The organism is Deltaproteobacteria bacterium HGW-Deltaproteobacteria-4, assembly GCA_002841765.1.
In the GTDB taxonomy this organism is placed as follows: domain Bacteria; phylum Desulfobacterota; class Desulfuromonadia; order Desulfuromonadales; family UBA2197; genus UBA2197.
In genome coordinates, this window is record PHAV01000012.1 from 1 (window position 1) to 56995 (window position 56995).

The 56995-nt window shown below is 57.1% G+C and carries 55 protein-coding genes (1 of these 55 cut by a window edge); 22 read left to right on the forward strand and 33 right to left on the reverse strand.

The window, feature by feature from the left end; translation table 11 throughout:
• Nucleotides 1-73: 73 nt before the first annotated feature.
• Both CVU69_09450 and CVU69_09455 read right to left on the reverse strand, forming a co-directional pair.
• Nucleotides 74-619 (reverse strand): hypothetical protein, encoded by a 546-nt coding sequence (locus tag CVU69_09450; GenBank protein ID PKN11961.1) that lies wholly within the window; start codon nt 617-619, stop codon nt 74-76.
• Nucleotides 620-886: 267 nt separating this feature from the next.
• A complete protein-coding gene (locus CVU69_09455; protein PKN11962.1) occupies nt 887-2278 on the reverse strand; it encodes a PLP-dependent aminotransferase family protein in 1392 nt (463 codons plus the stop codon).
• On the opposite strand from CVU69_09455, the gene CVU69_09460 reads away from it, so the two are divergent.
• Complete coding sequence (locus CVU69_09460) at nt 2277-2465, forward strand: hypothetical protein (GenBank protein PKN11963.1); 189 nt, start codon at nt 2277-2279, stop codon at nt 2463-2465. The two genes, CVU69_09455 and CVU69_09460, sit on opposite strands and share 2 nt — an antisense overlap.
• A 2-nt stretch (nt 2466-2467) precedes the next feature.
• A complete protein-coding gene (locus CVU69_09465) occupies nt 2468-2839 on the forward strand; it encodes an FMN-binding protein (GenBank protein ID PKN11964.1) in 372 nt (123 codons plus the stop codon).
• A 115-nt stretch (nt 2840-2954) separates the two neighbouring features.
• Here CVU69_09465 and CVU69_09470 read toward each other — a convergent pair whose 3' ends face one another.
• Nucleotides 2955-4208 (reverse strand): uracil permease, encoded by a 1254-nt coding sequence (locus CVU69_09470; protein ID PKN11965.1) that lies wholly within the window; start codon nt 4206-4208, stop codon nt 2955-2957.
• Between the two features lie 11 nt (nt 4209-4219).
• Entirely contained in the window at nt 4220-4846 is a 627-nt protein-coding gene (gene upp, locus CVU69_09475; protein PKN11966.1) for a uracil phosphoribosyltransferase, read from the reverse strand.
• Between the two features lie 146 nt (nt 4847-4992).
• Here upp and CVU69_09480 point away from each other — a divergent pair, with 146 nt between their 5' ends.
• Genes CVU69_09480 through CVU69_09495 form a run of 4 tightly spaced genes read left to right on the forward strand, consistent with a single transcriptional unit; the run spans nt 4993 to nt 7172 of the window.
• The gene (locus CVU69_09480) at nt 4993-5460 is read left to right on the forward strand and encodes a hypothetical protein (protein PKN11967.1); all 468 of its coding nucleotides are present in this window, start codon (nt 4993-4995) and stop codon (nt 5458-5460) included.
• Between the two features lie 20 nt (nt 5461-5480).
• Nucleotides 5481-6170 (forward strand): DUF554 domain-containing protein, encoded by a 690-nt coding sequence (locus tag CVU69_09485; GenBank protein ID PKN11968.1) that lies wholly within the window; start codon nt 5481-5483, stop codon nt 6168-6170.
• Between the two features lie 34 nt (nt 6171-6204).
• Nucleotides 6205-6927 carry a hypothetical protein gene (locus CVU69_09490; GenBank protein PKN11969.1) on the forward strand — a complete coding sequence of 241 codons (723 nt, stop codon included), beginning with the start codon at nt 6205-6207 and terminating at the stop codon, nt 6925-6927.
• Nucleotides 6928-6956: 29 nt separating this feature from the next.
• Nucleotides 6957-7172, forward strand: coding sequence for a hypothetical protein (locus CVU69_09495; protein PKN11970.1), 216 nt, complete (start codon nt 6957-6959; stop codon nt 7170-7172).
• A gap of 30 nt (nt 7173-7202) precedes the next feature.
• Here CVU69_09495 and CVU69_09500 read toward each other — a convergent pair whose 3' ends face one another.
• The 3 genes from CVU69_09500 to CVU69_09510 all read right to left on the reverse strand — a co-directional run bounded on the left by CVU69_09500 (nt 7203) and on the right by CVU69_09510 (nt 9600).
• Nucleotides 7203-7493, reverse strand: coding sequence for a hypothetical protein (locus CVU69_09500; GenBank protein ID PKN11971.1), 291 nt, complete (start codon nt 7491-7493; stop codon nt 7203-7205).
• A 302-nt stretch (nt 7494-7795) separates the two neighbouring features.
• The gene (locus tag CVU69_09505) at nt 7796-8668 is read right to left on the reverse strand and encodes a methylenetetrahydrofolate reductase [NAD(P)H] (GenBank protein PKN11972.1); all 873 of its coding nucleotides are present in this window, start codon (nt 8666-8668) and stop codon (nt 7796-7798) included.
• Between the two features lie 23 nt (nt 8669-8691).
• A complete protein-coding gene (locus CVU69_09510; protein PKN11973.1) occupies nt 8692-9600 on the reverse strand; it encodes a 2-dehydropantoate 2-reductase in 909 nt (302 codons plus the stop codon).
• Between the two features lie 159 nt (nt 9601-9759).
• Here CVU69_09510 and CVU69_09515 point away from each other — a divergent pair, with 159 nt between their 5' ends.
• Nucleotides 9760-10119, forward strand: coding sequence for a DUF2784 domain-containing protein (locus CVU69_09515; protein ID PKN11974.1), 360 nt, complete (start codon nt 9760-9762; stop codon nt 10117-10119).
• On the opposite strand, the gene rarD is transcribed toward CVU69_09515, so the two are convergent.
• Genes rarD through CVU69_09540 form a run of 5 tightly spaced genes read right to left on the reverse strand, consistent with a single transcriptional unit; the run spans nt 10102 to nt 14599 of the window.
• Nucleotides 10102-11025: an EamA family transporter RarD gene (rarD, locus tag CVU69_09520; protein ID PKN11975.1), complete on the reverse strand. Its 924-nt coding sequence runs from the start codon at nt 11023-11025 to the stop codon at nt 10102-10104. The two genes, CVU69_09515 and rarD, sit on opposite strands and share 18 nt — an antisense overlap.
• A gap of 10 nt (nt 11026-11035) precedes the next feature.
• Nucleotides 11036-11848, reverse strand: coding sequence for a malonyl-[acyl-carrier protein] O-methyltransferase BioC (locus tag CVU69_09525; protein ID PKN11976.1), 813 nt, complete (start codon nt 11846-11848; stop codon nt 11036-11038).
• Nucleotides 11845-12615, reverse strand: coding sequence for a pimelyl-ACP methyl ester esterase (locus tag CVU69_09530; GenBank protein PKN11977.1), 771 nt, complete (start codon nt 12613-12615; stop codon nt 11845-11847). The genes CVU69_09525 and CVU69_09530 overlap by 4 nt, the downstream gene beginning before the upstream one ends.
• Entirely contained in the window at nt 12612-13805 is a 1194-nt protein-coding gene (bioF, locus tag CVU69_09535; GenBank protein ID PKN11978.1) for an 8-amino-7-oxononanoate synthase, read from the reverse strand. Before bioF ends, CVU69_09530 begins: the two co-directional genes overlap by 4 nt.
• Nucleotides 13802-14599: a 6-carboxyhexanoate--CoA ligase gene (locus CVU69_09540; GenBank protein ID PKN11979.1), complete on the reverse strand. Its 798-nt coding sequence runs from the start codon at nt 14597-14599 to the stop codon at nt 13802-13804. The genes bioF and CVU69_09540 overlap by 4 nt, the downstream gene beginning before the upstream one ends.
• Nucleotides 14600-14768: 169 nt before the next feature.
• Between CVU69_09540 and CVU69_09545 the strand changes: the two genes are divergently transcribed.
• The 12 genes from CVU69_09545 to CVU69_09600 all read left to right on the forward strand — a co-directional run bounded on the left by CVU69_09545 (nt 14769) and on the right by CVU69_09600 (nt 25996).
• Entirely contained in the window at nt 14769-15404 is a 636-nt protein-coding gene (locus CVU69_09545) for a flavodoxin family protein (protein PKN11980.1), read from the forward strand.
• Nucleotides 15405-15445: 41 nt separating this feature from the next.
• On the forward strand, nt 15446-15745 hold the full coding sequence (locus tag CVU69_09550; protein ID PKN11981.1) for a hypothetical protein: 300 nt from the start codon (nt 15446-15448) through the stop codon (nt 15743-15745).
• A 139-nt stretch (nt 15746-15884) separates the two neighbouring features.
• On the forward strand, nt 15885-18584 hold the full coding sequence (locus CVU69_09555; GenBank protein ID PKN11982.1) for a preprotein translocase subunit SecA: 2700 nt from the start codon (nt 15885-15887) through the stop codon (nt 18582-18584).
• Between the two features lie 34 nt (nt 18585-18618).
• Nucleotides 18619-19809, forward strand: a complete 1191-nt coding sequence (locus CVU69_09560) for an ornithine acetyltransferase (GenBank protein ID PKN11983.1) — start codon at nt 18619-18621, stop codon at nt 19807-19809.
• Between the two features lie 43 nt (nt 19810-19852).
• Nucleotides 19853-21031 (forward strand): phosphopentomutase, encoded by a 1179-nt coding sequence (locus tag CVU69_09565; protein ID PKN11984.1) that lies wholly within the window; start codon nt 19853-19855, stop codon nt 21029-21031.
• A 92-nt stretch (nt 21032-21123) separates the two neighbouring features.
• Nucleotides 21124-21429 carry an ArsR family transcriptional regulator gene (locus CVU69_09570; protein PKN11985.1) on the forward strand — a complete coding sequence of 102 codons (306 nt, stop codon included), beginning with the start codon at nt 21124-21126 and terminating at the stop codon, nt 21427-21429.
• Complete coding sequence (locus CVU69_09575; protein ID PKN11986.1) at nt 21404-22270, forward strand: hypothetical protein; 867 nt, start codon at nt 21404-21406, stop codon at nt 22268-22270. Before CVU69_09570 ends, CVU69_09575 begins: the two co-directional genes overlap by 26 nt.
• Before the next feature lie 46 nt (nt 22271-22316).
• On the forward strand, nt 22317-22742 hold the full coding sequence (locus CVU69_09580; protein ID PKN11987.1) for a DNA polymerase III subunit chi: 426 nt from the start codon (nt 22317-22319) through the stop codon (nt 22740-22742).
• A complete protein-coding gene (locus CVU69_09585; protein PKN11988.1) occupies nt 22663-23487 on the forward strand; it encodes a 16S rRNA (uracil(1498)-N(3))-methyltransferase in 825 nt (274 codons plus the stop codon). The genes CVU69_09580 and CVU69_09585 overlap by 80 nt, the downstream gene beginning before the upstream one ends.
• Before the next feature lie 12 nt (nt 23488-23499).
• Nucleotides 23500-24273, forward strand: coding sequence for an RNA methyltransferase (locus CVU69_09590; protein ID PKN11989.1), 774 nt, complete (start codon nt 23500-23502; stop codon nt 24271-24273).
• Complete coding sequence (locus CVU69_09595; GenBank protein PKN11990.1) at nt 24273-24710, forward strand: hypothetical protein; 438 nt, start codon at nt 24273-24275, stop codon at nt 24708-24710. Before CVU69_09590 ends, CVU69_09595 begins: the two co-directional genes overlap by 1 nt.
• Nucleotides 24710-25996 carry a 23S rRNA (uracil(1939)-C(5))-methyltransferase RlmD gene (locus CVU69_09600; GenBank protein PKN11991.1) on the forward strand — a complete coding sequence of 429 codons (1287 nt, stop codon included), beginning with the start codon at nt 24710-24712 and terminating at the stop codon, nt 25994-25996. The genes CVU69_09595 and CVU69_09600 overlap by 1 nt, the downstream gene beginning before the upstream one ends.
• Before the next feature lie 66 nt (nt 25997-26062).
• Here CVU69_09600 and pgaD read toward each other — a convergent pair whose 3' ends face one another.
• The 8 genes from pgaD to CVU69_09640 all read right to left on the reverse strand — a co-directional run bounded on the left by pgaD (nt 26063) and on the right by CVU69_09640 (nt 38387).
• Nucleotides 26063-26491 carry a poly-beta-1,6-N-acetyl-D-glucosamine biosynthesis protein PgaD gene (gene pgaD / locus CVU69_09605; protein PKN11992.1) on the reverse strand — a complete coding sequence of 143 codons (429 nt, stop codon included), beginning with the start codon at nt 26489-26491 and terminating at the stop codon, nt 26063-26065.
• Nucleotides 26488-27774, reverse strand: a complete 1287-nt coding sequence (pgaC, locus tag CVU69_09610; GenBank protein PKN11993.1) for a poly-beta-1,6 N-acetyl-D-glucosamine synthase — start codon at nt 27772-27774, stop codon at nt 26488-26490. Before pgaC ends, pgaD begins: the two co-directional genes overlap by 4 nt.
• Nucleotides 27771-29705: a poly-beta-1,6-N-acetyl-D-glucosamine N-deacetylase PgaB gene (gene pgaB / locus CVU69_09615; protein PKN11994.1), complete on the reverse strand. Its 1935-nt coding sequence runs from the start codon at nt 29703-29705 to the stop codon at nt 27771-27773. Before pgaB ends, pgaC begins: the two co-directional genes overlap by 4 nt.
• The gene (gene pgaA / locus CVU69_09620) at nt 29705-32155 is read right to left on the reverse strand and encodes a poly-beta-1,6 N-acetyl-D-glucosamine export porin PgaA (GenBank protein ID PKN11995.1); all 2451 of its coding nucleotides are present in this window, start codon (nt 32153-32155) and stop codon (nt 29705-29707) included. The genes pgaB and pgaA overlap by 1 nt, the downstream gene beginning before the upstream one ends.
• A gap of 258 nt (nt 32156-32413) precedes the next feature.
• On the reverse strand, nt 32414-33562 hold the full coding sequence (locus CVU69_09625; protein ID PKN11996.1) for a hypothetical protein: 1149 nt from the start codon (nt 33560-33562) through the stop codon (nt 32414-32416).
• On the reverse strand, nt 33562-35940 hold the full coding sequence (locus tag CVU69_09630; GenBank protein PKN11997.1) for a hypothetical protein: 2379 nt from the start codon (nt 35938-35940) through the stop codon (nt 33562-33564). The genes CVU69_09625 and CVU69_09630 overlap by 1 nt, the downstream gene beginning before the upstream one ends.
• Nucleotides 35941-36511: 571 nt before the next feature.
• Nucleotides 36512-37432 carry a DUF58 domain-containing protein gene (locus CVU69_09635; GenBank protein ID PKN11998.1) on the reverse strand — a complete coding sequence of 307 codons (921 nt, stop codon included), beginning with the start codon at nt 37430-37432 and terminating at the stop codon, nt 36512-36514.
• The gene (locus CVU69_09640; GenBank protein PKN11999.1) at nt 37389-38387 is read right to left on the reverse strand and encodes an ATPase; all 999 of its coding nucleotides are present in this window, start codon (nt 38385-38387) and stop codon (nt 37389-37391) included. Before CVU69_09640 ends, CVU69_09635 begins: the two co-directional genes overlap by 44 nt.
• A 273-nt stretch (nt 38388-38660) precedes the next feature.
• Here CVU69_09640 and CVU69_09645 point away from each other — a divergent pair, with 273 nt between their 5' ends.
• Nucleotides 38661-39557, forward strand: coding sequence for a sensor domain-containing diguanylate cyclase (locus CVU69_09645; GenBank protein PKN12000.1), 897 nt, complete (start codon nt 38661-38663; stop codon nt 39555-39557).
• A 34-nt stretch (nt 39558-39591) separates the two neighbouring features.
• On the opposite strand, the gene CVU69_09650 is transcribed toward CVU69_09645, so the two are convergent.
• The 12 genes from CVU69_09650 to CVU69_09705 all read right to left on the reverse strand — a co-directional run bounded on the left by CVU69_09650 (nt 39592) and on the right by CVU69_09705 (nt 54624).
• The gene (locus tag CVU69_09650) at nt 39592-41598 is read right to left on the reverse strand and encodes a hypothetical protein (protein ID PKN12001.1); all 2007 of its coding nucleotides are present in this window, start codon (nt 41596-41598) and stop codon (nt 39592-39594) included.
• Nucleotides 41599-41695: 97 nt separating this feature from the next.
• A complete protein-coding gene (locus CVU69_09655; protein PKN12027.1) occupies nt 41696-42166 on the reverse strand; it encodes a tRNA (uridine(34)/cytosine(34)/5-carboxymethylaminomethyluridine(34)-2'-O)-methyltransferase TrmL in 471 nt (156 codons plus the stop codon).
• 9 nt (nt 42167-42175) lie between these two features.
• On the reverse strand, nt 42176-43615 hold the full coding sequence (locus CVU69_09660; protein ID PKN12002.1) for a two-component system response regulator: 1440 nt from the start codon (nt 43613-43615) through the stop codon (nt 42176-42178).
• 171 nt (nt 43616-43786) lie between these two features.
• A complete protein-coding gene (locus CVU69_09665; GenBank protein ID PKN12003.1) occupies nt 43787-44890 on the reverse strand; it encodes a PAS domain-containing sensor histidine kinase in 1104 nt (367 codons plus the stop codon).
• A complete protein-coding gene (locus tag CVU69_09670) occupies nt 44887-45888 on the reverse strand; it encodes a tRNA dihydrouridine synthase DusB (GenBank protein ID PKN12028.1) in 1002 nt (333 codons plus the stop codon). The genes CVU69_09665 and CVU69_09670 overlap by 4 nt, the downstream gene beginning before the upstream one ends.
• Before the next feature lie 51 nt (nt 45889-45939).
• Nucleotides 45940-46980, reverse strand: coding sequence for an agmatine deiminase (locus CVU69_09675; protein PKN12004.1), 1041 nt, complete (start codon nt 46978-46980; stop codon nt 45940-45942).
• Nucleotides 46980-49097, reverse strand: coding sequence for a hypothetical protein (locus CVU69_09680; protein PKN12005.1), 2118 nt, complete (start codon nt 49095-49097; stop codon nt 46980-46982). Before CVU69_09680 ends, CVU69_09675 begins: the two co-directional genes overlap by 1 nt.
• A gap of 51 nt (nt 49098-49148) precedes the next feature.
• Entirely contained in the window at nt 49149-51248 is a 2100-nt protein-coding gene (locus CVU69_09685) for a hypothetical protein (protein ID PKN12006.1), read from the reverse strand.
• Nucleotides 51249-51271: 23 nt separating this feature from the next.
• Complete coding sequence (locus tag CVU69_09690; GenBank protein PKN12007.1) at nt 51272-51820, reverse strand: phosphohydrolase; 549 nt, start codon at nt 51818-51820, stop codon at nt 51272-51274.
• On the reverse strand, nt 51817-52506 hold the full coding sequence (locus CVU69_09695) for a nucleoside triphosphate pyrophosphohydrolase (GenBank protein ID PKN12008.1): 690 nt from the start codon (nt 52504-52506) through the stop codon (nt 51817-51819). The genes CVU69_09690 and CVU69_09695 overlap by 4 nt, the downstream gene beginning before the upstream one ends.
• Before the next feature lie 80 nt (nt 52507-52586).
• Entirely contained in the window at nt 52587-53321 is a 735-nt protein-coding gene (locus CVU69_09700; GenBank protein ID PKN12009.1) for a hypothetical protein, read from the reverse strand.
• A gap of 190 nt (nt 53322-53511) precedes the next feature.
• On the reverse strand, nt 53512-54624 hold the full coding sequence (locus CVU69_09705) for a hypothetical protein (protein PKN12010.1): 1113 nt from the start codon (nt 54622-54624) through the stop codon (nt 53512-53514).
• Nucleotides 54625-54904: 280 nt separating this feature from the next.
• Between CVU69_09705 and CVU69_09710 the strand changes: the two genes are divergently transcribed.
• Nucleotides 54905-56086, forward strand: coding sequence for an aminoacetone oxidase family FAD-binding enzyme (locus CVU69_09710; GenBank protein ID PKN12029.1), 1182 nt, complete (start codon nt 54905-54907; stop codon nt 56084-56086).
• A 24-nt stretch (nt 56087-56110) separates the two neighbouring features.
• Nucleotides 56111-56635 (forward strand): zinc/iron-chelating domain-containing protein, encoded by a 525-nt coding sequence (locus tag CVU69_09715; protein ID PKN12011.1) that lies wholly within the window; start codon nt 56111-56113, stop codon nt 56633-56635.
• Here CVU69_09715 and lon read toward each other — a convergent pair.
• Nucleotides 56611-56995, reverse strand: the final stretch of a protein-coding gene (gene lon, locus CVU69_09720; GenBank protein PKN12012.1) for an endopeptidase La. The gene runs 2027 nt beyond the window's last position; the window shows 385 of its 2412 coding nt (coding positions 2028-2412); its start codon lies beyond the right edge, outside the window — the gene reads right to left on this strand; it ends in the stop codon at nt 56611-56613. The genes CVU69_09715 and lon overlap by 25 nt on opposite strands.

A 56995-nucleotide genomic window follows, 5' to 3' on the forward strand; every position in this document is an offset into this window, starting at 1 on the left:
GGCAGTCGAGCACGTCTTTCGGTATGGCCATCGGTTCCTCCAGTGGTTACGGGTTGTAACCGACGATGACCATTTACACAAAGTTTTTTACACCCTCGAAATCATGGTTGCGCTGACTGATTTCTTCAACCATCTCATCCGTTATTCGTTCACTTGGCATGGTGAAAGTCTCATTCGCAAAATCAACATAGAGAGAGGCATTCTTAGCGGTATTTGACTCTAAGTGAAATTGATCTTTTTGCTTATTGAAAGCAGCATGCGCCGCCTTCCAATCACCATTTTGTCGCCCCTTACGTTCATCATCCTCGACTGGAAGGAAGTAGGCATTTGCTAAGTTCTTTGATTTATGGGTAATCATGACTTTCGGAAGCTTTGATACATCAACTTTATGGCCAGCAAGTATTGAAGTCGCCCAGCCGCCAATAATTTCTATTTTGCCGCACTCTTCCAATGAAATTTGGTGTAAGAACAGTGAGCGACTAGCACAACCATGTTCGCGAAGTATAGTCGCTTCACGATACAGTGCCTCTGCGTTCTCAAATGATTTTGTTGCACCATCTGCCAACGTACGGAGTTGCTCATCTCGTTTTGTTTTATCAGCATCTTTCTTTGATTTCATTCTGACCTAACTCACCTGTATTTGTATGTCGTCCAACTCGTAATTAACCGGCCGCGCGCACGCGCGCGTGAACCGCTGACCTTCCCAAATGGAACATTTATCCCCGAATTATCATCCCACTCTCTACGCGGAACCGCCCGGACAACATGCAGCTGTCGGGCGGCTCGTGATTTGAATCCCTGAGAGTTCTCATCGCCACCCTCCTGTTATTTCAAGAGGTTCCAATTCTTGTCGAATTTTCATCTTCTGTCAAAGGAAATGTCGACTTCAGCAAATTTGCGCGAGGATGGCAACGCCCTGTTCAATCTCGCTGCCGCTCATCCCGCCGAAGCCGAGGAGCAAGGTCGTTGCATCAGGTTGGCCGCTGACATGAAACTCGGAGAAGGGGAAGAGCTGCACGCCTTTTTGCCGGGCCCGATCGAGAATCTCCGCTTCGCTGTGCGCTGTTTTCGGCAGCATCATCACCACATGGAGCCCGGCGCCCTGGCCGGTCACCACTGCCCGTTTGCCAAAATGAGTTTCAATCGTGCGCAGCAGGAGGTCGTGTTTTTTCTGATAGATCATGCGCATCCGCCGTATGTGTCGTTCCCAGTGACCCTGCTCCATGAAGATCGCCATACTCCTCTGTTCGAGGAGCGAGACCGAGGGGAAATAAGGCCGGTAAAGTTGGCGGTAAGCTGCCAGTAACGCATAGGGGAGGACCATATAGCTCAGACGCAAGGCCGGGGAGAGGATTTTGGAGAAGGTTCCGGTGTAGATGATGTTTCCGGTCGGGTGCAGCCCTTGTAGCGAGGGGATCGGCTTGCCGTGGTAGCGCAGTTCGCTGTCATAATCGTCTTCGATAATGAAGTTTCCTCCCGTTTCCGCCCATTCGATCAAGGCCAGCCGGTTTGCCACCGGCATCACGTAACCCAGCGGCAGCTGGTGCGAGGGGGTGACGTAGGCGATGGTACTGTGACTGGCTTTGAGCTGGTTCAGGTCAATCCCCCCCGATCCGACCGGGATTGGGCAGATGGTGTAGCCATGGTTTTGGAAAACGGAGCGGGGGAGGTGGTAACCGGGATTTTCCACCGCGACGACGGAGTGATTCTCCTGCAAAAGATGCGCAACAATGTCGAGGCTCTGCTGCAGCCCGGCGCAGATCACGATCTGTTCCGGATCACAAATCACGCCGCGGGATCGTTCCAAGTAACCCTGCAGCGAGGTGCGTAATCCCCAGTCTCCCTGGGGATCGCCATACTGAACCAACTGTGAGCTGTTGCGGCGCAGTCCTTCAGTGAAACATTTTCGCCAGAGTTCGGTGGGGAAACTTTCAGGATCGAGGCGGGCCGGGTGGAAATCATAGGCAAAGGACGGTGGCGGACCGGGAAGGTAGTCACTCTTATCCGTTTTCGCGGATCGGGTTAGCGGCGCAACCTCCTGATCCAGGGACGAGACGAAATAGCCGCTGCGGGGCCGGCTGTAGATATATCCTTCGGCGTGCAGCTCCTGGTAAGCGCCGTCAACGGTATTGCGACTGGCGGAAAGTTCGATGGCCAGGTCCCGGACCGACGGGAGCTTGGTATTAGCCGGGAGTTTTCTCGAAAGGATCTGCTCGCGGATCTGATTGTAGAGTTGTTTGTATAAGGGCAGGGGGTCGTGATTACTCAGGATGAACATGTTGCTCTCCAGTATCGCCAATAGTGATCGAGACGGGCCAATACGCCTCGCCGACTTTCCTGCGGATAGTCGCATATCACGGCATCTGCCACCATATAATAAATCAAAACTGCTCCTGTTATTGGTTGCAAGCGCGATCTATGCTGGCATCATTGATGTCAACAACCACAAACCACAGGAGACGTAAAAATGATTCCGGAAAAATTACAGGAAATTATGAAGCAGGATGGCGTCGTCGCGATTGCAACCCTGGGAGAAGATGGACCGCATCTGGTCAACACCTGGAACAGTTATTTGCGCATCAGCGACGAGGGGCGGCTCTTGATCCCTGCCGGTTACATGCATAAAACCGAGGCTAACATTGCATTCAATCCAAACGTCCTGATCACTTTGGGGAGTAGTAAGGTTCAGGGGATGAACGGTCCGGGGGCGGGTTTTCTCATCAAGGGGAAGGCAGCCTTTGTCACCTCCGGTCCGGACTTTGATCTGCTCAAGGCAAAATTTTCCTGGCTGCGGGCCACATTGGCTGTGACCATCGACTCTGCCACGCAGACGTGGTGACGGTAGGCGGCGGGCGTTTCGATGCTGCCATACCTTGCTGAAGACAAAAACCGCCATCCCGGTCAATACCGGGATGGCGGTGAAGATGAACACAAAACACGCCGGCTTCCGACGGTCAGATGTTGTCGTCAAAGGCGGGGTCGCGCGTCTCTTCCCCCCGGGGGAGGATGAGGTTGAGGAGGACGGCGAGGACGCCGCAGAGGCTGATCCCCTGCAGGCTGAAGCTGCCGATGGTCACGCCGAGGCCGCCGATGCCGGTGACGAGGGTCACCGAGACCAGGCAGAGGTTGCGCGGCATCATCAAATCGACCTTGCCGTCGATGATCGTCTTCAGGCCGATCCCGGCGATGGATCCGAAGAGGAGGATCATGATCCCCCCCATGACCGGCATGGGGATGGTCTGGAGGAGGGCGCCGAACTTGCCGACAAAAGCCATGAGGATAGCGAAGCCGGCCGCCCAGGTCATGACCACCGGGTTGTAGTTGCGGGTGAGCATCACTGCGCCGGTGACCTCGCCGTAGGTCGTTACTGGCGGACCGCCGAAGAGTCCGACGACATTGACGGCAAGTCCGTCGCCGAGGAGGGTGCGGTGCAGGCCGGGGCTGGCGGTGTAGTCCTTGCCGACGACGGAGCCGATGGCGAGGATGCCGCCGACGTGCTCAACGATCGGAGCGATGGCGACGGGGATCATGAAGAGGATGGCGGCGAGATTGAACTCGGGGTGTCCGAATTGGGGGATGGCCAGCCAGGGGGCGTCGATGACCTTCTGGAAGTCGACGAGGCCGAGAAAGAGCGATGTGCTGTAGCCGACCACTACGCCGACCAGGATCGGCACCAGTTTAAGGAGGCCGCGGGCATGAATAGCGGTGAGCATGGTGGCGGTGAGGGAGAGGGCGGCGACGCTAAGGGCAAGGCCGTAGGGGATCACCTGGGTTTCGCCGGCCTTGCCGGTCGCCATGCTGATTGCCACCTGCGCGAGACCGAGGCCGATAACCATGACCACCGGGCCGATGACGACCGGCGGCAGGAGGCAGTGGATGAAGCCGACTCCCCGCCACTTTACCAGGCCGGCGGCGATATAGTAGAAGCAGCTCGCCGCAGCGAGGGCGCCGAGGGTGGCGGGCATCCCCCAGGTCTTGACTGAGAAGATCACCGGTGCGATGAAGGCGAAGGAGGAGCCGAGGTAGATCGGTACCTCGCGTTTGGTGCAGAACTGGAAGATCAGGGTACCGATGCCAGCGCCGAGGAGGGCGAGGCTGGGGTTGAGGCCGGTCAAAAGGGGGACGAGGACCGTGGCGCCGAAGGCGACGAAGAGGATCTGGGCGCCACCAAGGGCGGTGCGCCAGGTCGGTTCATGGGGGGTAGTCATGGTTGCGTTCCTTACTTGGTGCCGAAAATTTTATCCCCGGCATCGCCGAGGCCGGGGAGGATGTAGCCCTGTTCGTTGAGGCGCTCATCGATGGCAGCAACGTAGATATCGACATCGGGGTGGGCGGCGCTGACCCGGGCGATCCCCTCGGGGACGGCGACGAGGAAGAGCCCCTTGATCCGCTGGCAGCCGGCCTTCTTCAGCATCTCGATGGTGGCGATGAGGGAGCCGCCGGTGGCGAGCATCGGGTCGATGATCAGGGCGATGCGTTCCTCCATTTCACCACTGAGCTTTTGATAGTAGGCGACCGGCTCGAGAGTCTCTTCGTTGCGGTACAGGCCGACGACGCTGACCCGGGCACTGGGGATCATGTCGAGGACGCCGTTCATCATCCCCAGTCCGGCGCGTAAAATCGGCACGACGGTGATCTTCTTTCCCTTGATCTGCTCAACCTGCACCGGCCCGGCCCATCCGTTGATGGTGATGTTCTCGGTTTCGAGATCCTTGGTCGCTTCGTAAGTGAGGAGGCGCGCCACCTCGGAGGCGAGCTCGCGGAACTGTTTGGTGCTCAGCTCGGACTGGCGCATCAGCCCGAGTTTATGGCGGATCAGGGGGTGTTTGACTTCATGGATTGCCACGGGGAGCTCCTTTGATCAAATATTAATTTGGTAGGACCGAACGAGGATACAGAGGAAGAGCAGAGGGGTCAATAGACTGGACTAGCCATTACGGGCATAACCTGATATTTAAAGTCTATTGTCAACACATTCAAAGGAGACAACCTATGTTTACACGCCCTTTGCTGCCCATCCTGTTCTTCCTGCTGTTCTGTTCTTCGGTGCTGCACGCGGCCCCGTCACTGAACGATCATGACGCTCTGGCCGGCTTAAAGACCGTTAAGGTCATTTTCGACGTGCGCGTGCCGGATAGCGACAAACTCGTCTTCAATCTTGAACTCTTTGCAGAAACCCGCGAAGGTTTGATCAAGCAGGGGGTGACTCCGGAGATGGTCGTAGCTTTTCGCGGCCCCGGTGTCAAGCTCCTCACTCACGACGCTATAGATGAAGAGACGCTTAACCTCATCCGTGAATTGAAAAAGAAGGGGGTGCGTTTCGAGGTCTGTGCTGTGGCGGTACGAACTTTCAAGGCTGATCCTGGCAAGTTGATTCCCGAGGTCAAGCTGGTAGCCAATGGTTTTAATTCGTTGATAGGCTACCAGAACAAGGGCTATGCCATGATCGCAATTAATTAACACAGGCAAGGAAAGATCACATGTTGTTGCAAGGTACCGCGGTTAATATTCTCGCCATCGCCGTTGGCGCGCTCCTCGGTCGGGCGGCCGGCAAACTCCTTTCCGAGCGCGTGCACCGGACGATCATGGCCGGACTCGGGCTCTCGGTTCTGCTCATCGGGCTACAGCTCGGGTTGCGCTGTCAACAGCCGTTGGTCGCCATCGGCAGCCTGATTATCGGCGGGCTTATCGGTGAATGGATCAATATCGAGCGTCGCCTCGAAAACTTCGGCATTCGCCTTGAACGCCTGAGCAGCGGTGACGGTGTTGCCCGCGGTTTTGTCTCCGCCAGCCTCCTGTTCTGCGTCGGGGCGATGGCGATCATGGGTTCGATTCAGGCTGGCAGCGGGTTAGAGCCGACAATCCTGTATGCCAAGTCGGCTCTCGACGGTATCGCCGCCGTCGCCCTCGCTTCTACCTTGGGGGTCGGTGTCCTTTATTCGGCCATCCCCGTCCTTCTTTATCAGGGCGGCATCACTCTTGTGGCCAGCAGTGCTGCCGCCATCCTTACCGCACCGGTGATGACTGAAATGAATGCGGTCGGCGGCTTGCTGATCGTCGCTATCAGCCTCGATCTTCTCGGCATCAAACGCTTTGCCGTCGGCAATCTCCTCCCCTCGGTCTTTGTCAGCATCGGACTGATGTGGTTTTTCGGACTCGCCGGCGCTTGACGCGCCCCCTTAGAACCGGACGGAAGAGTGATTTATGAAACAGTTTCTGAAATATGATTGGGATGCCATTGCCGGGATTATCGCGGCGGTCATCGCCATTATCATGCACATGCTCCACCTCGTTGAAGCGGATGTTCTGCTGACAATCTCCGTTGTTTTGATTGCTCTCCTCTTCTTACGTGATTTGCGCCGCGACCGGCAATCCGAGCAGATTGACGCGGCAGTGCAGCAGACCGAAGGGACGGTCAAGGAGATCCTTAGCCGCTTGAGTCCGCCGGATGCCGTGCTGGTCGGTCCCTTGAATATTCATCAGGTCATGGAAGACTTTTCGCGGCGGGCGCGCAATGAGATGATTTGGTTTCATGTCTGCCCGATCATGTTCAAGCGTCAGGCGTTGTTCGATGCGTTACTGAAGAGCGCCATCGAAAACCCGGCGGTCAAGTCGATCCAGTTTGTTCTGGATCACAGCGATCGCGATCTGTGGGAAAGCGAAGTTGTTCCGAAGATCAAAGGTTGTTCGGGACAGAAGAAGGTGAAAGAGACGATCTGGACGACCATCTCCGGTGGGGTTTCAGCCATTATCTCCGACATCGAAAAAGATACCAGGACCGAATGCCTCCTTAGCTTCTGGGGCGAGCCCTTTATGGCGCGGACCCTCAACCACAATGTACCGCGTTACGTTTTTCATGTGCAAAGTCATTCGGAACTGGTCGGACGCATGGTTGAAGTGGTAAGGTCCAATTGCATGGGTAAATAATCGAAATCTCTCAAGGAAGGAATCACAACATGTCAAAAGATTCAAACTCGTTGGTTAAGCTCATCGGCCTGATTCTCCTGGTCGGCGGTATCGGGATGGTGTTCTGGGGTTACCAGATGTCGGATGCCTTTACTTCCAAATTGACCGAAGGCCTGACCGGGGCACTTCCTGATGCGGTGATGTACCGCTACATCGGCGGAGCCATCAGCAGTGTGGCCGGGCTGTTTTTATTGATGAAAAGATAAATAAAGAATGATCCCGCCGGCAGTTGAGTGCTACTCCATAAGATCGTAGCCAAACATGAACATGACCCCGGAAAAGCCAAGGACGGCGATCTGGGTGCTGACACGCTGTCGCTGATAACCGAAAACCGGGATAACACCGACGCCGATACCTTTCCAGTTGAGCGGAATAGCCCGGTCGTGCGGATCGACATAACCAAGAAGAACGCCGGCGGTCAACTTGAAATAAAGTTGATTTAGACCGGCGTTTTTGTTCCAGCGCTTGCCGCCGTAAAGGTAGCCGGAGGGCTGGTCGAAGGAGTTCTGGAAATAGGCGGCTCCCAACTCCCACTCTCCCCGAGCTTCCCACTCGATCCCGGAAAACCAAGTAAAATCATTATACTCCCGCTTGGTGTTAAGGTGATACGTGTAGGGTCCAAAAAGGAGGGTGAGTCGCTCGGCGTGAGCGCAAAGGGGGGTGGACAGCAGACTGTAGAACAGGATGCAACATATCAGGAAACGGCGAAGGAAGCTTGGTTGATGGAGCTTCAGGACGATCTCTTTAGCGAACGACTTTTGCCGGGCGTGGAATCCTGACCACATGCTCTTCCCTTTCGAGTTCTCCCCGACCGCAACCGCTCAACCCCTTAATAAAGCAATCCCTCCGCCAGACTCAGCACGGCATCAGCGTGGTTAAGTGTATAGATGTGGACCCCCGGCGCCCCGGCAGCGAGGAGTTCCTCTGCCTGTTTACGGGCAAAGATCACTCCCGTTTTCCGCACGGCGTCGGTGCCGCCACGCTGATCGGCGATTTCAAGTTCTTGCAAAAAGACGGGAGGGACAGTGGCGCCGCAGAGAGAGACAATCCGTTTGATGACTTTAAGACTGACGACCGGAAGTATACCAGGAATGATCGGTTTTTCGATTCCCATTGCTCTGGCTTTGGCGACGAAGTCGAAATAGAGCTGATTGTCGAAGAAGAGCTGAGTGACGATAAAATCGCCCCCCTGATCGACTTTGAATTTCAGGAAGTCAAGGTCGATATCAGGACTCACGGCTTCAGGGTGGGTCTCAGGATAGCCGGCCACACCGACGCCGATCTCGGGATGAGTGGCGCGGATAAAGGTGACCAGGTCGGAGGCGTTCTGCAAGGGGAGGCAGGCAAAGATTTCAGGAGACGCATCCTGCGGCAGGTCGCCGCGCAGGGCCAGTACATTATGCACCCCGGCCGCAACCAGTTGATCAAGGAAGGCGGTCAATTTTGCCGTATCAGCGCCGACACAGGTCAGGTGCGCCATCGTCTCCAAGCAGTATTCCCGCGCGAGACGGGCAACGATCTCCAGGGTATCGCTCTGAGTACTGCCGCCGGCACCGTAGGTGACCGAAGCAAAGAGCGGGTTGAGAACTTTGAGCCGCTCGACTGTTGCAAAAAAAGCCGGCCACTCGGCCCGCTCTTTGGGGGGGAAGAATTCCAGGGAAAGGAAGGGTTTTCCTTTTGACAGCAGTTCAGCAATACGCACAAATGACTCCTTTGTATCAGATTTTAACGGCTTACCTGCTGCAGAAGCGTCGCCAGCATCTCCATCCTTGGCATGAAAATCCCCGATTTTCGCCCGTAATCGAGGGGCGCCACCAGGATGGAAGCGATCTCCAGTGGCCGTCCTTCTTCCCGATCGATCTGCATCGACGGTTTGTAGGCGCCCATGCTGTCGGTGAATTCGAGCATTCTTTCGGCGTAACTTTCGGGAATCGATCTTTGCAATCCCTGGGCATTGGCCGCGGCGATGACTTCGAGCATGAGGTCGCGCACAAGTTGGCGAGCAGGTCCCGGCGTCAGCAGATGATCGACCGATTGCTGCAGTAAGGCGCAGAGGCCGTTGAAGGGGATATTCCAGACCAGTTTCTCCCAGCGCGCCCGCATCAAATCGTCCGTAGCGCGACAATCGACGCCGGCCTGGTTGAAAATCGACACCAGTGTCTCAAGACGCTCGCGATCTCCTCTCTGATATTCACCGAGGACGATCCGGCCTTCGCCAAGGTGGTGGACTTCGCCGGGGATGCCGCGATTGGAACAGAGGAAGGCGACGCCGCCTAAAATACTTTTTCCGCCGAAGAGGTCGCCCAGCATTTCTTCGTTGCCGAGGCCGTTTTGCAGGGTGAGGATCTGAGTACTCTCACCAAGGAGCGGTGTGATCAGTTCGGCGTAGCGAGCATTGGCAAAGGTCTTCAGCCCGACCAGAACAAGATCGACCGGGCCGATCTCCTCGCTACGTTTGTAGCATTGCACCTGCGGCAGGATAAAATCCCCGTTGATGGAAAAGACTTTCAGTCCGTCTTTACGGATAGCGTCGTAATCACGGCGCAGGAGAAAATGGACATCTACGCCGCTACGCTGCAGTAGTGCTCCGTAATAAAGTCCCAGCGCCCCGGCGCCGACAATGGCTATTTTCATAAAGAGTCTCACTTCATTTGTTGGATAATGTCCGGAGTAGAGCTGAATTTTTCAGCAAGGAGCAATCTCCTGATGGGTTGCTTTTAAAGTAGACAGTAACAGCGACAGGGTTAGTATTCAACTATATGACGATCCTTTTTTCTTAGGCGGAGCCACTCCATCCTCGCCAATCTGGCGGTGCTGATCCATGCACTCTTTATCCTCTTCGTCATCGCTGGTGGCATTCTTGTCTTTCGTTGGCCGCGCCTTGTCTGGCTGCATCTGCCGGCGGCGTTGTGGGGAGGAGTGGTCGAGATCACCGGTGGGATCTGTCCCCTGACCGACCTGGAAATCTACTGGCGGCGACTCGGCTGGGCGGGTGGCTACAGCGGTTCCTTTATCGAGAACTATCTGGAGCCGCTTGTTTACCCGACGGGATTGACGACGCAGTTACAGGTCTTCATGGGACTCGGGGTTCTGATCCTGAACGGTGCGATCTATCTTTATCTGTGGCGGCACAGGTCACGTAAGAGCCGTTGATATTCGTCCAGAAAATAGGGATTTGACAGAATCGACGGTGTAAAGGATCAATCCGGCCCAGATAAGGATGAAACTCAGCAGATGGGCGGTGGTGAACGTTTCGCCAAAGACAAAGACGGCAAGGATCAAGTGAAAGGTCGGAACCAGGTACTGCATGAGGCCGACGGTCACCAGGCGCAAACGTTTGGTGGCGGCAGCAAACCAGATGAGAGGCGTCGAGGTGATGATTCCAGAAAATGATAGGAGAATCGTAAGGTGAGACGGGCCGGCGACAAAGGCGCTGCGTCCGGCGTATACCAGCCAGCCGAGATAAACAGCAACGAGTGGGAAGAGGAGGAGTGTTTCGACGGTCAGACCGGCGAGAGCATCAACCGGAGCCTGTTTACGTAGCAGGCCGTAGAGACCGAAGGAAAATGCAAGGGTGAGGGCGATCCAGGGGAATTCCCCGTGCTGGATGGTGAGCAGGAGGACACCGGTAGCGGCGAGGAGGAAGCTTGCTCTCTGGGTGCGGCTCAACTTTTCACCTAGAAAGAGGACACCGAGGAAAGCTGAAACCAGCGGGTTAATGAAGTAGCCGAGGCTTGACTCCAGCACCTTGCCCGCGCCGACAGCATAGATGAAGACCAGCCAGTTGATAGCGATCAGGAGGCTGGTGGTGCTTAAGGTGAGGAGGATGCGGGGAGCAGCAAAGGCCTGTCGTACCCCCTGCCAGCGGCGCAGGACAGTGAGAAGGATGATCAGACTCAGCACTGACCAGAAGATACGGTGTGCAAGGATTTCCAGGGACGTTACACCGGCGAGGGCCTTGAAATAAAGGGGGAAGAAGCCCCAGACCAGATAAGCGGCGAGTCCGTAGGCAACACCGCTACGAGCCTCTCGGGTTGTCTGCTCTACTGTTGTGTTCATTGCCGGCCTTTTACCGCTGATTTTTCGCCAGGCCGTAAATAACCTGGTAGGTCGCAGGGATGCTGCCGTTGCTGCCGAAGCGTTCTTGATAAATCGCCATCATCCGTTCAGTCGTTCTCCGGCCGGAGAGTCCGCTGGGGCGTTGAGTGGCGGCGTTCTGGGCGCCGATCCGTTTGAGGCTGCGCAGAAGGTGGGGGACGTCGGGATGTTCTTCCTGCTCGTCAAGAGACTCAAGCTGCCCGGCTAGCCCGGAGACTTTGAGGGCGGATGCGACGGCTTCCTCATCAGGGAAGAGTTGCATGTGAGAGATGGCATCACGACCTTCCTCGACGAGGGCGGCGCTATGAGCGGCGCGCAACTCACGAAGAGTCCCGGCCCCGAAGAGGGCAAAGGCGAAGAATCCGCCCGGCTGCAGGACCCGTTGGACCTCGGCAAAGGCGCGGGGGAGATCGTTCACCCATTGATACATCGAGGCGGAGAGGACCAGGCCGAGCGATGCAGAGCGCATGGGGAGAGCTTCCGCGTCGGCATCAAAGGCGGCGACGGTTGTTAGCCGTGTTGCCGCTGTACAGGTCATGGCGTGGGCAATATCGGCGACAAGAAGGGGGAGCGTCGGGGCTCGTTCCCGCAGTTTGTGGGCAAGATCGCCGGTACCGGTGCCGATATCAAGGGCGAGATGAAAAGGGGAAAGGTCATCGGGCAGGCGGGCGATCAGTCCGGCTACCACCCGCTTCTGCACCAGGGCATAGCAATCGTATTCGCTGGCATGCAAGGAGAAGTGCTGGCGCACCTGGCGGGTGGAGACGGGGGGCAGATTATTCATGACAGGAAATCGCGGATGAGAGCGCTCACCGGTGCGGCAGCGCGGTAAAAAGGGGCGTGACCACAACCGCTGAATTCATGGAAATGTGCTTGCGGCAAAGCGGCGGACAGAAAGCGTCCGGCACCGATCGGGATAATGACATCGGCACTGCCGTGCAGCACCAGAGCCGGCAGGGTGATGGCGGAGAGGTGGCTGCGCAGATCGATCCGGCGCAACAGCTCCAGCCCGCCCAGAGCGGTGGCCGTTTCGACATCGACCAGGAGCGGGGAAGGGGGGGGACATTCCCCTTGAAACTGCAGGGACCAGAAGTTTGCGAGTGTCGGAGTTGGCGCCCGCTTGAAATCGCGAGCAAGAGCTCGCACCGAGGTGTCAGTCAGACCGTGCGGCCAATCCGGCGTCGCGACAAAACACGGCGTGGTGGCAAGCAGGATGAGGCGCTTTATGTGCTGCGGAAACCGTGCGGCCAGCTCCTGGGCGATCATCCCCCCCAGCGACCAGCCGAGGAGAGTCACCGTTTCCAGTTTGAGAGCATCGAACCAGTGGAGTAAATCCTCGGCTAGAGCAGCGAGATCGATCGTGGCCGATGCCGTCGAAGCGCCGTAACCGGGGAGATCGGGGGCAAGACAGTGGCAGTCGGGGAGTCGGCTCATCAGTTCGTCAAAGATCGCCGCAGAGCTTCCCCATCCATGAATGAAGACCAGTGGCGCACCGCTGCCACTGCTGCGCCAGGCAAAGGTGCGGCCATCCGGCAGAAGCAGAGAGTTCATTCTTCTCCTCCTTGTCCTTTGATAATCGCAATGATCTGAGCGGCGGCGGCTTCAAGCTCAAGAGGGTCATGCGTCGCCATCACCGTGGCGCGCAGGCGGCAGCGGCCGACCGGAACGGTGGGGGGACGCACCCCTTGCAGGCAGATCCCGGCGGCCAAAAGGGCGCTCGCCGCGGCCATGGTCGGCTGCGGGTCTTTGGTGAGGATCGGCACAATCTGGGTCGTGCTGTCGAGCAGGTCGAGGCCGGCAGCCTGGAGTCGAGTGGTAAAGCACTGGCGATTCTCGGCGAGACGGGCGCGCAGCTGCGCTCCCTCCGGGCTGGCAACGATGCGGAGCGCAGCGCTGGCCGCGGCGGGCACCGCTGGCGGCAAGCTGGTGGAGAAGATAAAGGAACGGCTGCGGTTGATTAGAGTGTCGACCAAGGGGCGGGCGGCAGCCAGGTAGGCACCTGCGCCTCCGAGAGCTTTGCCGAGCGTCCCCATGTGCAGATCGATGGCGCTCAGGCAGCCGCAGAGTTCGGCACTGCCGCGTCCATTTGTGCCGAGGACACCGGTGCCGTGCGCGTCATCGACCATGAGCAGCGCATCGTATTTGTCCTTGAGACGCACCAGTTCCGCCAGTGGGGCGATCACGCCATCCATACTGAAGACGCCGTCGGTGACGATCACCCATTTCCCGCGCCGGCACGGCATTTCAGAGACGAGAAGTTCTTCGAGGGCGGCAACATCGGCATGAGGATAAACAATAGTGCGGGCGCTGCTCAAGCGACAGCCGTCAATGATCGAAGCATGATTAAGGGCGTCGGAAAAGATGATGTCGCCGGTGTCGAAGAGGCCCTGGAGAATGCCGGTATTGGCGGCATAACCGCAATTAAAGAGGAGAGCAGCCTCTGTCCCTTTGAATGCGGCGATTTCTTCTTCAAAGTCCCGATGCGGGGACAATGAACCGGAAAGGAGACGACTGCCGCTGCTGCCGACGCCGAAGCGGGCAGTGGCGGAGCTGGCGGCGGCGATGAGCTGTGGATGAGTGGCGAGACCCAGATAGTTATTGGAGGAGAGGAGGAGGGTGTCACGGCCGTTCATGCGGACATGGGCGGCTGGAGCACTCTCGATGGTGCGGAGCACCCGACGCATCCCCTTGGCATCGAGGCTGGCCAGCTCTTTTTGATAGTCGGCAAGGAGATTGTTCATCCGCTAAAGACCTCGTCATGATGGATCCGTCCGATTTGGCTAAAGAGGACCGGTTCTTCTTCGAGAAAGGCGGTGATGGCGGCGAGGTTGAAGGTCGATCGCTGATAAAAGAAGGCGCGGCCGCCCAGCCTGTCCCCTTTTTCTTTCAGGTGCGGGAAACGCACATAGCCCCGCAGCGGGGAAGCGACATACCCGGCCGTATAATCGGGATCATCCGACCAGCAGAGTTCAGCCACAATTCCCGGTGATAGCAGAACTTTTCCGGCCAGGGCGAGAGCTTCACGCAGATGTGCCGTGTCGCGTCCACTCCCCTGCAATGCGGCAGTCAAGGCTATGTGGGCTGCCTGACTGAGATCCATTCGGCTGACGCGGAGACCGCGGGCGTGGTCACTCTCCAGGCGCTCGCCGTTCTTTGCATCGACGAGCATGGCGCCGCGCATGACTTTTCCTCCCGGTGCGGCGCCGCTGGCCAGAGCCCGGATGGCGGCAGAAGCGGCCGTGTCACTGACACCTGCGCGCAACAGTTCAGCCCTGGCTGCAGAACGACCGGCATGGAGATTGCTAACCAGGACGGTCGTGATATCAGGGAGGGGAGCATGTTCTATAGAGGTGGCAGGAAGAGTATCGATGGTGAGGTGAATCGTGTCAGGGTTGCCCCGCGAATGATCAAGGGCCCGGGTGATCATCGCGCTGGCAATGGTCGCCAGATCCTGAGCCGGAGCAATCCGCTCGGCGCCGGAGATGTGTTCGCTCGATAGCGCGGCGCGCATGCGGATACTGAAGAGTCGGCTCATAATGGCGCGAAATTAACATGCTCACAAATCATTGTCAACCACATGGATATCTTCAGGTTTACAATGATTTGTGAGCAATCCGGTTGACATCCCGTACTGCTTCTCTACAATATGCAGCATCGCTTTTACTGTGTCGCTGAGATTTCACCCCTCACTGAAGGAGTCATAGATGAACGTTGTAGCCTTTAACGGTAGTCCGAAAGAGAATGGCAATACTGCGGCCGCATTAAAACTCGTTGGATCGATATTGGAAGGGGCGGGAGTCACCGTCAACTTCGTGCATCTCGGCAAAGAGGTGATTCGCGGCTGCACGGCCTGCGGCGCCTGCATCAAAAATCGCAATGAGCGTTGCATCATCGAAACAGACAACGTCAACGATTACATCCAGTTGATGAAGAATGCCGACGGTATCCTCCTGGGCTCACCAGTGCACTTCGCGGCGATTGCCGGTACCATGAAATCTTTTCTTGATCGCGCCTTTTACGTCACCGGGGTCAACAGTTCGCTGCTGCGCCATAAGGTCGGCGCTGCTGTTGTCGCCGTCCGTCGCTCCGGCGGGGTCACAACCTTTGATGCCTTGAACCACTATATCAACTATGCTGAAATGGTCATGCCCGGATCCAATTACTGGAACGTCATCCACGGCACCCGTCCCGGCGATACCGTCAAGGATGAAGAGGGCGAACAGATCATGCATACCCTGGGACGGAATATGCTCTGGCTACTGCAGTTAATCGAGGCGGGCAAGAGCACGCATCCGGCTCCGGCCCTGGAGCGTAAGGTTTACACCAACTTTGTCAGATGATGATTGACACCTGACCCCGCCGTACTCGATACTCCGGCCCTATGATTCGTGACGACTATGATGACCAGGCATGGGACGCACTCTGTAAAGGGTGCGGCCTGTGCTGTTTTGAGAAACTTGAAGCTGAAGATGGCCGGATCACCTATACCCAGATCCCCTGCCGTTATCTCGACGTCGTCACCCGGCAGTGCCGGATCTTTGACCGGCGCCTGGAGATCAATCCTTCCTGCATCAAGTTGACCCCGGCGCTGGTGTCGAAGCTCCACTGGCTGCCGATGCACTGCGGTTATCGTGGCGACCTGTCCGGAGTGCCCCGGAAAAAGCAGCGCCGCCGGCGTTAAACCCTTTCTTTACGGAAATGCCAGGAATAGCCGGACAGGTTTACCGCTGATTCCGCCCCTTTACCCTTGAGGGGGGAGGCTCCTTGTGCTACTATGCGCGCCCTGTAACTTTAAAATTTGACCATCGATGGAGCCTGATATGATTGGTAATATCCTGAAAAAGATTTTTGGCAGCGAGAGTGATCGCGAATTGAAGCGGTTGCAACCCCTCGTTGACAAGATTAACTCCCTGGAAGCGCAGACAATCGCCCTTTCTGACGAGCAGCTCCGTGCCAGGACTGAAGAGTTCCGGGCTCGGCTCCGCCAAGGCGAGTCCCTTGATGACATTCTTCCTGAAGCCTTCGCGGTGGTGCGTGAAGCCGGGCGACGAATTCTCGGTATGCGTCATTTTGACACCCAGCTTATTGGCGGCATGGTTTTGCATCAGGGGAAAATTGCCGAGATGAAGACCGGCGAAGGGAAGACCCTGGTCTCGACCCTCCCGGCCTACCTGAATGCTCTCAGTGGTCAGAGTGTCCATATTGTCACCGTCAACGATTACCTGGCGCGCCGTGACTCGGAATGGATGGGCAATATCCATCGTTTCCTCGGTTTGAGCGTCGGAGTCATCGTCCACGGGCTCAACGATGCCGAACGCAAGGCGGCTTACGCCTGCGATATTACCTACTGCACGAATAATGAACTCGGCTTTGACTATCTGCGCGACAATATGAAGTTTTCTCTCGACGATTATGTCCAGAGGGATTTGAATTTTGCCATCGTTGACGAGGTCGACTCCATCCTTATCGACGAAGCACGGACACCGCTGATCATCTCCGGCCCGAGTGAGGGGTCCAGCGAGCACTATTACACCGTCAACAAGATTATCCCGCGGCTGGTCAAAGGGGAGATGATCGAGCACCGGGATGGCAAGATCGGCCTGTCGAGTAAAGAATATACTGGCGATTATACCATTGATGAAAAGGCCAAGAACGCCGCTTTGACCGAGCAGGGGGTCCTCACCGTTGAGAAGTTGCTGGGGATCTCCAATCTCTTCGATCCCAAGCATATCGAGATTTTGCACCATGCCAATCAGGCGCTGCGGGCGCACACACTCTTCCGGCGTGATGTCGATTATGTGGTCAATGATGGCGAGATCGTCATTGTCGACGAATTTACCGGCCGGATGATGCCGGGTCGGCGCTGGAGTGACGGTTTGCACCAGGCGATCGAAGCAAAAGAAGGGGTCAAGATTGAAAGTGAAAATCAGACTCTGGCGACGATCACTTTCCAGAATTACTTCCGCATGTATAAAAAACTTGCGGGGATGACCGGCACTGCCGATACCGAGGCGACCGAATTCAACGAGATCTACAAGTTGGGGGTTTCGGTCGTTCCGACCAATCGTCCGATGATTCGAATTGACCAGGCGGATGTTATTTATAAATCGGAGAAGGAAAAATTTAACGCAGTTGTGGCGGATGTGATCGAGCGCCATGCTAAAGGGCAACCGTCGCTGGTCGGCACCATCTCCATCGAAAAGTCAGAAACACTGGCGTTAATGTTACGCGAAAAAGGGATCCCCCACTACGTCCTTAATGCCAAGCACCATGATCGCGAAGCTGAGATTGTTGCCCAGGCCGGCCGCAAGGGGGCTGTGACGATCGCCACGAATATGGCCGGGCGCGGCACGGATATCATCCTCGGAGGAAATCCCGAGATGATGACGAAGCGTCTTGCCGCCGAAGTCGCCAACAGCGAGGAAGTCTACGCCGATCTCCAGGAAAAATGCCGTGAGCTTTGTGCCAAGGAGAAGGAAGAAGTGCTTGCCGCCGGCGGCCTTTATATCTGCGGTACCGAGCGTCACGAATCGCGGCGTATCGATAACCAGTTGCGCGGCCGTTCCGGCCGGCAAGGGGACCCCGGTGAGAGCCGTTTTTATCTCTCCCTGGAAGACGATCTACTGCGCATCTTCGGCTCACATCGCGTCGCTTTCATAATGGATAAACTGAAAATCCCTGAAAATGAGCCGATTGAGCATGGCATGATCTCCAAGGCGATCGAAAATGCCCAGAAGAAGGTCGAAGCGCATAACTATGAGATCCGCAAGCATCTTATCGATTATGATGACGTCATGAACAAGCAGCGCGAGGTCATCTATTCACAACGCAAAGAGGTTCTTTCCGGCGTCGGTGTCCGTGAGATTTTCCAATCGATCATTGACGAAACGATCGACACCCTCGTCGCTTCGCATTGTCCTCCTGCGGTCAAGGGGCATGAACAGCACTGGGACCTCGATGCATTAGTCGACGAGTGTTACTCGCTCTTCTGTTTTCGGCCGCAACTCCCGAGCGTGCAAACGCCCCAGGAGATGCACGAAGCGTTGCAGGCGGCGGTCAACAAGCGTTTACAGGAGAAGGAAGCCGACTTCACCACGCCGGTGATGGATCAGTTGATGAAGATTCTTCTGCTACAGGCGATCGACGGACAGTGGAAAGATCATCTGCTCTCCATCGATCATCTCAAGGAAGGGATCGGTCTGCGCGGCTATGCGCAGAAAAACCCCAAAGAGGAATACAAAAAAGAGGCCTACAGTCTCTTTATGGATCTGATGATCCGCATCCGTCAGGAAGTAGTGACCAAGCTCTTTTACGTGCAATTGGTGCATGAGGAGGATGTGGCAAAGATGGAAGCGGAAGAACTGGAGCGCAACCGCGCTACCTTGCGGGGAATGACCGGTGAAGATGAAGGCGCAGAAGAACATCGGCCCCTTACCCGGGAAGAAGAGAAGGTCGGGCGCAATGAACTGTGCCCCTGCGGCAGCGGCAAGAAGTATAAAAAATGTTGCGGGCAGGGTTAATCCTTTAACTTCAGATGATTAGAGATTAAACATCATGCAAAATCTCAAGATAAAAGGCTTTCGTTTTGCCGCCTGCTCTGCCGGGATCAAGAAGAGCGGTAAGCTCGACATGGGTTTGATCGTTTCGTCGACACCGGCGCGTTGTGCAGCGGTCTATACCACCAACAAGGTTGTGGCCGCGCCAATCGTCATCACCCGCGAGCGTCTGTCTGCAGGTATCTGTCAGGCGATTCTGGTCAACAGCGGCAATGCCAATGCCTGCACCGGTACTTCCGGCCATGCCGTCGCCCTGCAGACGGCTGAACTTGTCGCCGCGCAGTTGCAGATTCCAGTCGAAACAGTTGCCATCGCTTCGACCGGAGTCATCGGTCAACTCCTGCCTTTGGCTCCCTTTGAAGCGTTTCTGCCGCAACTGGTTAGCACTCTCAATGAAGATCAATGTGCCGGCGTTGCTGAGGCGATCCGCACCACTGATGCCTACCCCAAAATAGCCACAGCAAAAGGGGACAGCAACGGCCATCCCTACAATATCGTCGCCATTGCCAAGGGGGCGGGGATGATCCATCCGAATATGGCGACCATGCTTTCCTTTGTCATGACCGATGCGCAGGTCGCACCGGATCTTCTCGATGGGGCTTTGCGGCGTGCCGTTGATGCATCTTTTAATAGTATCACCGTCGATCGCGATACTTCGACCAACGATATGGTTTTGATCCTCGCTAACGGCGCAGCGACGGGAGCGGAGCTCCAAAACAATACTCCGGACGGGGATGTTTTTAGCGAACATCTCGCGTCTGTACTGTTGCAACTGGCGAAGTTGATTGTCAAGGACGGGGAAGGGGCGACCAAGGTCGTCGAGATCGAAGTACGCGGGGCACTGGACGATGCTGAAGCGCGGCAGGCGGCCATGAGTGTTGCCACCTCCAGTCTGGTCAAGACCGCCTTCTTTGGCGAGGACGCCAACTGGGGCCGGATCATTGCCGCAGTCGGTTACTCCGGGGCGGAAATCGATCCACAGCGGGTCGCTGTCTCCTTTGGTGGAGTATCAGTTGTGCGTGACGGCATCAGCACCGGCGCTGAACTTGAAGCCAAAGCCACCGCTGTACTGAAGCAGCCCGAATTCAAGGTGACCATCGATCTCCATCTTGGGAGCGGCCTGGGACGCTATTTCACTTCGGATTTGACTTACGACTATGTCAAGTGCAATGCCTCTTATCGAAGTTGAAGGCTTTGCGGTCCTTCCCTTCTAATTTTTCCGGATAAATTTCATGCCTTCTCAGTCCGTACCGATTCAACGCGTTATCCTCATCGTCCTTGACGGCGTTGGTATCGGTGCCCTGCCGGATGCCGCCAGTTATGGTGACAGTGGAGCCAATACCCTGTTGCATATTGCCCAGGCAAAGGGCGGCTTGTCTCTCCCCAATCTGCAGAGTCTCGGTCTTGGTAATATTTTACATCTCCCCGGCATCCCCCCCTCATTACCTGCTACGGCACATTACGGGCGGATGCAGCCGTGTGCCTCCGGCAAGGATTCCACCACCGGCCATTGGGAAATCTGCGGCGTAACACAATTGCAGCCCTTTTCTACCTTTCCGCACGGTTTCCCCGCTGAAATCATCGCGGCCTTTCAGGAACAGACCGGTTTGGAGCCACTGGGTAATATCGCGGCGAGCGGCACAGATGTTTTGCGACTTTTTGGAGAAGAACACCTGCGCAGCGGCCGTCCGATTATCTATACCAGTGTCGATTCCGTACTTCAGATTGCCGCGCATGAAGAGATCATGGCCCCGGAGCGTCTTTACGAAATCTGCCGGATAGCCCGGAAGATTCTCGACCCCTATCGCGTCGCACGGGTCATTGCCCGCCCCTTTAGGGGCACTGCGGTCGATGACTTTAAAAGGACGCGGCGACGTCGTGATTTTTCCATGCTGCCAACCACGCCGACAATCCTTGATGATCTCATCAATAATCGTTTGCCTGTTTACGCCATCGGTAAAATCAGCGACCTGTTTGCCGGGCAGGGCATCTCGAACTCTGTCTCCACCCGCAATAATCAGGAGGGGATGGAGCAGACCGTGGCGGCCCTTAAAGAGATAGAGCGGGGGGTGATCTTCACCAATCTTATCGACTTCGATATGGAGTTCGGACATCGCCTCGATGTGGCCGGCTTCGCCCGGGCTCTGGAACGATTTGATTCGGACCTTGCTTTGCTCCTTGCTGCCTTGTCTCCGACTGACCTCCTCATCATCACCGCTGACCACGGTTGCGACCCGACCACCGCCGGGAGCGATCATAGCCGTGAGTATGTGCCGCTCCTCGTCTGGCAGTCGGGCATGACGGCAGGCAGGGATCTGGGGACACGGGCGACCTTTGCCGATATTGCCGCCACCATTGCAACAATCTTCTTTTTGCCCCTCCGCAACGGCACGCCTCTGGTGCTGGAGTAGATCATGCTTGACTTTATTTGGCCGAGACCTTATCCATATATTACAATAAGGTTTGTGATGCTGATTTAATCTACATTCAGGAGAAGAAGACAATGGCGCAACAGGAGTTCGACAAACATGTCAATCTCGAACGTCAAGCAGAAATACTCAAAGTCCTCGGCCATCCGATCCGCCTGAAAATTGTTGCCGGACTCCTTTCCCAGAGTTGTAACGTCAAAAAGATCTGGGAGTGTCTGGAATTGCCCCAGGCGACTGTTTCCCAGCATTTGTCGCTATTGAAGAGTAAACAGATCATTGCCGGCCGCCGCGACGGTACGGAAGTTTTTTACAGCGTCATATCTTCTGAAGCCAAGGATATTATCGCCGCAATCTTTGCCCCACAAAATCTTTGTCGCTGACATTTCTATGAACAAAAAACGTTTTCACCCTTTTGCTTTTTTGCTTTTGCTGTGGACATTGTTTTTACTTTCCGCCCCGTGCCCCCTTGCTGCCGATGAATCTGCACCTGTCCCTGCAAATAAAGCAACGATCGAGGTCTTGTCTGACCTTGATCGGCACTACAACCTCTCCTTCCTTTGGTTTGACCATCTCGCCAGCGGGCAGTTAAGTTTTAGTCCTGATCCGTCAGCGCCAAATCGTTATCGTGCACTTCTTGATGCCAAGACACTCGGTGTGGCCGCTTGGTTAACCGGTGACCGGATGCAGCGTTACGAAACCCTGATGGAGATGACCCCGCAAGGGCGACTTCAGACGCTCGAATACAAGTCGATGATTTACAAGAATAAGGGGGGAAAGGTCGAACAATCGAAACACTATACCTTTAATGCTAAAACCCGGACGATAATGATGACCCGCAGTAAGGCCGGGATACAAGGGAAAGAACAACCAATCAAGGTATTCAGCGAGCGTTTCCCTGTTGATTTTCTCACCGCCGGATTCAATTTTATTCTGGGAGTCGATGGGCCGATTCGAGCGGGAGAACGCAAGGAGATCGTTACCTTCGATGACAAGGGGGAACGAACGATTGTGATTGAAGTCCTGAGAGCCGACGCTTGGCCAAAAACCACTTTCTTCCCCGCGGGGAGTGGAACCCTTCTTAAGATTATTCTACCCCCTGACATTCTTGATACCAGCGACGGCGCTGTCTATGCTCTGCTCGATGAGAAGTTTTTACCGTCCCGGGTGATCGTCAAGAATGTTTTGGGGTTGGGTGATGTGCGCTGTGAATTACGGCCATAAACACTCAATTTTCAAATGATATGGAAATAATTAAGGTAGAGAGACAATGAAAGAACGTCGCGCCGAATTCGTTCGTCTGCGCAAATCGGAACGGGCGCGCCATCTCTTTGAGTTGGCAGTTGAATTCTATAACTCCGGCCAACGGGTGCTGATTCTTGTCGCGGATGATGATCAGGGGGTCAAACTCGATCACTTTTTGTGGACGTGGAAAAGAGATTCTTTTTTGCCGCATGCCTTTGACAACGGCGCTGTTGAGTGTCTCGGCGATCCAATCGTCATTGCCTCGACCGAGCGCAATGCCAACGCCAGTCGGGTCGTTATCCTCGGCCGGCCGGCACCGCTGAATTTCCTTCGCCAGTTTGATACTGTCATCGACTTTGCCGAAACCTACGATGAAGAACTCGCCGCAGCCAGTCGCAAACGGTACCGCGTTTATCAGGAAGCCGGTTTTGTCACTACCCTCCGTGAATAGCGGCGGAGGCCAAAGCCTGATACGCCTTGCCGGCGTCGTTGAGTCCGAAATTCCGTGCCTGTTCTCTGCCGAAGTTGCAGTGGCACTGAGTCACTGGCAGGCGCGACCCGGGATGGTTGTCACGGTTGTCGATGCCGCCGGAGTGATGTGGCGGGGACGCCTCACTGATCTCAATGCCAGCGGGGGGATTCTGATCCCCTTTCAGCGCTCTTTGCGGCCGTTCGAAAGTTCTTTAGCTCTGACTGTCTATCAGGCGCTGCCGGAGAAAGAACGATTCGAACTCATTCTTGAAAAGCTCACCGAACTCGGGGTGACCCGCATCGTCCCCATTATTTCGCAGCACTCTTCCACGCTGGCGGCGCGCGATGCCAAACAGCCGAAATCCCACCGCTGGCCGGAAGTGCTCCGCCGGGCCGCCGTGCAATGTCGCCGGGCGATCATTCCGGAACTCAGCCCCTGCCTTGATCTCGCCAGCGTCTTTACTGATGCCAACAACGACACTCTCCGTCTCATGCTTTATGAAGGGGAGGGGACATTCTCCCTCAAAGAGACACTCGCCGGCCAGGAGTGCCGGCAGGTCGCCTTGCTGGTCGGTCCCGAAGGGGGCTTTGCCGCCGAGGAAGTCGCGGTCGCGCGTTGTAACGGATTTCTGCCGGTCTCCCTTGGTCCGCGCATCCTTCGCACCGAAACTGCGGCAATCAGCGCCGCCACCGTGATCCAGTACGCCCTCGGCGATTTGAACTAAGGAAAGTTATCAATGTCTCTCTCCATCGCGCCAGCAACGCCATTAACCAACATTGCCGTCATTCTCATCGAACCGCAAGGTCCTCTCAATATCGGCTCGGTCTGCCGGGTGATGATGAACTTCGGTCTGGCGGATCTCCGTCTGGTTAATCCCCAGACGGATCACCTCGGTGAAGAAGCGCGACGCATGGCGGTGCGGGCCACTCCCCTTCTGGAGCAGGCGCGGGTCTATCTCTCCCTCCCTGACGCCCTGGCCGGCTGCAGCCTCGCCATCGGCACCACCCGTCGGTTCGGCAAATACCGGGAGGACTTCATCCACCCCAATGATGCCGGGCGGGAGATCCTGACGGCAGCAGCCACGGCTTCGACCGCCCTGGTCTTCGGTCGCGAGGATCGCGGCCTCCACACCAACGAACTTGATCTTTGTCAGCGCTTCCTCACCATCCCCACCAGCGACGAACTGCCGTCGATGAATCTCGCTCAGGCTGTCGCTGTCTGCCTTTATGAAGTCGGTCAGGCGGCCGCACAAGCCGCAGGGAAAGTGCGGGAACGGCGACGCAAGAGCGCCCCCTCCGCGGCGATTGAAGCGATGTACAGTCACATGCGCCAGAGCCTTTTGGAGATCGGTTACCTTGACCCGCAGAATCCTGAACACATCCTCCGCACCTTCCGTCGCATCTTCAGTCGCGCCGGTCTCAATGAACGGGATGTACGCATTCTGCAGGGACTCTGGAGCCGCCTCGACTGGATCGAGAACGAGCGCCGTAAAACTAAGGAGAACAAGTGATGCTCCTCCCTCCCGCCAGTCAGCCGTCCTCTGTCCTGCCGGCTGTCCCCGCCATTGTGCCCCCTCCCTTCGTCGAGGAGATCCTCACGAACGGTCTGCACCTGCGTTATTATGATCAGACCAACCGCTACTTCGGTGACTATCATCGGGTCCGGATTGTTGTCGAGATCGAACTGGCGCTGAGCAACGAGCTGCTGATCGATCAAGAGTTGCTGACGGCCGGCAAAAAACGCTTTGGAGTGAGCCTGACGACCAACAAGGTTCTGGAGCGGATGGGGGTTCCAGGGGGCCGTGTCGATGCACTGCGGGCAGAACTCGTCGCCAGCTATCAAAACGAAGTGCAGAACTATCTCAGCCGCCCGGAAGTCCCCCTGCGTCTCCTTCGTGCCGAATTAGCCATTAAACCTTCGGCGTCGACGATTCTGAGGATGCGCTGATGCTCGAATTGACCATTGAGAACCTCGTCTTTGGCGGCAACGGTCTCGGTCGTCTCGACGGCAAAGCGATCTTTGTCCCGCTGACCGCTCCCGGTGATCAGATCCTTTGTCGCATTGTTCGCGACAAGGGGCGCTGGGCCGAAGCCGAACTGGTCGAAATCCTCCAGCCAGCAGCCGAGCGGATCACACCACCTTGTCCGGTCTTTGGTCTGTGCGGCGGCTGTCAGTGGCAATTCCTGCCTTATAGCGAGCAGGCAAGGTGGAAGGAAGCGATTTATCGCGATCTCCTCCAGCGTCAAGCCGGGGTAGCCGCCGAGAAGATCCGGCCGATTGTCGTTGCGCCGGAACCTTACGCCTATCGCAGTCGCGCCCAGTTCAAATGTTGCCACGGCAGCCAAGATTTTACTCTCGGATTTTTTCGCAAAGGGAGTCATAACGTCGAAGGAATCAACGCCTGCCCCCTGCTGCCGGCGGCGGTGAATCAGCTGATTCCATTGCTGAAGTCGGCGATTGACGGAACCGCCGTGGCCACCCATATCCCCCAAATCGACGCGGGCATCGATGATCGCGGCAAGGTGCGGCTAGTCATCCATGCCCGCAACAATGCCGGCGCTGAAGTCGCAGAGCTGCTGCGCCCCCTGGCTCTTCAGGAGGATTTTGCGCTCTTCGTGCAGAGTGATCGTCGGGAAGAGGGATTACGTCATGTTTGCGGCGAGGAAGATCTGGTCATCAACTGCGACACGCCGCCCTTGGCGTTGGCGTACAAGGCCGGAGGATTCTCCCAGATCAATCTCGAGCAGAATCGCACTCTGCTCAACGCCGTCCTCAGCGCCGCAGAGTTACAAGGGAAGGAGCGGGTTATCGATCTATACTGCGGAATGGGAAATTTTTCGCTCCCACTGGCTCTGCGTTGTGCCGAAGTCGTCGGTGTGGAGGATTATGCGCCGTCGATCATCCAAGCCAAGATTAATGCCCGACAAAACAGTCTGAAAAATACCCAATTTTACGCCCGTCCGGCTTTTGGTGCCCTGCGCGCTTACGGTCAGGCTGCACCCTTCGATCTCGTCGTCCTCGATCCACCGCGGGAGGGCGCGAGCGATGTCTGCCGCGAACTTATCGACCTTGGCCCGCCGCGCATCCTCTATATCTCCTGCGACCCGGCCACGCAAGCCCGGGATCTCAAGACCCTCCTCAATAACGGCTATCGCTGCCTCTCCGCCCAACCCTTCGATTTCTTCCCGCAAACCCATCACATCGAAAGTTTGGTCGTTCTCGTTCGCAACTGATCCCGTGCATGCTTTGGTCCTGTCTTCAGTTTCGCGACCGGGGCGCCGTGAACCTCAGCCCTCTCCCTAGCTCGGCCGACCCTGCTCATCATGGCTCATGACGATGCGTCGACTTGTCTGCCAGCGCCGCACCTGTTCCTCCTCCACGCCGAAAAATTCCGCCAGTTGCGCCTGCATCAAGGCATCGGGCTGTCGCGTGCGCCGCTCGTGATGGCGAAAGCGCAGCAGGTTGTAGCTGGACCATCCGATCAGAACCACCCCGATGAGCACCACCACTAAAATGTACACAAATGGCACGCGAAACAAGCTGCCGAGACCATCGAAGCGAAACATCGCCAGAAAGGCCAGATGACCGCCCAACAGCCAGGCGCCGAGAGTCAATAGCGGCCACAGCAGCACTCCGAGAAACACCCAGAACATGCCGGTCAACACACCCTGGCTGTAGCGCTGCAACCGCGAGACTCCCTTGGGGTTTTCGATGATGGGTGGCTTCATGGGGCGACTCCTTCACCACTTTGAGCAACGCCGCGATCGGGACTGACCCAGGTGGCGCGGCGTCCACGCGGCTTGAACAAGGCTTTGGGCAGCCCGACGATGGAGGCCAGCAGATTGATCAACCAGAAAGCCAGGGGATACCAGATCATCCAGTAGTAACAGCGCCCCAGACCCTTTTCATAGCGTGAATCAATACGCAGACTCACAGCGAATTGCAGCAGACAGGTCAGTCCGAGCACCACCCCGGGCCAGTGAGGCACCATGGAGGGCAGCTCCAGATATTCGGGCAGGGGCATGAAAAAACTCAGGCTCCAGAGCACCACCACTGCCAGCATGCTGTAGCTCCAGATGACACTGACGGCGAATTCGAGAACCACCGGCCACATGCGCCGTTTTTTCCAGTTGAACAGGCCACCGATATTGGCGAGCAGCACCTCGTAGCCGCCCTGTGCCCAACGCAGCCGCTGCTTCCACAAACCGCGCAGCGTCTCGGGCATGAGAATCCAGCACAGGGCGTTGGGCTCAAAGCGGATGTCCTGGTAATTGAGCTGAAGTTTCCAGCTGATGTCGATATCCTCGGTCACCTTGTCAAGGCTCCAGAACCCCACTTCGTGCAGCGCCGATTTGCGAAAACCCGACACCACTCCCGAAACGGTAAAGACGCGTCCGTAGATGCGCTGGGCGCGCTTAATCATGCCGATGATCGCCGAAAATTCGCCGACCTGCACCTTGCCGAGCAAGGTCGAGCGGTTGCGGATGCGAGGATTGCCGGTCACTGCGCCGACCCGTGCGCCGTTGACGAAGTGACTCATGATCCAGGTGGTGGCGTGGGGATCGAGCAAGGCATCGCCGTCGATGCAGATTAAAAACTCGTGGGGTGATGTCAGGGCCGCCATGCGCAGCCCCATGGCCTTGCCCTGATTCTGGGTGAAATGCAGCACGCGCAGGCGCGGATGCTGATCGGCCAACTCGTCGAGGATTGCCCCCGTGTCGTCATTGCTGCCGTCGTTGACGGCGATGATGTCGAAGTCGGGATAGGTCTGGTTGAGCAGCGCGACAATCGTCTCGCGCACGTTATCGCCCTCGTTGTGGCAGGGCACCACCAGGGACACTCCGGGATATTCGCGCAGTTTGGGTTCGTTCTGGTAACCGCCCTGGTTGCGCTCGTGGCGCCAATAGTAATAAATGGCGCCGATCATCCAGAAATAGGCCATGAACAGCGGATAGAAAAACAAAAAGGCCAGTAGCGCGCCTCGGACCTGTTCGAGATAGGTGAGCATCATGGCAGATAGGGGTAGGTGCGTAAGGACATGATCGGCATCAAATCCTCCGCCCGCGGCTGGTTGTGGAAGAAATTGTCGGGATAATAACCGTAATGCCGGGCGCCCTCGCGAGTCAGCAGACGCATCTGCTGCGCCAGAACGCTGCCGGGAATGGCTTCGTTGCTCCTGCGCCAATCGACGCTTTGCAACTCAAAGACCGCCTTGTCCAAGCCGCCGGGTACCTTGGCGACGCTCTGGACAATGGTGTGCAGCCAGGCATCGGGATCTTCGGCCCCTTCCATGTAGGGCATGGCCATGACGGCGGTGTAATCATACTTCTCAAGAAAGCGCGGCAGGCTCTGGGCGAACCAGGCCTCGCTGTCCCGCTCCAGTACCGGTCGTGCATAGTGATTGCGCGCCGTCTTGACGGCGGGCCGCCAGGTGCGCACCCGCTCGGCGAGATGGGCGGTGAAATCGTGCAACGCCTCACCTTTCAAACGCGTCCAGACGCGTTTGTGCGCCTCATCGGTACGGATTGCGCCGATGTCACCGGGTAGTCCGGCCGCCTGATAAGCGGTCAGGGATGCAGGGTTTGCATCCTCGAAATCAGAGAGCAATGCGTCGTCGTGAAACAGCAATCCGGCAAAGGCGGCATGCTTGGCCAGATCTTCGTAAAGCTCGGCGGCCAATTGTCTGGCGCGTGGAGAAAAAGGCGACAGGCGGCGATACTGGTGAGGATCGGGCGACACACTGTTGTCCTCGGACCAGGCCAATACCTGATCGGCTTCATCGCCCAGAGTGAAGGCCAGCACCGGCATCCAGGCATAAACCTGCACCCCGGTGCGCACCCGTAGTTGCCAGGCGACGCGGTTGAAGAGATCGGCGCGCAGGGGCAGATGACGGTTAGGGAAATAGAGGGCATCGGCAACACCGTCGCCGTCGGGATCGGCAAAGGCCTGCAGGTAAACGGTGTTGACACCGAGTTTCTGAATGCGGTCAAGCAGCAGGCCAAGGTTGGTTTCTTGCTGCGCGGGATCAGGGTCGTACACATAGTCCAGATCGACATGAACGACCCGGATCGGAGGCGGCTTTTGCCACTGGGGGTTGCGCATCTGCCAGACAAAGTCGGCGAGCGACGGGTTATCAAGAATCAGCACCCGGCGCACCGCGCCGAGTGCTTGAGGGTCGTTCTTGCCCACATCCAGGGTGAGGGTGATGGGCATACCGGCTTCCACAGCCAGTTCCTGCGCGTGGCGATTGTATTCACCGTAAGGCCAGACCATGACGCGTGGCTTGCTGCCAAGCTGCGTCTTGAGCAAGGCGGAGTTCCGTGCTAAATCAGCGCGCAGACGCTTTAAATAGGTTTCGTCCATTTCATAACGACCGCTGGCGGCGTCATAGCGCAGCGTGGTCATTGCCGGCTGAACGTTGCCCTGGGGATTGGCCGGAATGCCACGGTGCAGGTCGTAACTGTGTGAACTAATTTCCACCAGGCCCGAGGCGCCGACCTCGCGAATCTGTCCCCAGTTCATGAAGCGCTCGCGCGGCACCAGAGAGTCACCGTAGGCAACCTGCCCCGTTGCCGGAACTTCCAGCCAGCTGCCGACCAGGGCCAGCACTGCCGGGTAATTGAAAGCTTTGAGCAGGGGGAACACCTTGGTATAGAAACTCGCGTAGCCGTCATCAAAAGTCAGCAGTACCGCCTTGTCCGGCAGGGGCCGCTCGCCGCGTTGCGCCGCCAGCAAAGTATCGATGCTCACCGGCGTATAACCGTTCTCCCGCAGCCAGCTGAACTGGGCGACGAGGTTATCACGCGACACCGCCATGCCGTCAGGATCATCCACCACGTCCTGCACATCGTGGTAGGATAAGGCAACGAAGGCGCGGGCCGGTGTGGGGGCCAGTGCGCTCAGGATCAGGAGCAACAAGAAAACAATTCTAATCCGCATCATCAGAGTCTCCAACCCAGGCGCAGGTAATACTCGACACCCGTTTCGCCGTCGCCGTCATAGACACGGCGGCTCAGCACCGCGCCGTAGCTGAGACTGAAGCGATAATCCGCCTGCCAGTTGTGTTCGTAGAGTATGGCCCCCACCGGATTGGTGCCAAAACCCTTCTGCCAGTAGCCGCCGCCCGACAGTGCCAGGCGATGACCGAAGGTGCGACTGTAGCGCCGATATAGCAGCCAGTCGTTGTCGAAGGTCAGTTCGGCGGAAAAATCCTGCTCGGGGCTGAAATAGGGAACATCGTCGCGCCGATTGGTTGACGCGTAGAGATCCACCACGCCATCGAGCTTGTAATGGGGCCTAGTCACCAGGCGCTCACGCCAGTAGGCGCTCATGCGGCCAGTCTGGTTGCCGTCACTGAAATCCATGGTTTGCCCGCCCAGGCCCATGCTGCGCAGTTCGCTTTGGCGATAATCAACCCCCAGACGCGCGGCATCGGCGTCGACGCCATTGCGCAGGGCGCGCAGCGGAGTATCGGCGCTGAATATTTCGAGGGCGAAGGGGAATGACCAGTGATCGTCGCGATACCAGGTTCCGGAGAAGGCCAGTCCGAGATCGCTGCCGTCACTATGATTGGCGCTGGCCGTTAGGCTGGCGATCAGGTCGCGGCCGCGATATTCCAAACCACCCCCGTAACGCTGGTAGATGCCCCGGCCTTCGGGGAAATCGGCCCGACTCCAGAAGCCGGAGACGAAGGCCCGGTAGTGGGTGAGAAAGGGCGAGGAGAATAGAGTGCTGCTCAGGCGCAGTTCCTGGCTGGAAGGCTCGGCACCGCTGCTGTCGGCATAGGCGGCTTCGGTGCGCAGTTCGCGCAGTTCGTGGATGTCCCACAGAAGCTGTAGTCGCTGTACCTGACGGTTTTCGGGAAAGCGACGGTAAAGATCGGCAATTTCGGTTTGGGCTTCGTCATACTCGCGCAGATCGAGTCGCGTGGCGGCATGTCCCATTTGCAGACCGGGATGGCCGGGCTCGATGTCGAGGCCATCGGCGTAGGTCTGTTGGGAAAGGCGCGGCCAGCCCCTTGCGCCGTAAATATTGGCCAACTCACGCACCAGGTCGGGGTTGTGCGGCGCGGTGGCGTGCATGGTAGTAAAACGTCGTTGCCCTTCGGTTAGGTCATCGGCTAATACTCGCGCCAAACCGGCGGCGACTTCTGCGTCGAGCCGTTCGCGATTGGCACCGACTCCTCGTCCCAGGCGCCACACAGGCTGTTTAGCCTGCATCCGATCGATCAGGTCGTAGGCGCTGGGGAAATCCTCCGTTTCGATGTAGGCGTAGAACAGACCGAGGCCGGCTTCAAAGTTCTGTGGCTCTTCAGCGAGCACCCGCAGGTAGAGATCGCGCGCCACCTCAGGTTTTTGCAGGTACAGATAGGCCTCGGCGGCGGCCTGCAGCGCATAGGCCGGAGGAGTAATACCTTCGTCGGCCAGGCTTTCGTATTCAGCGATAGCCTCAGCCATATGCACCCGATCGCGCAGTGCCACCACTCGATCAAAGCGCGCCTGGAACACAAAGGGTCGCGCCACTGGATCCTTGACGTCAAGTTCGGCGAGATTCTTTTCAATCAACGCCAGGGCCCGATCGGTTTCGGCAAAGCGCTTCTCTTCTGACTCGGGTTCCAGGCTTCCCCATCGTACCTGTTGGGCGGCGCTTCTGGTATGCAGTCGCAACCGTTCCTCGCGACTCAAGAGGTGTGGGTGCTGTTCGGCATACAACTGCGCGCGATGGGTGGCGCCCAGGGCTTCGAGGGAGAGGATGCGCCCGCGCAAGGCGGCGGAGTCCTCGGGAGCCAGCGTCAAAATACGCTGGTTACGGTCGAGCACAGCCAGGAAATCACCACGCAGAGTCGCCACATAGGCATCAAGGCGCAGAGGCCAGAGCTCACGGGGATAATGCGCGCGTAGCCGTGCGATGCGCTCATCGGCTGCCGCGAATTCGCCCGCTTCGGCGAGAGCATAGACATGCCCCTCGATGAAATCGCGATGGGCGGGGAAGCGCGCCAACGCCAGGTCATAAAGGGTGGTCGCTTCCTCAAATCGCCGGGTGTTGCGCAGGGCTTTACCGACAGCTTCCAGCACATAAGCCGGCGCCAAATCCAGCGTCAGGCCCTCGGCAAGAGCAACAGCCTCCCCATCCCGGCCTGCCCAACCGAGCACGGCCAGATAATCATAAGTAACCGCCTGGCTGTCGGGAGACTTTCGATGGAGTTCGCCGAGAATCTCAAGCGCTTCGTTGAATTCCCCGGCGCGCGCCAGGGAAACGGCCCGCTCCTGTGCCGCGGCGGAAGCCGCGAGAGAGGCGCCGGCGGGCAGCCCGACAAGCATCAGCAGCAAGGTCAGGCACACCAGTAAACATCCTCGTCTCGGCTTATTCAATTCTTGATCATCTCTGCTCATGAAATCTCACAGGCGTTACTTTCATTGCTCACATCGGGTATGAAATTCACGCACCACGTACAACACAACTTAAAAAATTCATCATTTGTGGCGCCCTTTAAGGCTTCTATTCTTTTTAAAATAACTAGCATGTTCTTCATGAAAATAAAAACTTTTTATTGTTTTTGATTAATGACGCAGTAAATGTCCCGCGGTATGCCCTTCAGGCCCGAAGTTGGTCCTCACTAAGCCATGAGGGGAGCTTAAACGCAAAACTCATCACATCGAAAGTTTGGCCATCCTCGCCCGCAACTGATCCTTGATCGTCTTCTCCACAGCAGTCAGCAACCAGCGCAGCCAGCTCTTCATCCGGATCAGCTGCAGAAGAAGTCGCTGGCTGTTTTGCTGTTCCTCTCCCGTAATTTCACCTGCACGCAGTGCATCCGGGGCAAAACGCTGCGCATCGTGGCTTTGCCAGTAGGCGGCGAGATTCGACAGGAGCTGGCGATCGGCACCGCGTCGCCGCAGGATCTCGACAATTTCGTCGCGGCAGAGCTGCGTTGGCGGCCGGCCGATAATCCGCTCCAACGCTTCCTCGACCGTGCGCGGAGTGCGGCTCTTGCGGTACGAACGCAACAGAAGATAAAGGACAAGGAAGGTGAAAAGAAGGAAGGTGCTGTGCACCAGCCAGGTCGGTATATGCTCGATCCCCGCATTCAGAACGACATATTTGTGCGCCAGCGGATCGAAGACCGGCAGGCGGAAGGCGAGTCGGCCGCGATCATTGCCGCCGGGGAGGTAAAGGTAGCGCAGGGTGCGGGTCCTCTCCTGCGGCGCTGTGCCGACTGTGCCATCCTGGAGGAGAATCAGCCGTTCGTTGGCGCCAACTTCGGCTTGCGGCGTTGGAAAGGTTTCGAGCGCCGCCGGACCGCTCAGCACCAGCTGAATCTCGCGACTGCCCCGTCCTTCAGCCTGCAGCTCCATCGTAACCTGACCGATAGCCCCGGCAAAGCCTTCCGGTCGTCCCTGTTCCGGCAAGGTCAGCACCCGCAGTTCGACCGGTTGTGCATGATAAGTCTGGCCGGCGATGCTCACCCCGGCACTACTCAGGGGGAGTCGGCCGCTGCGCAGGGGACGGACAGCCCGCTGCATGATCTGCACGAGGACAGCTTGATCCTCCTCCAGACGGGGGGGAGGGGTCGGGAGCTCGGCGCTGGCGCTGCTGTCGAGGTTTGGCCAGATCGGGGTAATGGCACTCTGCGGGCGCGGCGCAGTGCGGATTTCGAGGGTGACAATGACCTCTTCGCCGACATAAGGCGCCGGGTTGGAGAGAAGCAGACGTACCGCCGGGAGATTCTCGGCGGCCGACGGTCCGGGGCTGCTCAAGACCAGGCAGAGGAGAAAAATGATGAAGAGCACTGGCCTCATTACCAATCCTTCTCGACGGTGCGTTCACGGCTTTCCGCCTGACTAGCAGTCTCAGCAAAGACTTGCGGTTTCACCGCTTCAACCAGTTGCAGGGCTTGTTCACGATTCATCGGCGCATCAACGGAACTCTCTTCGTTTTGACGCTCGCCATCGCCACTGCCGCTGGCCGGGTGATCGCCGAGCAGACGCAAGGCCAGAGCAAGGTTGGTTCGCGCCGCCGCATCGCCGGGGAGGAGGAGGAGCGCCTGTTCCAGGGCGGTGACCGCCGGGGCAGCAGCGCCTGCCTGCAAAAGTGCCGTTCCCTGATTATACAGAACCAGCCCCCGTTCATTGGCGGGGAGACTGTGGATGGCGCGGGCAAAGGCACGGGCCGCATCCTCGAAAGCGCCGTTTTTAGCGTGGCGCATGCCGTTGTCAAAATCATTTTCGTCCCGCTCGATGATGTGGCCGCAGGCGCTGACAATCAGGGTCAGCATGGTAAAGGCCGGGACCCAGGCGCTCCAGCCCCGCACTTTGCGGGACCAGGGAAATTGCCGTAGCAGCAGTAGTCCGAGAGCTGACCAGAGCCACCACAATGCCGGCGGCGTCAGGAGCTCCGGAGGCCGCCAGCGTTCTATCAGAGCCAGGGTGGCCGGCGCGCTATCCGGACGCAGGAGCATCTCTCCCTGGGTGACGGCGGCGATCTGCCGCAGGCGGTTATCATCTCTTTGGCTTATGAAGGCGGCACCATTGCGGTCGCGCTGCACCTGACCGTTGACTTGAAGAACCGGGCTCCCGGCAACGCTGCCAAGGGGGATCGTGTAGACCGGAATTGACTGCGGCAGGCGCGGTGCCGGAGTCGGTATGGTCCGCTCACCGTCAGAAAGGAGGATGACGGCCCGTTCCCGACCGGCACTGCTCAGTGTTGAGAGGGCGGTGAGGATCCCCTCTTCCGGTGCCGAGCCGGGCGAAGCAACCATCCTCGGCAGGAGGCGGTCGACAAAGAAGAGGATCGCTTCCCGATCTTCGGTGAGGGGCGCCTGCACCACCCCTTCACCGCCGACCAGGGTGAGACTGAAACGGCTGTTCGGCAGGGATGTAATCAGCGTCCGCACATCCCGCTGCGCCAAAGAAAGTCGGGTTTCACCGCTATCATTGCAGGCCATGCTGGCAGAAACGTCGATGGCCAGAGCGAGATCCGGACCATTTTGCTCGCCCCGTAAAATCGGCCCGGCCCCGGGCGGGGGGATCAGCAGGAGGGAAAAGGCGGTCAAGGCAACGAGATCCAAAAGATAACCGGTCGGTCGAATCCGCAGCCAGAGGCGGAAGAGGAGGAGTTCCGCAGCCAAAAGGAGGAGGATAAGTCTTTGCAGAAGCGGCGCCAGCGGGTGATCGGTAATCCGGTCTTTCACCTCGAGCGGGCTCTTCTCCAGCGCATCGATGCGCTGATAAACGTCGCGCAGTGCTTCGCCGCTGCTGGCAAGAAAGTGCTGGCCGCCGGTGAGGCGGGCGATTTCGAGCAAGGGCTCTTCTTCCAGGGCACTGAGCAGCAGCGAGCCGTCGGCGAGGCGGGCAGGGGCGCCGGAGCTGCCCAAAGGGATCTCGCTCCCTTGCAGCGAGCCGAAACCGATGGTGTAGATGCGAATCCCGAGGGCGGCGGCAGCGCGGGCCGCGGCGCGCGGGGTGATACTCCCCCGGTTTGAACGGCCGTCGGTGAGGAGGATGACCGCCTTGCTCTGCGCCGGCGAATCCTTGAGTCGGGCCAGAGCCGTGGCGAGGGCGTCGCCGATGGCCGTGCCGGTTCCGGAGCGATCGGCCTCCACTGCCCGCAGACGGGCAATGAGATGTCCTTTGTCAAGAACCGGCGGCGAAAGGAGAACCGGTACGCCCGAGAAGAGGATAACCCCGACCCGGTCGTTGTCGCGCTCTGCCAGAAAGTCAGCAGCGGCATTGCGGGCGGCAACCATGCGGCTCGGCAGGATGTCGGTGGCGCCAAGGGAGGCGGAGACGTCGAGGACGAGCATCAGGTCGACTCCTTCCCGCACCGTCGTACGATGCGTTTCGCGTTGCACCGGATCGGCAAGAAGGAGAATAAGCACGGCAATCGTCAACGCCGCACACCAGCTATTAAGCCGGTAAAAACGGAGGCGCCAGGTGTTTTTGAGACGACGCAGCGGCTCAAGGGAGGATAAAGGAGAACTGACACGTCGGCGCGGGATAAAGGGGAGGAGCGCCAAAGGGAGGAGCCAAAGGAGATACGGTGCGGTAAAAGTAAAGTTCATTTGTCCCCCACTGCGACCAGGGACAACAATGTACGATGCAAGCGTTGAATATCGTCCGTGCTGCTGGGAAGCGGTGCAAAGCGGCGCTCCCTGATCTCTTCGAGGAGACTGCTGCATGCCGCTGAAACCGGGAGTTGGCGGGCTCGGGCCTCAAGGCGGACCAACTGGATCGCTTGCGGAAGTTTGTAAAAGTCGGGACGGTGCCACCAGCGCCAAAGAAGGGCAAATCCGCCCCCGAAGAGTAGGAGGAGCAGGGCGCCGGCCACGATCCAGCCACCCGGACCGGAACCGACCAGGGGGAAGGGGCGACGCTTGAAAGGAGCAATAGAGGCATCCTGTGCAACCCCCTCCAGAACGGTGACCGACAGTGGCTCGGTTTCGATTTGCCGGGCGGTGCCGACTTGCAAGGGAAAAGGAGGGATCTCCCGAACTCCCGGGCGCAGCGGCAGGACAACGAGGCGGATCTCTTGACCGAGATGCAGAGGGGGGGCGAGTGGTTCAAAGGAGTTCAGGTCGGGGAGGCCGGCGAGTCCGGTCTCTTCGTTTTCGAGAGTGATAATGATAGAGAGAGGTTTGCCGAGGATCGGTGTCGCAGGGTCAAGCTGGACGACCGGAGACGCCAGCACGAGGGCCGCTGGCAACAGTGTTAAAAGAAAGATTCCAATGAGAGGTCGGAAGGTTATGCTGATCACCGACGTCTCCCGCTGCGGCGCCGGAAGAGGCGCAATAAGGTCGGCAGGACCGACTCCCCGGCATTCAGAAAAGCGTGATCGATGGTCAAGCTGTGTAACTGTTCGGTCAGTTCGATATCGCCGTATTCCCATTGCGCCGCATAAGTTTTGCGCCTGCTTTCGCTGGAGAGATCAACAATCTTCTCTGTCAGTGTTTCGCGGTCGGAAACCCGCCACAAACCTCTGGTTTGTGGAAGAATCTCCTGCGGATCACGGGGGATAAGAATGACAAGATCGTGGCGGCTGTGGGCTTCGCTCAATCGTTTCAGCGGCAGGGGTGCGTGCAGATCCGAGATGAGAATTATAATGCCCGGTCGCCGGTTGAGCTGCAGGGCTGCTTCGATCGGGGGGGCGAGATCGGTGCAACGGCCCCTCGGTCGATGCGCAATCAGTTCTGCAAGGATCCGCCGGGCGTGCCGGACGCCGGTCTCGGGGAGGATGAGGTGCTCGATACGGTCGGTAAAGGCGACCAGGGAGACGCGATCGCCGCTGTTGGCGGCGGCAAACGCAAGGAGGCCGGTCGTTTCGAAAAGGAGATCGCGCTTGGCACCGGCAAAGGAAGCCGAGAGATCAACGAGCAGGGTCAGAGAGCGGCTGCGCTCCTCCCGGTACTGGCGGACATGCGGCACTCCGGTGCGGGCGGTGACATTCCAGTCGATGGTGCGAACATCGTCCCCGGGCTGATAGGGGCGCAGCTCGGAAAACTCCATCCCCTGGCCACGAAACTGACTGCGGTAGGCCCCGGCAAGGTTGGCGGCGAGACGCCGGCGCGAATTGATCTCCAGTCGTCGCACCAGCCCGCGGTTGGCCAGCGGGATCGGCGTCGCCTCGGTCTCAGGGCGTCGGAACAGCGGAGAAAATCTGCGCAAGTACCTCATCGCTGCTGATCCCTTTGGCGTCGGCTTCGTAGGAAAGGAGGAGACGGTGGCGCAGCACCATCATGGCGACCGCCAGCACATCGTCCGGGATGACATAGGGACGATGGCGCAAAAAGGCGTGCGCCCGCGCGGCGCGGGCCAGGGCAATACTGCCGCGCGGCGAAACACCGTGCTCGATCAGGGATTGCAACTCCCCCTTGCCGCAAATGGACGGTTCGCGCGTTGCTTCGATAATGTCGAGAATGTAGTCCCGCACCTTGTCGTCAAGATGTAAGGTGCGCACCGCTTCGCTCGCCGCTGCCAGGGTGGCGGCGCTGACCACTGGACGGATCTCCACGCTACTCTCGCTACTGATGCGATCGATGACCTCGGCCTCTTGATGGCGGAGCGGATAAGTGACGATCACTTTGAACATGAAGCGATCGACCTGTGCCTCGGGGAGGGGGTAGGTCCCTTCGTGTTCAAGAGGATTCTGGGTGGCAAGGACAATAAAGGGCTGTGGCAGAAGTTCCGAGACTTCGCCAAGGGTGACCTGCCCCTCTTCCATCGCTTCGAGGAGGGCTGATTGCACCTTGGCCGGGGCGCGGTTGATCTCATCGGCCAAAACGACATGGGCAAAGATCGGTCCTTTGCGGATATCGAACTCGCCACGGCCGGGGTGATAGACCGGGGTGCCGATGAGGTCGGAGGGGAGGAGATCGGGGGTGAACTGGATGCGTTTAAAGGAGAGATCGAGTGCGCGGGCCAGGGCATTAACGGTGCGGGTCTTGGCCAGGCCCGGCACTCCTTCGATGAGGACGTGACCGCGGCAAAGGAGGCCAATCAACAAAGCTTCGAGAAGCTTGCGCTGACCAACGATCGATTTGCCGATCTCGGTCAAAAGCGGTTCGACAAAAGCGCTCTTTTTGGCAATGTCAGCTTCAAGTTGGGCGAGGGTGAAATTCGATGATGACAAAGGAGGTGACTCCGGAGTTCGGGTGGTTGGCAAGGTTGGGAGTATAGAGAGAAGCTCCTTATCTTTCAAGGGTAATTTAGATTCTGCCTTTTATTGCCGGAGACTTTGTTTAAAAGCGCAAGCCCGGCATGATCCTCATTTGTCGTTTACGCAAAAAAAATTAATACTGGAAATCTGCATAAAGATCAGCTTAATATGAAAGAATAATTTTCACGGCAGCAGAGACAAACTACTGCGGAGGAGATAATTCTTCTTGTACCGAAAGAGCTCTTAATGAATGATATCACCAGCAAAAAGATTCTCGACAGCCTCTTTGACGGGGTCTACTTTGTCGATTGTGAACGACGGATCACTTATTGGAATCCCGCCGCCGAACGCTTATCCGGCTATTCAAAATCAGACATGATCGGTCATTGCTGCGCCGACAATCTTTTGCGTCATGTCGATGCCGATGGTGTCGAACTCTGTATCAACGGTTGCCCCCTCGCCGCCTCCATAAGCGATGGCAAACCCCGTGAATCGAGCGTCTTTCTTCACCATAAATTCGGCCATCGGGTTGCTGTCTCGGTCAGGACTTCTCCGGTGCGTGATGATCAGGGGATTATCATTGGCGCCGTCGAGATCTTTACCGACAACTCATCGGCCTTGCAACTCCTCCGGGAACTTGAAACGCTTAAACATGAAGTTTATCAGGATGCCCTCACCACCATCGGTAACCGTCGCTATGGTGAAGTGACCCTCTCGACCCGTATTTACGAATGGCAGGAACATGCCCGCCCCTTCGGCCTTCTCTTTCTCGATGTCGATCACTTCAAGATTTTCAACGACAACTACGGGCACCGGCAGGGGGATGAGGTTCTGATCATGGTGGCAAAGTCCATCAGCAGTTCCCTGCGCAGCATGGATGTCGCGGCCCGTTGGGGCGGCGAAGAGTTTGTCGTCATCCTCCCCGGGGCCACAGCGGTGATTGTTAATGCCATTGCCGAGCGGGTCCGCATGCTGATTGCCAGCAGTTTTATCAGTCGTGGCGCTGAGAATCTCCGGGTGACGGTTTCAATCGGGGGGACTGTCTGCCGTAGCGGTGAGTCAGCAGAATCGATTGTCAAACGTGCCGATGAACTGATGTATCGCAGCAAGCTCGACGGTCGCAACCGGGTGACCATGGATTAACTTAAGAGAGGGGACTCCGACAGGCAAGATTCATTTAAATCCCGGATCGATCGTGAGGTCGTTCCACCTCTTCCTTGATTGTACAGAGCGCGTGATTCCACACGACGTCGTGAATGAACCCAGGGTAAAGTGCCCGGGCCGTGCGAAAGAGGATCTTTGTCATCAGGTTTTTACCCCTGCGGTAATTGAAGGCCGCGTAGATGACAAGTCTTGTGCCCCCCTTAGTTGGTGCCAGATTAAAGATAAGTTTTCCGCCGGTGCAAAGATCCTCACTTAGCTCGTACATTAAAGTTTCGTTCCCCACCCGCTGCGTAAGCTTCAGGCATGCCTTTAGATCAACCAGAGGCATTTGATACTGCACTTCAGAACCCACTTCGTTGGGCACCCCCCCCACCCAGCGCACATCGACGATGCGAAGCTGGAGGTAACGGGCATCAGGATGACCAAAACGCGCAAGTTCCCCCAAGATCTCTTCAAAGGAGCCGCGAATCATGATCGCATACATTGCCTCAAACTCCGGGGCAGTTTCCAGAGGGCTTCCCAAGCTCGCACCCAGCTGCTCCTTGACGACCTCACGCCGTTCCTTGAGCAGAACGGTGGGATAACGTCCGTACTCCCCCCACTTTAGGCCAAAAATATACTCCACGATGACGTTGCGCAGGGTCAGGAACGCACCCCGCAAAAGCGACCAGACAACTGGGAATCTGCACATATCCCGAAACACTTCACGGTAATTGGCGGTGCCGCTGGCGATCTTCCACAAAACCTCCGTCAGCGGACGGCGATTTTTGCTGTGAAACTTGTATTCGGTGGCAAAGGCTTGATAGGTGATACGCCCGATGAGGGGACGGCTGAAGGAGATGCGGCTCAGGGCAAACACCACCCGCCCAAAACGGTTGTCAACATCCAGCCAATGAATGGTCTTGCCATAACCTGCTTGCAGAGCCTTGCGATCAAGTCCCACATGAAGCAGACATTTCGCCAGGCAACTAGCGGTCAGGTGTGCCGAGAAGAGACCATCTTTGTAGAGCCGTGAGCCAACGACATCGCCAATCAGAGCAAAGCCATCACCATAAGGAGCTTTGGCAGTGGTCACAGCAATGCGCGGGGTGCAGACGCAGCTTAAAGCGATATCTTCTATGCCCGGCAGTATGCGACGGACATTGGGGAGAGCCAGAAAGGCTTTCACCACGGCACGATTATCCTTGGGCGTCCCTGCTTCATCCACACAGCGTCCAATGAGTGACACCGTGAGAAATCGCCCCTTGGGGACCAAGGCGGCGTGCTCCAGGGGAAATTCTTTGGTCCCGTATTCCAGAAAATGAACCTCCTTGAACATCAGGCGCCGCAAGTATTCCTCCCCTAAGTCCAGCTCAAAAATAAGGGTATTGCGGGATTGGCCGGGGCGATAATCAGGGTTCATCCGCCGCAAAGCTGCCGCCAGGCGTTGATCCCCCCCGGCATTGATGCCCATAGCCATGACCGCAAAGTCAACCTCCAGCCTCGATTCATTTTGATCGGAATCTACGACGGTCAGAATCGGCCGCCTCACCACACCATGATTCACCTCCAGGACTCGTCCAAAACGGAGCTGGGCTCCTTCCTTGATGGCTTCGTTTAAAAGGAAAGCATCGAAACCTGCGGGGCTATCGCGGCGACTGGGAAGGGATCCACGATAAACTGCATTCAGCTTCAAACCGGGCGGAACCCGGAGACGGAAGTTCTTCCACTGCCCCTGAATCCAGACGTAATCGAAGGTGCCTTGGATGATTTCAGGAGGAAGGACCAGGCCGAGTTCCTCCAAAAGTTTGTTAAGACGAGGGCTGATCCCCCCCACACAGTAATTGCAACCCTTGGTTCCGCACCCCTCAGCGTCCATGGGGGAACGGCGCTCCAGAATCACGACCTCCAGATTCAGATTCAGGCGCCGAGCCTCTCGGAGCAGGTGAATGGCAAAAAAAGAACCCGCCGGCCCACCGCCAACGATGGCCAGTCGATCACCGTTCCGAAGTGGTTCTGATCTTATCTTGGCACTTTGCATGGGAGGAATCCTCCGGTGGCAGGTTCAAGTTTATGTTGGAACAGAGCTTTTCTGATGAGTTATCGTCTGAAGTCGGTTGTAACGAGCGCTTTGCCATTCAGTCTAGGCGGCCGCACTGACGCAGTGCTTCGTAGAGGACGATCCCGGCGCTGGTGGAGAGGTTGAGAGAACGAACCCGCTCGGAGAAGATCGGAATGCGGATCGCCCGTTCTGCCTGGGCGGTGAGGAGCTCTTCCGGCAGTCCCTTTGTCTCTTTACCGAAGACGATCAGATCGCCGGGCTGATAGTCGGCAGCGATGTAGGTGCGTGCCGCCTTCTTTGAGGTGTACCACCAGCGACCGTTGGGAAAAGCGGTCTGGAGTTCGGCGAAGGAATCCCAGAGATGGAGATCGACGGCGTCCCAGTAATCGAGACCGGCACGCTTGAGCTGGCGGTCGTCAATGGAAAAGCCGAGGGGTTTGACCAGATGCAGGGTCGTGCCGGTGGCACCGCAAAGGCGGGCGATATTGCCGGTATTGGGGGGGATCTCCGGCTCGACCAGGACAATCTGCAAGGGGAGGTGAGAAATGGTGCTCACCTAGTCCCCCTTTTTCGCGACAATGCCCAGGGTCTGAATCTTTTTGCGCAAGGTATTGCGATTGATGCCGAGAATCTCGGCAGCGCGCACCTGGTTCCAGCGCGTCGTTTCGAGGATCAGGGTCAACAGGGGACGCTCCATCTGGTGCAGGACCATGTCATAGAGATTGTTGAGTTCGTTGACTTCCATCTGCCCGAGGGAGATGCGCAGCTTGTTGGCGATGAGAGTTTCGAGGGAATCGCCACGATTACTTGCGGTCGACGAACCCTTGCTCAACTGCGGAAAGTCTGAAGCGGTGAGGATCGGATCCGGGGAGAGGATCGAGGCGCGCTGGATGGTGTTTTCCAACTCCCGCACATTCCCCGGCCAGTCATGGCGTTTAAGAAGTTTCAGGGCCGATTCATCGCAACTGCTGGTCGTTACGCCGAATTCACTGCGCGCCCGGCCGAGGAAGAAGTCAACGAGCAGGGGGATATCCTCTTTACGCTCACGCAGCGGCGGCAGATGAATCGGCACGACATTAAGACGGTAGAAGAGATCTTCACGGAACTCTTTGGCCGCGACCTTCTCTTCAAGATTCATATTAGTGGCAGCAATGATGCGGACATCAATGCGGATGGTCGACGAACCACCGGTGCGGGTAACCTCCTTCTCCTGCAGGACGCGCAACAGCTTGGCCTGAAGATCGAGGGCCATGTCGCCAATTTCGTCGAGGAAGATCGTTCCGCCATTGGCCTGCTCGAACTTGCCGGCCTTGCGTTCATGGGCGCCGGTAAAGGAGCCCTTTTCATGGCCGAAGAGTTCACTTTCGAGGAGTTCGCGGGGGATCGCCGCACAATTCAGGGCGATAAAGGGGTTGTCGAGGCGGTTGCTGTTGGCATGGATGGCGCGGGCGACGAGCTCCTTGCCGGTGCCGGATTCACCGGTGATGAGGATGGTGGCATCGGAGGGGGCAATGCGGCCGATGAGCTTGAAGAGTTCCTGCATCGCCTTGCCGTTGCCGATCAGCGGTCGCTCACTACGCTGCCGCTCGCGTAATTCCCCTTTTAATCGAACCACTTCATCAGTAGTAATGATCGCCTTTTGTGCCCGCAACACGATCGCTTCAAGAAGATCAAGGTCAAAGGGTTTGGGGAGATAGTCGTAGGCGCCGCGCTTCATCGCTTCGATAGCATTCTTCATCGACGATTCAGCGGTCATGATCACCACCGGCATGCCGGGGCGTTCATTCTGCAGGGTCGTGAGGAGATCGAGTCCGTTGATCCCCGGCATCTTGATGTCGAGAACGGCGAGATCATGCTGGTAGCGGCGCGAAAGCTCGAGAGCTTCTGATCCGTTGCTGGCGAGATCGACGGTAAAACCTTTTTTGCCGAGGGATTTGGAAAGGACCCAGCGGATACTCTCTTCATCGTCAGCGACGAGGATACGATTGATTGGCATGGTGGAACCCCCTTTGTGCAAAATAACGTTAGCTGAAACAGGAAAACCTTCCCTCATCCGCCCCCTAAGGGCACCTTCTCCTGGAGGGAGAAGGTGCCCTTAGGTTCCAGGCAGCCCCTCTCCCTGTGTTGGGAGAGGGTGGCCGAAGGCCGGGTGAGAGAATAAGTATGTTCAACGCAGTAACGGCAGCGAAATAATAATCGAGGTGCCGCTGCCGGGGACGCTCTCGATGCGGATCAGGCCGCGATGTTCATCGACGATCTTCTGGCAGACTGCCAGGCCGAGCCCGGTCCCCCGCTCTTTGGTCGTATGAAAAGGGGTGAAGATGTGTTCGAGCTCTTCAGCGCTCATCCCCCGGCCGGTGTCGCGGATTTCAATCTGCACCATCGGCGTCGAGCGACTGCCGGGACGGAGCATGTGCATGTTGGTGTCGACGCGGCAGATCGTCGTCACCCGTCCAACCTTGTCGATGGCTTCGGCGCCATTTTTGATCAGGTTGAGAAAGAGTCTGGAGATCAACGCTTCATCGGCAAGGAGCAGCGGCAGGCTCGGATCGACATCAAGGATGAACTCAACGCCGCGACTGCGATGCTCTTCGCGCTGCAACAAAACAATATCATTGAGAATAGCGTTCAAATGCACCGGCACCATCTGCAAGGGGCGAGGTGCAGCAAGATCCATGAGTTCGGCGAGGAGATCGCTGATGCGGCTGACTTCGCGAATCATTACCTGGGTATATTCACGCAGATCGTCACGTTCTTCGAGTTCGCGATCAAGCAGTTGCGCTGCGCCGCGAATCCCGCCGAGCGGATTCTTGATCTCGTGGGCCAGGCCAGCAGCCATGACCCCGGCTACGGCAAGTTGATCACTGCGCCGGACCGCGTCTTCCAATTCGCGAATACGGGACAGGTCGCGGAGGATGACGATGGCGCCGTTCAGTTCACCGGCATGACTGAAGAGGGGGAGGGCTGAGGCACTCACCGGCAAAGGCAGGCCGATGGGACGGCGCAGCAGAATGTTTTCGTAATCGGAGAAAGAGCGTCCTTCTTCGAGGGCGGCGCGGACCAGGGTCAACAGCCCTTCATGACCGGCAAAGAGTTCGGAGAGGGTTCTCCCGAGTGCCTGGCGTTCCGAGATGGCGGTGAGATTTTCAGCTGCGGCGTTAAAGAGAGTGATGCGCGATTGCCGATCGACGGCAAAGACCGCCCGGTCGATATTCTCCATGACCTGGATATAAAGCTCGGGATCCCGCTGCCGGGGATGGTGACTGCTCATGCCGTATGATCCTCATCCGCAAAAAAAGCATCGATCAGCGCGCGCATGGTGGAGACCTCTTCGGCACGATTGATCGTTTGGCGAAAAGCAGCGGCACCGGACAGGCCGCGGGCGTACCAGCAGAGATGTTTCCGCATTTCGCCGAGACTTCGGCGTTCGCCAAGAATCTCCAAAGCAAGTTCGAGGTGGTGGTGCGCGACTTGCGCCCGCTCAGTCGGGGTCGGTGCCTGCCAGTTTTTGCCCTGCAAACGCGCCGCCAGTTCAGCCAGGAGCCAGGGGTTACCGTAGCCGCCGCGGCCGATCATGATCGCGTCGCAACCGGTCTCGGTCAGCATGCGCACCCCGTCTTCAGCGGTGAAGATATCGCCGCTGCCGATCACCGGAATCGTCAGGTCCTCTTTGAGCCGGCGCAGATGCGTCCAGTCCGATAAGCCGGAAAAGCCCTGGCTGCGGGTGCGGGGATGTAGAGTGATGGCATCAACGCCTTCCTCTTGGGCAATCCGGCCGATCTCCAGAAAATTGATCTGTTCGGCATCCCAGCCGGAGCGGATCTTGACCGTCAAGGGGCCATCCCAGGCCGCGCGCATGGCGGCAATGATGCGGCGAATCTGCTCCGGTGTTCGCAACAGGGCACTGCCGCCGCCGCCCTTGGTGACTTTGGGGACCGGGCAGCCGAGATTGAGATCGATCAAATCGGCGTGACTCGCAACCAGTCGCGCCCCTTGTGCCAGGTATTCGGGATCGCTGCCGAAAAGTTGCACGCCGAGGGGGCGTTCTTCCGGGCGGGAGTCGAGGAGTTCAAAGGTGCGATTGCGTCCCTTGGCCCGAACCAGACCGACGGCGCTGACCATTTCAGTAAAGACCAGCGCCGCTCCGGCCGGCTTCATGATCAGCCGATAGGGGAGGTCGGTAATTCCGGCCATCGGGGCAAGAATAATCGGGTTTTTCAGTTGGAGTCCGCGAATTTTCATGAGGTCTTCTGCATAATTTTTGTGCATCATACCGATCCGCCCTCCGGAGTGCAACGACAAATTTTCTTTACGACTTGCTTATTTGTCGCCGGTTAAAACTCCCTGAGGCAGCTGCATGGTGACGCAGTGCAGGGAACCGTGCTGGAGAATCAGGGGGGAGCAGTCGATTCCGATAATTTTACGGTCAGGGAAGGCCTGGGCGATGACATTCAGGGCGGTTTCATCTTGAGCACAATTATAGGTCGGGACGAGGACGGCACCGTTGATGATCAGGAAGTTGGCGTAGGTTGCCGGCAGGCGCTCGTTGCTCGGACCGTAGCATGCTTGCGGCCAGGGGAGGGGGAGGAGACGGTAGGGGCGGTCGTCGGCGGTGCGGAAGGAGCGGAGTTGTTCCCTCATGCGTTGCAATGCTGCATAGTGTTCGTCTCCGGGATCGTCACAGAAGACGTAAGCGATGGTGTCATTCGGACAGAGCCGGGCCAGGGTGTCGATGTGCGAATCGGTATCGTCGCCGACGAGATACCCATGCTCAAGCCAAAGGAAGCGCTGAGCGCCGAGTAATTGCCCGAGTTGCGCTTCAATCTCCCTTTGCTGCAGATGGGGATTGCGATTAGGATTGAGGAGGCATTCCGAGGTGGTGAGGATGGTGCCGGCGCCATCACTTTCGATGGCGCCCCCTTCGAGGATGAGGCCGACGACCTGCGGATGATTCTTGCCGAAGAGCCCGGCTTCTACGAGGCGGCGGGTGATCTGGTTGTCGTGATTGGCGGCGAATTTCAGTCCCCAGCCATTGAAACCGAAGTCGAGGAGGCGGAGACGATCTTCTTCCACGACGGTGATCGGTCCGAAATCACGGCTCCAGGTATCGTTGGTCGGCAGGTTGAACAAGGTCACCTGTTGCGGGTTGCCCCCGGCGGCAACGATGGACGGCAGAATTAATTCGCTCTCCGGTGCGACAATCACTACCCGTTCATAATGGCTGATGGCGGCGGCAATGGCAGCAAAGACCGGTTCGACCTTGTCGAGATCGTCACTCCAGTCGCTGTCAGCGTGCGGCCAACTGAGGAGGACACCGTCCTGTTCTTCCCATTCGGCCGGGAGTCTTCGGTTTGTCATCATTATATTCCTTTGTCCCATTCAATGGGATCCATTGGTCGGGGAGCTTGGACGGGGAGGAGGACGATCATTTTCTCCCCGACAACTTGTGGAGAAAAAAGCGCGAGTAGTTCAGCTTCTACGTCCATTCCCGCCGGGGCAAGCAAGGGCAGGGGGAGAGGGAAGATGTTAAGATGTTTGACGCCGATTTGCTGACTGACGAGAAGTCCCCAGACGGTCCGACCGTCGGCGAGACGGCGACCGAGGTCCCAGACCAGCAGAGAGCGTAAAGCCGCCGGGTCAGTCTCTGCCTCGGCGCGCACAAAGCTGAAATCCTGTCGCTGCCCCTCGACCAGTAGAGGAATGATCGTCGCTTCGTGCTGGCCTCGACCCTGGAGGAGATCGGCAAAAAGGGTTTTAAAACCGGCTAGTCCGACCTGTGTTGCCGGCCGCCATCCCGCCGCGAGCAGGCGCTGTTGCAGGGCAGTTTCATCTGCTACGACGATGAGGTTCAAGGGCCGTTGCGGATGTCCCCACAGGTTTTGCGTTGTTCGCGGCAGATCGGCAGAAAGTTCCGGGCTATCGGCAAGAGAGATGATTATGTGTTGTGCTTCGGCGCGATCCAGTGAGATGGCGCGCAGGTAGGGCCCAATCGAAGCGCTGACCATCACCGCTGTCACAATGACCGCTGGCAGTAAGAGCGTCAGACGGGTACTCAAGGTAAAATTGAAGGGTCGCCACCCCCGTTGCAGGCCGAAGCCACCATAACGAAAGCGGGTTTCACAGAGGGTGATCAGAAAGGTGAGCCACAAAGCGGCCAGAGTAAAGCCGGCCAAAACGTCGCTGGTCCAGTGCAGTCCCAGGTAGATACGGCTGAAGCCGACCAGAAGGACGACAAAACTGCCCAAAAAGACGAGCCCGATCCGCGCTCGCCAGTTGCGGGTCGTGCCGATAAGGAAATAGACGACCAGTCCGTAAAAGAGGAGGGCCGAAAAAGCATGGCCGCTGGGGAAGCTGGCACCGATCGTATCGAGGCCGGGAAAGAGCGGAAGCGGTCGGGACCGGGCAAAGATTTCCTTGGTCAGGAACACAAAGAGTTCGCCACCGACCAAGCCGAAGAACAGAATCAGTGCCGAAAAATCACGATTATTGATGATTAAGGTAAAGAGAGCAAAAGCGCCAAGAATGATCATCGCCTGGCTGCTGCCGATCCAGGTCAGCGCGGCAAAGAAGAGGTCGGTCCAGGGGTGATGGAAAATCGCCAGAAAATCGTAAAGCTGCTGGTCGAGATGGGTCAGGCCGCGGCTCACATGGATACCACGACCGAACCAGGCAAAGAGGGCCGCCAGGAAAGTACTGATGGTCAAGCCGACAGTCAGACAGATGCCGCTGGCATGTTCGGTGGTAAAGCGTTGGCAGAGAAAATGCCAAAGGTGGGGATGGCGGCGGCAGGCGGATTGAAAAGCCGGAGTACTCAGCAAATCTTGCCAGCGGGCGGCAATTGTTTCTCCGATTTGGCGACCAAGCTTGCCGAGCCAGGGGATGAGATAACGCCAGAGGAGAGCGTTGAGAATAAAGAGGACGGCGAGGAGGAGGATCAACAGGCTGAAGCGGCCGCTCCAGACCTGGACCATCTGCCAGCTGGCGCCACAGAGATAGCCGAGGCCGGGGTAAATGATCCCCCAAAGTATACCGCTGACTAGCGCATAGAGAGTAAAGGCGAAAGGATTCATCCGCGCACTGCCGGCGATGAAGGGGATGAACGGCCGTAAAAATCCGACGAAGCGGCCGATAAAGACACTTTTGCCGCCATGCATGGCAAAATAGAGTTGCGCCTTGTTGAGGAGGTTTGCACGGCGTTTGAACCAGGGACGCTGCATGATCGCGCCTCCGGCCCGGGCGCCGATGAGATAACTGATCAGATCTCCGGCGATGGCGCCGACTATATAGACACTGGCGAGAATGACAAAATCCCCCTTGCCGTTGGCAGCGAGAAAGCCGGTAAAGACGATAAGGACGCTCCCCGGACAGATGATGCCGATGAAGGCCAGCGACTCGACAAAGGCCAACAGACCGAGGAGGCTGTAATAGAGCCCGCCGATCGGAATCCAGTTGGTGAAATTGTTAATCCAGCCTTCCATAACAAAGCGATCCTTGAGTCAAGTTAAATGGCAAAGTGTACATGCCAGCGTTCAAAAAAAGTGGGCAGGGGGAACTGGATCCCCTTGGCTGGGGAGGAGGACGATCATTTGCCCGTCGGCAGCCTGTGAAGAGAAATGTGCCCGAAGTTCAGCTTCTTCGCCCGTCCCCACCGGGGCAATGAGGGGCAGAGGAAGAGGAAAGACATTGAGATGTTTGACGCCGATTTGCTGACTGACAAGAAATCCCCAGGCAATCCGCCCGTCTTCGAGACGGAGCCCCAGATCCCAGACCAAAAGAGAACGCAGCGAAGTCGGTTCAGTCACTGACGCAGCCTGCACAAAGCTGAAATCCTGCCGCTGCCCCTCGACCAGCAGAGGAACGATCGTCGCTTCATGCTGGGTACGACCATGCAAAAGATCGGCGAAAAGAGTTTTAAAGCCGGCAAGACCGACCTGTGTTGCCGGTCGCCACCCTGCCGCGAGCAGGCGCTGTTGCACTGCGGCTTCTTCAGCAACGACGATCAGGCTCAAAGGTCGCTGCGGATGCCCCCATAGGTCTTGCGTCGTTCGCGGCAGGTCGGTAATCAGGCTGGCTAACGACACGGTCTGCTGCAATCGGCCGGCGCGACCGAGTGAGATGGAGCGCAGATACGGATCAATGAGGACGAAAATCATTCCTGTCGCTATCAACGCCGCCGGAATCATCAGAAAGAGACGGGTGCGCCGCGAGAATTTGAAAGGTCGTATGCCGTGCTCCAGGCCAAACCCCCCATAACGAAAACGTGCTTCGCACAAGGTGATCAAAAAAGTCAGCCACAGTGCCGCCAGAGTAAAGCCGGCAAGAACATCGCTGAGCCAGTGGACGCCGAGATAAATACGGCTGAAACCGACAAGGAGAACGATAAAACTGCCAAAAAGAAGGAGGACGATCCGCGCGCCCCGCCAATTACGGGTGCTATCGATGAGGAAATAGACGATCAACCCGTAAAAGAGTAGAGCGGAAAAAGCATGCACACTGGGGAAGCTGGCGCCAGTAATGACAAGATCTGGAAAGAGCGGAAGTGGCCGGGGGCGGGCAAAGAGTTCTTTGGCCAGGACTGCAAATAGTTCGCCGCCGGCCATGCCAAAGATGAGAACCAGGGCGGAAAAATCACGGTTGTTGATGATCAGGGTAAAGAGGGCAAAGGCACCAAGAACAAGCATCGCCGGAACACTGCCGAGCCAGGTCAGGGTGGCAAAAAAAACGTCGGTCCAGGGATGGTGCAAAATCGCCAACAGTTCGTAAGTGCGCTGATCGATATGAGTCAAGTCGTTGGGAAGATGGATGCTGCGCCCGAACCAGGCGAAGAGGGCGGCAAAGAGGGTGCAGACGGTGAGGCCGATGGTGAGAAAGATGCCGGTGGCGTGTTCAGCGGTAAAGCGTTGACCCAGGAAGTGCCAGAGGCAGGGATGGTTACGGCAAAAGGATTGCACTGCCGGGGTGCCCAGTAATTTTTGCCAATACACTGCGATCTTCACCCCGGCCAATTGTAAGGTCTTGCCGAGTAGCGGGAGGAGATAGCGCCAAAGAAGGGCATTGAGAACAAAGAGGGCGGCAAGGAGCAAGAACAACAAGCTGAAACGGCCGCTCCAGACCTGCACCATCTGCCAGCTCGCGCCAAAGATGTAACCGAGCCCGGGCGAGGTAATCCCCCAGAGGACAGCACTGACCAGGGCGTACAAGATAAAGGCGTAGGGATTCATCCGGGCACTGCCGGCAATAAAAGGGATGAAGGGGCGCAAAAATCCGACAAAACGGCCGACAAAAACGCTCTTTCCCCCGTGTGCGGCAAAGTACAGCTGTCCTTTTTGCAGCAGGTTTTCACGACGTTTAAACCAGGGACGCTGCATGATTGCCCCCCCGGCCCGGGCCCCGATGACGTAGCTGAGCATGTCGCCGGCGAAACTCCCGATCGCACTGACAATGACAATAGTGACAATATCCCCCTTACCGTTGGCAGCGAGAAAACCGGCAAAGACAATCAACAGGCCGCCTGGATAAAGGATGCCGATAAAAGCTACGGCATCGACAAAACAAAGGAGTCCGATGATGAAATAATAGAGTCCACCGATCGGAATCCAGTTGATGAAGTTATTAAGCCAGACTTCCATGGCAAGGGATTCCTTGGATCGGATTAACTGGCAAAGCGTGCCTGCCAGCCTTCGAAAATGGCGAGATTACCGGCGCCGAAGCGCGCCACACTCTGGCGCACCCGCTCGACTTCTTTTTCACGGGTCAATTCCTGTTCACCCTTGGAAAAGAAAAGGTCGGCGTAAGCGATGATAATCTCTTCCAGCGTCTCGGGAATCATGTTGCGTAGCGGCAGTGGGAGGTGTTGGTCAAGAATGGCCGCGGCACTGAGGCCGACGCCGATATGGCGCTCACAAACCAGGGCATGACGGGGCCAGCCTTCAAGTTCAAGGATTTCCCGCCCCTTATAGCCGTGCGCGAGGTAAGGGAGATTACCATGGCAACCGATGGCAGGAGCCGCAACAAAGCGGATGCCGATATCATGGAGCAGGGCGGCTTCTTCGATAAAGGGCAGATCGAGTGTTTCACTGTGGGCAAGGCGGCCTGCCACTGCCAAAGCTTTGTGTGCAACTGCACGACTGTGGGTAAAGAGGATCTCCCGCGCCGGATCGCCGGGGGGATAATATTTTTCCAGTAAAGGCCAGGGATTCAAGCGTTTTCATCCCCGGTGTGAAAGTGGCGATGCGTTGCCCGGCGCAGCGCCCCTTCCGGGTCGATTCCACCGTCCCGAGCTACCGCGACCAGAGCAAAGAGGGCTTCCCCCAGCGCTTCGTCGCTCATCCCTGCATACAAAGCTTGAACTGTTGTTGCGCAACTGGCCAGATTCTCACTTGAATGTGGCCAGACCCTGCCACTGCGCGCACTCTTTTCGATCAGTTTCCAGGTTCGCGACAAAGCTGGAAGACTGCGCGGGATACTCTCCAGCAGCGTACGCTCGCTCTCTCCGCGCTGTGCCTTCTCGCCAGCCTTGACCTGCTCCCACTGCGCTGTCAAATCGCTCTGATTTTGCAGGGTGACATCGGCAAAGACATGAGGATGGCGACGGACCAATTTGTCGCTGATGGCATTGGCAATATCTCCGACATCGAAGGCGCCCCGTTCAGAGAAGATGCGGGCATGAAAAACCACCTGCAGCAGGAGATCTCCGAGTTCATCGCAGATCAGCGTCGGATCGCCGGCTTCGATCGCTTCAATCGTTTCATGTGCTTCTTCAAGGAGATAAGGGACCAGACTTTCCGGTGTCTGCTCCGCATCCCAGGGACACCCGCCCGGGGAACGCAGGCGATCCATAATTTCAATGAGACGCTGCAAAGCGCTCAGATTTTTGTCGAGGGTCATGATTTTCGTCCAAGGTTAAAATGAAGCTCTCTTTTAACGTAGCAGACAAAAAAGAGCAAGACCGCGAAGACACTCCTCGTTTATTGTTTTCTGTCTATTTCAGGAGAATTTAAAAGGAGACGGCCGTGTTCGATGAAGCTCTCGATATGATCGACAAGGACGGGGGACGGATTGCTGAAAACGACTCCGAAACCTTCCGGGAGAAAAGTCCTTTGCCGGTCCTTTCCTTGATTGAGCCAGGCTACGGACGACTCGCTACAAAGGTGTTCGGCACCGGGCCAAGGGAGGAAAAATCGCAAATGAATCAATTCACCTATTTTTAACTCTTCTGAAGTGCCGATAAACATTCCGTGGGGGCCGATATCTTCGATAGTTCCATAAAAATTTCCGGCGCTGCTGCGGCAATGAACGATTGGTCGGCAGGAGACCCGGGATTCACGCAACTCGATACTCCCGAGGAGTTTATGTCCCAAACTGACAAAGAGAGTCTGGTCAAGGGGTTTGCTCAGGATGTCGCTACACCCTGCCGCCAGACAGGCAACAGTATCCCAGGTCTGACCGGTGGTGATGAGGACAATTGGAATATTCCTGGCGTATTCGGAACTACGCAACTGCCAGCAGCATTCGACGCCACTTTTGCCGGGAAGATCCATATCCATAAAGATGAGCTGCGGATGATGTTTTTCTGACAACTGCAGTACTGACGGGCCATCTTCAGCGGTGAGAATCCACAGATCAAGATCTTTCAGGCAGCGCCGCATTAACTCCAGGCCGGTTTTTGTGCTGGATGCCAGCAATACCTTTGCGTTCGCCATCAAATGTCACACCATTAATAATTTAATTCAGTGAAATTTCCAAGTATCCCTTGCTGCGCCTGGGCAACATCTTTTTATTGTCACAGAGAATGGGCCTCTCTTCAAGAAGAAAGACCCGTCTCATTTGCGAGTATCAAATTTTCTCAACGAACACAGGGGAGCGGGAGGACGTGAGCAGATTGCTGGAAGTTTAGTTGACTGGCATATACGTCAGGCTGTCGACGGGGCTTATAAATTCTGCCCGGATGATGTTTTGGGAACCGTAAGGGATGCCGTAGAATTCATTACTTACAATATCCCCCATGACCCATTTGCCGATGGAAGTTGGCCCCACCCCTGGAATAGATGAACGGTATGCGGTTCCGGCGGCAGTATCTATCGTCAGGATATCAGAAGATGTGTACGGGACTGTGTAGATCTTGTGGTCCGGACCGAGGATGCCCTCTGACCACCCTGAGCCAGAAAGATTTGCCCCCATGGTGCTGAGAGAAGCTGTATTTGTGGCTGGATCGATAATCAAAATGGCAGGGGAATCGGAGTAAGGAATGGCATAAATTTTCCCGTTCGGTGCGAGAATCCCGTCCGCATATTTGTGTCGACTGGTAAGATCTGCTCCCATATTACTGCGGGAAGCTGTTCCGGTCACAGGGTTGATAATAAGGATGTTCTGCGAATCACGGGGAACGCCATAAATCTTGCCATTGGTCGCGAGGACTCCACCCGACCACTTATTGGTACCGGTCATGCTCGCCCCCATCGTGCTGCGAGTTGCAGTTCCGGACGCAGGGTCAATGATCAGGATGCTGGCTGAATCCCGGGGAATAGCATAGATCTTGTTATTCGCACCTAGCACCGCTCCCGCCCATTTTTCATGATCACTGAGATCCAGACCGAAGTCGGTTCGAAGGGCTGTTCCGGCGAGCGGGTCAATAATCAGAACATCTGGAGCGTTGAAGGGGATACAATAAATCTTACCATCCGGCCCCAGACATCCACTCGCCCACTTATTGGATCCGGATATATTGGTTCCCATCGTGCTGCGCGTGGCGCTGTTGGTTTTTGGGTCGATAATGAGGATATCCTCAGATTCGAAGGGGATGCCGTAAATTTTGTTGTCCGGCCCCCTGACACCGCCCCACCACTGACTATCTGTTCCGGGGATACTGGTGCCAAACTGGCCAATGGTGACGGAGAGATTTTTTGCAACCGGCGAGGTTACGCTGTCTTCTGCGCCATCACCACCGCCACAAGCAATCAGACTTAAAAGTGATATAAAACAAAGTATACCTGTTTGAATTTTCATCACCTTCTCCCGAAGTAATCAAAATTTACCCGTTTATCTCTATCTAAAATTAAACACGTCAATCTTCCGGATGCAATCATCTGAATGTCTGAAAAAAACAGAAAAAGGTTGGGGAGAATCTCTCCTTTGAAAGTTTGGGGAAGTTCTCCTCTTACAATAAAAATGAGTACGAACGAACGCCTGTCCCGCCGTCAACAACAGAGTTTTATATGGCACCGGTCGGCTCTCCCTGTTAATCTGAAAACAGGAGGTGCAGATGAAGAGTGAAGTAACCAGATCCATGAACAAAGTCGATGTCATCATTATCGGTGCCGGGGCCTCCGGCCTTTTTTGTGCCATGGAAGCGGCCCGGCGTGGCCGGCAGGTGATCGTTTTCGATCACGCGGCCAGTCCCGGTCGCAAAATTCTCGCTTCGGGCGGAGGACGCTGCAACTTTACCAATTACGAGGTCGATGCCGCTCACTTTCTCGGGGCTAATCCGCATTTCTGCAAGTCGGCCTTGAATCGTTACAACCAATGGAATTTTCTCGAGCTGGTCAATAAATACAAAATCCGCTTTCATGAACGAGAGCACGGTCAGCTCTTTTGTGACCAAAGTGCCAGCGAGATCCTGGCGATGCTCCTCGATCAGTGTCATAAAACCGGCGTCCACATCCTGACCAGCCAGAGCATTACCGATATCACAAAAAGCGGTGAAGGGGAGTTCGTCGTCAGCGCCGACCTCGTCGACTACGCCGCCGCATCGCTGGTCATCGCCAGCGGCGGTCTCTCCATGAGCAACCTCGGCGCCTCCGATCTTGGTTACCAGCTGGCAAAGAAGTTCGGGCACAGCATTGTCGCGACCCGGCCGGGCCTGGTTCCTCTGACCCTTAGCGCTCAGGACAAGGAACTTCTCACCCCTCTGTCCGGCATCGCCATCCCGGCCACGGTGACCTGCCGAAAGGTCTCTTTCACCGAAAATCTCCTCTTTACCCACCGTGGTCTGAGTGGGCCGGTGATTCTACAGATCTCGAACTACTGGCATCCTGGCGATCCGATCACTATCGACCTTCTCCCCGGCAGCGACCTTCTGGCAGAGCTGAAAGAGGCGAAGAAAAGTCGGCCACAGCGGCAGTTGAAGTCTCTCCTGCAGAAAAAATTACCGAATCGGTTGGTCACGACCCTGCTCAGCGAAGAATTGCTATCGCGCCCATTGCAAATTATTGCGCAGGATGATTTAGTCCCGGTCTGTCAGCAGTTACAACAGTGGACCCTCCGACCGGCGGGGAGCGAGGGCTACAAGAGCGCGGAAGTGACCGTCGGTGGTGTCAATACCGCTGAAGTTTCATCGAAAACCATGGAGAGCCGGAAGGTGGCCGGACTTTATTTTGTCGGAGAAGTTCTTGATGTCACCGGCTGGCTGGGAGGGTACAATCTGCAGTGGGCGTGGTCTTCGGGGTGGTGTGCCGGGCAGTATGTCTAGTTTAAGTGTCAGAAGGAGGATGCAATGTTTCGTTTAGAGCCCGGTGCGGCTGGCTGCAGCGCCCCGACGACTATCATCAACCGGGAGGTCGAAAAGCTGAAGCGGCGCGTGATCTGGTGTGAACGGGCCGGGGTTGAGCGCGGGCGGCAGGTCTCCTTCCTGTATCGCTGTGCCAACCGCTTCGGTCAGCGACTTTATCCCTTGTCCTTTTGCCACGGCGAGACCAGACTCTCTGTCGGTTGCAGCACCGGCGCCTGCTGCCGCTGCCGGCCCGATGTCTTCGCCGCTGAGAAGGAACTCCTCGACCTGCTGCCGCAACGCATCGACAACAGCGGCTACTGCCCCTTCTTCAATCTCACCCGCAAGAACTGCGGCATCTACGGCGTCCGGCCCTTGGCCTGCCGGATCTATTTTAACCTGGCTGTCTCGGCCCATTCCTGTCGCAACCCGAATGAAGCGACGCTGCAGCTCTTCGAAAATCTCAAGCCCCATCTTGAAAAGATTCTTGGCCCTTATATCGGCGGTTACTCCGCGAAGGCTACTTTGTAGACTTCGGCGTAGTCGCGGGCGAAGTGCACCTCGATCCCCTCCTTGAGATAATCCGCCAGTTCCTCAAAATCTTTACGGTTCCCTTCAGGAAAGATCAGCGTCGTCAATCCGGCACGGCGGGCAGCGATGGTCTTCTCCTTGACACCGCCGATCGGCAGCACCCGCCCGGTCAGGGTTAGCTCGCCGGTCATGCCGAGCTTGCTGCGGACCGGTTTGCCGCTGATCATAGAGAGCAGCGCGGTGGTCATGGTCACGCCGGCAGAAGGGCCGTCCTTGGGGGTGGCACCGGCCGGAACATGGAGGTGGACGAAGTTTTTGTCGAAGAAATCTTTGCTGGCGCCGTAGTCGGCGAGGTGGGCC

Excerpts from the sequence above, each read along its gene's own strand:
- CVU69_09455 (PKN11962.1), bottom strand. The coding sequence starts at position 2,278 with ATGTTCATCCTGAGTAATCACGACCCCCTGCCCTTATACAAACAACTC.
- CVU69_09650 (PKN12001.1), bottom strand. The coding sequence starts at position 41,598 with ATGCAAAGTGCCAAGATAAGATCAGAACCACTTCGGAACGGTGATCGA.
- CVU69_09715 (PKN12011.1), top strand. The coding sequence starts at position 56,111 with ATGTTTCGTTTAGAGCCCGGTGCGGCTGGCTGCAGCGCCCCGACGACT.
- CVU69_09480 (PKN11967.1), top strand. The coding sequence starts at position 4,993 with ATGTTTACACGCCCTTTGCTGCCCATCCTGTTCTTCCTGCTGTTCTGT.
- rarD (PKN11975.1), bottom strand. The coding sequence starts at position 11,025 with ATGAACACAACAGTAGAGCAGACAACCCGAGAGGCTCGTAGCGGTGTT.
- CVU69_09485 (PKN11968.1), top strand. The coding sequence starts at position 5,481 with ATGTTGTTGCAAGGTACCGCGGTTAATATTCTCGCCATCGCCGTTGGC.
- CVU69_09465 (PKN11964.1), top strand. The coding sequence starts at position 2,468 with ATGATTCCGGAAAAATTACAGGAAATTATGAAGCAGGATGGCGTCGTC.
- CVU69_09555 (PKN11982.1), top strand. The coding sequence starts at position 15,885 with ATGATTGGTAATATCCTGAAAAAGATTTTTGGCAGCGAGAGTGATCGC.
- CVU69_09595 (PKN11990.1), top strand. The coding sequence starts at position 24,273 with ATGCTCCTCCCTCCCGCCAGTCAGCCGTCCTCTGTCCTGCCGGCTGTC.
- CVU69_09580 (PKN11987.1), top strand. The coding sequence starts at position 22,317 with ATGAAAGAACGTCGCGCCGAATTCGTTCGTCTGCGCAAATCGGAACGG.
- CVU69_09630 (PKN11997.1), bottom strand. The coding sequence starts at position 35,940 with ATGCAGCAGTCTCCTCGAAGAGATCAGGGAGCGCCGCTTTGCACCGCT.
- CVU69_09545 (PKN11980.1), top strand. The coding sequence starts at position 14,769 with ATGAACGTTGTAGCCTTTAACGGTAGTCCGAAAGAGAATGGCAATACT.
- CVU69_09705 (PKN12010.1), bottom strand. The coding sequence starts at position 54,624 with ATGAAAATTCAAACAGGTATACTTTGTTTTATATCACTTTTAAGTCTG.
- CVU69_09695 (PKN12008.1), bottom strand. The coding sequence starts at position 52,506 with ATGACCCTCGACAAAAATCTGAGCGCTTTGCAGCGTCTCATTGAAATT.
- CVU69_09460 (PKN11963.1), top strand. The coding sequence starts at position 2,277 with ATGTTGCTCTCCAGTATCGCCAATAGTGATCGAGACGGGCCAATACGC.
- CVU69_09570 (PKN11985.1), top strand. The coding sequence starts at position 21,124 with ATGGCGCAACAGGAGTTCGACAAACATGTCAATCTCGAACGTCAAGCA.
- CVU69_09585 (PKN11988.1), top strand. The coding sequence starts at position 22,663 with ATGAAGAACTCGCCGCAGCCAGTCGCAAACGGTACCGCGTTTATCAGG.
- CVU69_09540 (PKN11979.1), bottom strand. The coding sequence starts at position 14,599 with ATGAGCCGACTCTTCAGTATCCGCATGCGCGCCGCGCTATCGAGCGAA.
- CVU69_09450 (PKN11961.1), bottom strand. The coding sequence starts at position 619 with ATGAAATCAAAGAAAGATGCTGATAAAACAAAACGAGATGAGCAACTC.
- CVU69_09525 (PKN11976.1), bottom strand. The coding sequence starts at position 11,848 with ATGAATAATCTGCCCCCCGTCTCCACCCGCCAGGTGCGCCAGCACTTC.
- CVU69_09510 (PKN11973.1), bottom strand. The coding sequence starts at position 9,600 with ATGAAAATAGCCATTGTCGGCGCCGGGGCGCTGGGACTTTATTACGGA.
- CVU69_09565 (PKN11984.1), top strand. The coding sequence starts at position 19,853 with ATGCCTTCTCAGTCCGTACCGATTCAACGCGTTATCCTCATCGTCCTT.
- bioF (PKN11978.1), bottom strand. The coding sequence starts at position 13,805 with ATGAACAATCTCCTTGCCGACTATCAAAAAGAGCTGGCCAGCCTCGAT.
- CVU69_09660 (PKN12002.1), bottom strand. The coding sequence starts at position 43,615 with ATGCCAATCAATCGTATCCTCGTCGCTGACGATGAAGAGAGTATCCGC.
- CVU69_09700 (PKN12009.1), bottom strand. The coding sequence starts at position 53,321 with ATGGCGAACGCAAAGGTATTGCTGGCATCCAGCACAAAAACCGGCCTG.
- CVU69_09550 (PKN11981.1), top strand. The coding sequence starts at position 15,446 with ATGATTCGTGACGACTATGATGACCAGGCATGGGACGCACTCTGTAAA.
- CVU69_09685 (PKN12006.1), bottom strand. The coding sequence starts at position 51,248 with ATGGAAGTCTGGCTTAATAACTTCATCAACTGGATTCCGATCGGTGGA.
- CVU69_09470 (PKN11965.1), bottom strand. The coding sequence starts at position 4,208 with ATGACTACCCCCCATGAACCGACCTGGCGCACCGCCCTTGGTGGCGCC.
- CVU69_09490 (PKN11969.1), top strand. The coding sequence starts at position 6,205 with ATGAAACAGTTTCTGAAATATGATTGGGATGCCATTGCCGGGATTATC.
- CVU69_09600 (PKN11991.1), top strand. The coding sequence starts at position 24,710 with ATGCTCGAATTGACCATTGAGAACCTCGTCTTTGGCGGCAACGGTCTC.
- CVU69_09530 (PKN11977.1), bottom strand. The coding sequence starts at position 12,615 with ATGAACTCTCTGCTTCTGCCGGATGGCCGCACCTTTGCCTGGCGCAGC.
- CVU69_09635 (PKN11998.1), bottom strand. The coding sequence starts at position 37,432 with ATGAGGTACTTGCGCAGATTTTCTCCGCTGTTCCGACGCCCTGAGACC.
- CVU69_09625 (PKN11996.1), bottom strand. The coding sequence starts at position 33,562 with ATGAGGCCAGTGCTCTTCATCATTTTTCTCCTCTGCCTGGTCTTGAGC.
- pgaA (PKN11995.1), bottom strand. The coding sequence starts at position 32,155 with ATGAGCAGAGATGATCAAGAATTGAATAAGCCGAGACGAGGATGTTTA.
- pgaC (PKN11993.1), bottom strand. The coding sequence starts at position 27,774 with ATGATGCTCACCTATCTCGAACAGGTCCGAGGCGCGCTACTGGCCTTT.
- CVU69_09670 (PKN12028.1), bottom strand. The coding sequence starts at position 45,888 with ATGCACAAAAATTATGCAGAAGACCTCATGAAAATTCGCGGACTCCAA.
- CVU69_09665 (PKN12003.1), bottom strand. The coding sequence starts at position 44,890 with ATGAGCAGTCACCATCCCCGGCAGCGGGATCCCGAGCTTTATATCCAG.
- CVU69_09495 (PKN11970.1), top strand. The coding sequence starts at position 6,957 with ATGTCAAAAGATTCAAACTCGTTGGTTAAGCTCATCGGCCTGATTCTC.
- pgaB (PKN11994.1), bottom strand. The coding sequence starts at position 29,705 with ATGATGCGGATTAGAATTGTTTTCTTGTTGCTCCTGATCCTGAGCGCA.
- CVU69_09645 (PKN12000.1), top strand. The coding sequence starts at position 38,661 with ATGAATGATATCACCAGCAAAAAGATTCTCGACAGCCTCTTTGACGGG.
- CVU69_09590 (PKN11989.1), top strand. The coding sequence starts at position 23,500 with ATGTCTCTCTCCATCGCGCCAGCAACGCCATTAACCAACATTGCCGTC.
- CVU69_09560 (PKN11983.1), top strand. The coding sequence starts at position 18,619 with ATGCAAAATCTCAAGATAAAAGGCTTTCGTTTTGCCGCCTGCTCTGCC.
- CVU69_09675 (PKN12004.1), bottom strand. The coding sequence starts at position 46,980 with ATGATGACAAACCGAAGACTCCCGGCCGAATGGGAAGAACAGGACGGT.
- CVU69_09710 (PKN12029.1), top strand. The coding sequence starts at position 54,905 with ATGAACAAAGTCGATGTCATCATTATCGGTGCCGGGGCCTCCGGCCTT.
- CVU69_09680 (PKN12005.1), bottom strand. The coding sequence starts at position 49,097 with ATGGAAGGCTGGATTAACAATTTCACCAACTGGATTCCGATCGGCGGG.
- pgaD (PKN11992.1), bottom strand. The coding sequence starts at position 26,491 with ATGAAGCCACCCATCATCGAAAACCCCAAGGGAGTCTCGCGGTTGCAG.